This window comes from Stenotrophomonas sp. PFBMAA-4, assembly GCF_030053215.1.
GTDB lineage: Bacteria > Pseudomonadota > Gammaproteobacteria > Xanthomonadales > Xanthomonadaceae > Stenotrophomonas.
Genome location: NZ_JASGBW010000013.1, coordinates 1 through 54493, shown reverse-complemented (window position 1 = coordinate 54493; position 54493 = coordinate 1). Strand labels below are relative to the sequence as shown.

Genomic DNA, 54493 nt, shown 5'->3' with positions numbered 1-54493 from the left:
GGTAGCGCCGGGCCACGCCCGGCGAGCGCAGCGGCGCGGTCAGGGCGCCGCGTGGTCGGCACGCGGCAGGGCGAACACGAACAGCGCCCCCGCCTCGCTCGGCCGCAGTTCGATGCGGCGCCCGTGCAGCTGCACGATGCGCTGCACGATCAGCAGCCCCAGCCCGCCATTCTCGCCACGTCGCGCCCCCAGTGCCGCCGGCGCCTGGAACAGCTGCGCGCGCAGCGCCGGGGCCACACCTGGGCCGTCGTCGGCCACGCTCACTTCCACGCTGCCTTCAATGGCGCGCAGCTGCACGCGCACCTCACCGCCCTCGGGCGCATGCCGCAGCGCGTTGTCGATCAGGTTGGTCAGCACCCGCTCGACCAGGCCGAGATCGGCGCGCACCAGCGGCAGGCCCGGCGGGAAATCCGCGTGCAGGTGCTGGCCGCGCGCCTGCGCCGCCAACTCGAACTTCTGCAGCACGTCCTGCAGCAGCTCCGGCAGCGCGAACACCTCCCATTCCAGGCGTACCTCGCCGTGCTCCAGCCGCGCCAGTTCGAACAGCGCGCGGGCCAGGCGGCCCACTTTCGCGCTCTGCGCCAGGGCGATGCCGAGGTAGCGGCGGCGCTCGTCCGGTGACAACGTGGCTTCCTTCAGCGCCAGCGTTTCCAGGTAGCCATGCAGCGACGACAGCGGCGTGCGCAGGTCGTGGGAGATGTTGGCCACCAGCTCGCGGCGCTGCAGGTCCTGCTGGCGCAGCTGCTGCCATTGTTCACCCAGCCGCTGCGCCATCTGCGCGTGGGCATGCTCGAGGATCTTCAGTTCATCGCGCTCGCCGCTGCGCAGTGGCACCGGCGCCGGCAACGGCGTGGGTGCATCGATGTCGAAGGCCTGGATGCGCCGGGTCAGCCGGCGCAGCGGCCGGGTGACCCAGTAGAAGGCCACCAGCCCGGCCAGCAGGCCCAACCCGCCCACCAGCAGCACCGACCACAGGGTGGTGTTCCACTGGTTGCTGGCGGCCAGATCGTCGGCCAGCATCTGCCGGTGCTCGCCCACCAGCACCACGTACACGTAGCCGGCCTGGCGACCCTGCACCACCAGCGGGGCCACGCTGAACACCTTGCGGCCGCCGGTGCTGCGCGGGTCATCGCCGAGAATCGGCAGTGGCGCACCGGCCAGCAGGTGGCGCAGCGGCGCCAGGTCGACACGGTCGCGCAGCAGGTGGCCGCTGGGTGCATCGTGGCCGAGGATGCGGCCCTGGTCGTCCAGCAGGTAGACCTCCACGCTGGGATTGACCGCCATCAACTGGCCGAACAGCGCGCGCACCGCGGTATCGCGCATGCCGCTGGTGTCCATCAGCTCGCTGCGCTGGGCGATGTGTTCGGCCAGGCCCAGCGACAGCCGCTGCACCACTTCCTGTTCGTGGCGGGTGCTGGCGCGCATCTGCAGGGCCAGCAGGGCCATGCAGCACATCAGCATCAGCGCGGCGATCACCGCTGCCAGCTTCTGCCACAGGTTGGGCGTGATCATGCCGCCGCCCCGGCCGGATCGACCAGCTTGTAGCCGCGCCCCCACACCGTCAGCAGCCGGCGCGGGTTGGCCGGGTCACCCTCGATCTTGCTGCGCAGGCGGTTGATGTGGGTGTTCACCGTGTGCTCGTAGCCATCGTGCTGGTAGCCCCAGACCTGGTTGAGCAGTTCCATCCGCGCGAACACCTGGTCGCGGTGGCGGGCGAAGAACAGCAGCAGGTCGAACTCACGCGGGGTCAGCTCCAGTACGCTGCCATCGACCGAGGCGGTGCGTGCCACCGGGTCCAGCTGCAGGCCACCCACTTCCACGGCACCGGCATCGATGCGCGCGTTCTGCGCCATGGCTTCGGCACGGCGCAGCAGCGCCCGCACGCGGGCCACCAATTCGGGCATCGAGAAGGGCTTGGCCAGGTAATCATCCGCGCCCAGTTCCAGGCCGACGATGCGCTGGGTTTCACTGCCACGTGCGCTGATGATGATGATTGGCACGTAGCGCGCCATCGCCCGGGCACGCTGGCAGATCTGCAGTCCGTCCACGCCGGGCAACATCACGTCCAGCACCAGCGCGTCCCACGGGCCGTCCTGTTCCAGCAGGCGCAGGCCGGCATCGCCGGTGGCGGCGTGGGCGACGTCGTAGCCCTCGTCGGCCAGGTGCATGCGCAGCAGGTCGGCGATGTGGGCATCGTCTTCGACGATCAGGACGCGTTTTGCGGACATCGGCAACTCGGGGCCAGTGGGGAGGCTGCCCGCATTGTGGCGCGGCTTGGCCATCGATACCTCACGAAAAATTGAATCCTGCGTGAGGATTCGTTGACCCGGGCAGGCGCAGCATGGCCCCGTCGCCCCTTCCCGGAGTCCGCCATGCCCCTCACCCGCCGCCACCTGCTGGGCCTGGGTGGTCTTGCCACCGCCGCTGGCGTGCTCGGCCTGGGCGCGTGCAGCCGCCCCGCCACGGCCGCCGCCGAGAACCGCCCGGCACGACAGTTCCCGCTGATGCGCAGCGACGCCGAATGGCGCCGGCTGCTGACCCCGGCGCAGTACGCGGTGCTGCGCCAACAGGCCACCGAACGCGCCGGCAGCAGCCCGCTGGATCGGGAACACCGGCGGGGCACGTTCACCTGCGCCGGCTGCCAGCAGCCGCTGTTCTCCTCGTCCACCAAGTTTGAAAGCGGCACCGGCTGGCCCAGTTTCTGGGCGCCGCTGCATGGCGCCGTCGGCGAGGACCGCGACACCACCTTCGGCATGTTGCGGGTGGAAGCGCACTGCAGCCGCTGCGGCGGCCACCTCGGCCATGTCTTCAACGATGGCCCGCGCCCGACCGGCCTGCGCTACTGCATGAACGGGGCCGCCCTGCTGTTCCAGCCCGGTGCGGCCCGGCAGGACAGCGACGGTGGCTGGCGCGTGCCGCTCGGTTCTTCCCCTGTTTCTGGAGCCTGATGATGCTGCTGTTGCTGCTGGCCTACCTGGGCGGCGTACTGACCCTGCTCAGCCCCTGCATCCTGCCGGTGCTGCCCTTCGTGTTCGCACGCGCCAACCGGCCGTTCCTGCGCAGCACGCTGCCGCTGCTGCTGGGCATGGCGCTGACCTTCGCCGTGGTCGCCAGCCTGGCCGCCGTGGGCAGCCAATGGGTGGCCCAGGCCAACCAGATCGGCCGCTGGGTGGCCCTGGTGCTGATGGCGGTGTTCGCTCTGGCACTGCTCTGGCCGCGCCTGGCCGACCACCTGCTGGCGCCGTTCCAGCGCGTGGGTGCACGGCTGAGCGCGCGCGCCGATGCCGCCGATGATGCCGGCCGTGGCGGGGCGTGGACCTCGCTGCTGATCGGCATCGCCACCGGCCTGTTGTGGGCACCGTGCGCCGGGCCGATCCTGGGCCTGGTGCTGACCGGTGCGGCACTGCACGGCGCCAGCGTGGGCACCAGTGGGCTGCTGCTGGCCTACGCGCTGGGCGCGGCGACGGCGCTCGCGCTGGCGGTGTGGATCGGTGGCCGCGTGTTCAATGCCCTGCAGGCGCGGCTCGGCCTGGGCGACGTGCTGCGCAAGGTGTTGGGCGTGGCCGCGCTGCTGGCGGTGGTGGCCATCGGCCTGGGCTGGGATACCGGCCTGCTGACCCGCCTGTCCTCGGTCAGCACCGCGCGCATCGAGCAGGGCCTGCTCGATGCCGTACCCGGTGCCCAGCCGGCCGCGCCGCCGATGATGATGATGGCCGGTGCCAATGCCGCCAATGCGCCGCTGCCGGTGGAAGGCACCCTGCCCGCCCTGGACGGTGCCACCGGCTGGCTCAACAGCCCGCCGCTGCAGGCCGGACAGCTGCGCGGCAAGGTCGTGCTGATCGATTTCTGGACCTATTCCTGCATCAACTGCCTGCGCGCGATGCCCTTCGTGCACGAATGGGAGCGCCGCTACCGCGACCACGGCCTGGTGGTGGTGGGCGTGCACACGCCGGAATTCGCCTTCGAGCGCGACCCGCGCAACGTGATGAAGGCGGTGCAGCAGCTGAAGGTCGAGTACCCGGTGGCGCTGGACAACCAGTATTCGATCTGGCGCGCGTTCAACAACCAGTACTGGCCGGCGCAGTACTTCGTTGATGCACAGGGCAACATCCGCGCCCACCAGTTCGGTGAAGGCAACTACGCGCATTCGGAACAGGTGATCCGCCGCCTGCTGGCCGAAGCCGGCCAGACCGACCTGCCGCCACCGGCCGACCCGGCCGCCGCCGACCTGCAGGGCGTGGCCACGCAGGCTGACATGGGCAACCTGCGCTCGCCGGAAACCTACCTGGGCCATGCCCGCGCCGAGCACTTCGCCTCGCCCGGCGGGCAGCGCACCGATGCGGCCTTCGAGTACACGCTGCCGGCCAGCCTCGCGCTGAACCAGTGGGGCCTGTCCGGGCACTGGACCATCACCAACGAAGCCGCGCAGCTGCAGCAGAGCGGCGGCCGCATCGCCTTCCAGTTCCACGCCCGCGACCTGCACCTGGTGCTTGCGCCGAAGCAGGACGGCACGCCCGTGCGCTTCCGCGTCTGGCTGGATGGCAAGCCCCTGCCCGCCGCCGATGCCGGCAGTGATGTCGGCGCCGATGGCAGTGGCGTGGTCAACGAGAACCGTCTGTACCAGCTGGTACGCCAGCGCGGCACGGTCGGCCCGCACCGCTTCGAGATCGAGTTCCTCGACGCGGGCGTGCAGGCCTATGCCTTCACCTTTGGTTGAGAGCAGGAGGGCACGATGAAATTCTCCTTTGAACAGGGCATTGCGGCGGGTGTTGCCGGGCTGGTCGCCACGGCGCTGGTGGCCGGCGTGCTGCTGGTGGATCACGGTGCGATGGCCGCGCCGGCTACGGCCAGCGCGCCGGTGCGGGCGCTGCCGGCACCGGCCGGCGACGCCGCCTTCAGCGATGACGCCACCCACGCCAGCGTGGTGTTTGCCGGTGGCTGCTTCTGGGGCGTGCAGGGTGTGTTCCAGCACGTCAAAGGCGTGAGCAATGCCGTGGCGGGCTATGCGGGCGGCAGTGCCGCCGATGCACGCTATGAGCGGGTCAGCAGCGGCCGCACCGGCCACGCCGAAGCGGTGAAGGTCGACTACGATCCGCGCCAGGTCAGCTATGGCCAGCTGCTGCAGGTGTTCTTCTCGGTGGCGCACGACCCCACCCAGCTGAACTACCAGGGCCCCGACCACGGCAGCCAGTACCGCTCGGCGATCTTCAGCGACGATGCGCGGCAACTGGCCGCCAGCCGCGCCTACATCAGCCAGCTGGGCCAGGCTGGCAGCTACCGCGGCCCGATCGTCACCCAGGTGGCCAGCGGCCAGCGCTTCTACCCGGCCGAGAGCTACCACCAGAACTACATGGCCAACTACCCGCAGGCGGCCTACATCCGCTATTACGACGCACCGAAGCTGGCCGCGCTGGGCAGGCAGTTCCCGGCGCTGTACCGGCGCCAGGCCTCGCTGGTGCCGATGCGCTGACGTACTGTTGTAGAGCCGAGCCCATGCTCGGCTGCTGGCGCGTAGAGTCGAGCTTGCTCGACTGTCCCCGTAAAGCAGTCGAGCAAGCTCGACTCTACGAAGCCGCAGCGATTGTTGACGCAGCCCATGAAAAAGACGCACGGCCCTGCGGCCGTGCGTTTGAAATGGATCGGCCAGGCCCCGATCAGGCCCCACCGACAGCACCATGCTAGGCTCGGCGGCATCATGGGTACAGCTCCAGATGCAGGCCAGTCCAATGGATACAGATCCACGCACCACCCCGGCCCCACCCCGCTACCAGCGCCTGTCCGATGAACTGGCCGAAGCGATCCACGGCGGCCGCCTGCCGGTGGGCAGCCGCCTGCCCTCGCTGCGGCAGATGGCGGCGCAGCGCCAGCTGAGCCTGAACACCGTCATCGCCGCCTATCGGCAGCTGGAAGATGCTGGACTGGTGGTGCCACGGCCGAAGGCCGGCTTCGAGGTGGCGCCACGCCTGTCGGTGCCGCAGCGATCACTGCGCGATGCCCCCTCGGCGCCCACCGCGCCGCTGCAGCAGGCGCTGATGGCGCGCGTGCTCGAGGCGCAGCGCCGCCCGGGCGTCATCGACCTGGCATTCGCCGGGCCGCGCGGGCGGCAGTTCTACCCTGGCGCGCAGCTGGCCCGGCACACCGCGCAGGTGCTGCGCCACGGCCAGCAGACGGTGGAAACCTATGCGCGCCCGAACGGCTCGCCGCGCCTGCTGGCGCAGATCGCGCGGCGTGGCCCGCGGCTGGGCCTGCACACCCACGCCGACCGCCTGCTGCTGACCCACGGCGCGATGGAAGCGCTGCAGCTGGCCCTGCGTGCCGTGACCGAGCCGGGTGCGGCGGTGGGTATCGAAGCCCCCTCCTACTTCAACCTGTACCCGTTGCTGGCCAACCTCGGCCTGCAGGCCATCGAGCTGCCCACCCACCCGCAGCACGGGTTGGATGTGGATGCGCTGGAAGCGCTGCTGGAGCACACGCCGCTGGCTGCGCTGGTGGTGATGCCCACGGTGCACAACCCGCTGGGCTGCACCATGCCGACGGCGGCCAAGCAGCGCCTGGCCGAACTGGTCAACGCGCACCAGCTGCCGCTGATCGAGGATGCGGTGTATGCCGAACTGCAGTTCTGCGAACCGCCGGCACCGCTGCTGAAGGCCTTCGATCGCGATGGCTGGGTGATGGTGGTGGGGGGCTTCTCCAAGACGCTGGCACCGGATTACCGCATCGGCTGGCTCGATGGTGGTCGCTTCGCCGAGCGCATCGCCCTGCTGAAGTTCCAGTCCACCGGCGGTGAACCGCAGCTGCTGGGGGATGCAGTGGCCGCCTATCTGGAAGCGGGCAGCTACGAGCACCACCTGCACCGCATACGCCGGCTGTACCGCGAACAGGTGGGTCGCCTGCGGCAGCTGGTGGCCGAGCACTTCCCCGCTGGCACCCGCGCCACCGAACCGCAGGGGGGCTTCCTGCTGTGGCTGGAGCTGCCTGGCGTGGACACGCGTGAACTGTTCGAGCGTGCGCTGGCCGAGGACATCGTGTTCATGCCTGGCCAGGTGTATTCGCGTGGCGCGCGCTACCGGCATTGCCTGCGGCTGTCATGCTGCCAGGCGCTGGATGCACGCTTCATCAGCGCGGTGGAACGGCTGGGCGCGATCGCGCGGGAGTTGGCAGCGCGGTAGTGCCGGCCTCTGGCCGGCAATCGCGGTGCCGTTCGTATCGGGTTGCAGGGTAGAGTCGACCGTTGGTCGACTGCTCCTGATCAGACCCCGCGCTGCGCGCGATAGTCGACTGACAGTCGACTCTACCGCTGCTCCGCTCCCAGGTGTGCGCCCAGGGTTTCGCCATCCGCGCCCGGCAGGTACGGCAGGCGGCCCCAGCACGGCATCGGCAGGCGCTGCTGGAGGGTGGCGATGTTTTCATCCTGGCGCTGCATGGTGGGATCAATGTGGTTGCCGATCCAGCCCAGGCACTCCACGCCGCTGGCCTGCAGCGACTGCGCGGTCAGCCGTGCATGGTTCACGCAGCCCAGGCGCATGCCCACCACCAGCAGCACCGGCAGGCGCAGCGCGCGCACCAGGTCGAGCTGGTCCAGCGTGGCCGACACCGGCGCCAGCCAGCCGCCCACGCCTTCCACCACCACCACGTCGGCCTGCGCACGCAGGCGCTCGAAGGCGGCCACGATCGGCGCCAGCTGCACCTCCACGCCGTCCTCGGCCGCGGCCAGTTCAGGTGCCAGCGGCTGCCGCAGCGCATAGGGGTTCAGATCGGCGTAGTCCGGCACCGGCCAGCTGGCCGCCTGCAGCGCCAGCGCGTCCTCGTTGCGCAGGCCGTGGCCCAGGTCCTGGCTGCCGCTGGCGACCGGCTTCATGCCCACCGCGCGCAGTCCGCGCCGGCGCAGTGCATGCAGCAGCGCGGTGCTGCTGGCAGTCTTGCCGATCTCGGTATCGGTGCCGGTGACGAACACCGCCGGCGGCATCAGGGTGGGCAGCAGCATCGATGGCTCCAGGCATGCAACAGAGCGTGCATTATCGCTGGTCCCGTACGCTTGCTAGACTGCAGGCATGTTCGCCAACGCCTCGCTCACCGGCAGCAAGCCGGAACAATACGCCCAGCTGCTGGAACAGGCCCGAGGCCTGGTCTACGGCGAGTCCGACCGCATCGCCAACGCGGCCAACCTCTCCGCACTGGTCTACCACTCCCTTCCCGACCTGAACTGGGTGGGTTTCTACCTGTACGACGGCAAGGAGCTGGTGGTCGGCCCGTTCCAGGGCCTGCCGGCCTGCGTGCGCATCCCGCTGGACAAGGGCGTGTGCGGTGCCGCTGCCAGCCAACGCGCCACCCAGCGCGTGGAAGACGTCGATGCCTTCCCGGGCCACATCGCCTGTGATTCGGCCTCGCGCTCGGAACTGGTGGTGCCGCTGCTGCGCGGTGATGAGCTGATCGGCGTGTTCGACATCGACAGCCCGAAGGTGGGCCGCTTCGATGCCGAGGACCAGGCCGGGCTGGAAGCCATCGCCCGCGTGTTCGTCGAGGCCCTGGGATGAGCGCATCCAAGCTGCGCAACATCGGCCCGAAGAGTGCGGCGTGGCTGCGCCAGGTCGGCCTGCGCAGCCGCGAGGACCTGGCTGCGCTCGGCGCGGTCGGGGCCTTCGTCAAGGTCAAGCGCGCCGGCTTCAAGCCCAGCTTGAACCTGCTTTATTCGCTGGAAGGCGCGCTGCTGGACTGCCACTGGCAGGAACTGGGCGAAGCACAGCGCGAAGCGCTGGTGCAGGATTACGAGGCACGCATCGCCGCGCATCCGTTGAAGGCGGCCGGCCCGGCATCGGGCCCGGTGCATGAGCAGCGCTTCGACAACGAGGATGACGGCGAAGAGCGCTTTGCCGAGAGCGCGGACGAGGATTAGAGCGTCCGCATTGCTGGGAATGCCGGCCAGCGGCCGGCACTACCACGGTGGTGCGGCTTACGGCTGCTGCAGTTCCAGCAGCTCGCCCACCAGGCCCACTTCACCGCGTTCCAGCCACACCCGCAGGCGCGTGCCGTGGTCGATGCGCAGCGCCCAGCACAGTGACAGCGGCAACCCGCAGACCTGTGACAGCACCATGCGCAGCGGGCCGCCATGGCTGACCACCACGGTGGGCAGCGGATCCTCATCGTCCAGCAGGCGATCCAGCGCGCGCGCAATGCGCCGTTCGAAGTGGCCCCAGCTTTCGCCATTGGGCGGCGGGTAGGCATGCGGATCGGCGTGGAAGGCCGCCAGCGCGTCCTCCGGCAGGTCAAACAATGACTGCCCGTCCCAATCGCCGAAATCCAGTTCTTCCCATTCCTCGTCCGCGTCCACGTCCAGCCCGCGCGGGGTGGCCAGGGCCATCGCCGTATGCAGCGAGCGCAGGCGCGGCGAGCTGATCACCCGCTGCCAGTCGTGCCCGGCATAGGCGTCGACCAGTTCCTGCGGCAGGCGGGCCAGCTGCGGCGGATCGCTGCGGCCATCGAGGAACTCGCCGCGGCCGTTGCCGGCATGGCGGACCAGGTCGAGGATCATGCGTGCGTCCTGTGCAGGCAACGCGGGAACAGCGGAAAACAGCGGGACATCGGCAACGGCACCACGGGTATCGAAGGGACATTCTACGGGCACAGCCGAGGCAGTCGAGCGGGAGCTGCAAGGGCAGTCGAGCAAGCTCGACTCTACGGGGCCGCGGGGATGCCGTAGACTGCGCCCACTTCCAGGTGACCTGCGGCCGCGGCCGGCAGGTTGAAACGGGAAGCCGGTGACGCGTGGCAACACGCCAGGCCGGCGCTGCCCCCGCAACGGTAAGCACGTCTGTTCCAGGCAATACCGCCACTGTGCCACCGGCATGGGAAGGCGCCTGGACGGTGGCCTCGCGCCACCTGGCGGCAAGCCCGGAGACCGGCCCGGAAGCCTCAGGTCGCGATGCGGTGGGCATGGCGCTGGATGATCGCGGCCTCTGCCGCGGCTTCGGCGCGTGCCTGCCTTCGTGGCTCCTCCCCTTCGCCACGCGGGCGTGCGTGGCACCCGGAGTCCTCCCGATGAAGCTGCAGTTCCGAATGCTGTCCCTGGCCGTGCTGGCCGCCCTGCCCGCCCTGGCCCATGCCCAGGCGAGCGATGACACCGCTGCGCTGGATCAGGTGCTGGTGACCGCCACGCGCACCCCCATCGCCCTGCAGGACAGCATCGCACCGGCGCAGGTGATCGACCGTGCACAGATCGAATCCAGCCAGGCCACCTCGCTGCAGGAACTGCTGGCCGGCCGCGCCGGCATCAACCTGACCAACAGCGGTGGCCTCGGCAAGCAGAGCTCGCTGTTCCTGCGCGGCACCAATTCCTCGCACACCGTGGTACTGGTCGATGGCGTGCGCATCAACAGTGCCGACCTTGGCCTGGCGATGTACCAGGACCTGCCGCTGGCGCAGATCGAGCGCGTGGAAATCGTGCGCGGGCCGCAGTCCAGCCTGTACGGCGCCGATGCCATCGGCGGCGTCATCCAGATCTTCACCCGCCGCAACCAGGGCGGGTTTGCGCCGCACTTCCAGCTGGGCGGCGGCAGCAATGGCCTGCGCGAAGCCAGCGGTGGCATCGGTGGCAGCGGCGAGCGCGGCTGGTTCGGCGCCGATATTGCCTACCAGCACACCGACGGCATCAACGCCTGCCGCGGCTCGGCCACGCTGTTCACCGGCTGCTTCGACGATGAGCCCGACCGCGATGGCTACCGCAACCTGTCCAAGAGCCTGCGCGGTGGCTACACCTTCAACGAGCAGTGGAGCGTGGAAGGCAGCGCCCTGCGTGCCGAAGGTGAGAACCACTACGACGGCTACTACAACTACTCCGAAACGCTGCAGCAGGTGATGTCCGGCAAGGTGCGCTACACCCCGTCCGAACGCCTGGCCTTCACCGCCAGCGTCGGCCGCAGCGACAACGAGTCGGACAACGTCGGCGACTCCGGTGTGTCCGGCAGCGCGCAGACGCACCGCGACAACGCCTCGCTGCAGGCCGATATCGGCCTGGCCGAGGGCCAGCTGCTGAGTACCGGCGTGGACTGGAGCGAGGACAACCTGGATGGCAGCAGCGCGGGCTATCTCGTGGACAGCCGCCGCAACACCGGCGTGTTCGTGCAGTACCAGGGCCGTTTCGGCCGCCACCAGCTGCAGGTGAGCGCGCGCAACGACGACAACGCGCAGTTCGGCAACCACGCCACCGGCAGCCTCGGCTGGGCGATGGACCTGGGCCACGGCCTGCGCGTGAACGCCAGTTATGGCACGGCGTTCAAGGCACCGACCTTCAGCGACCTGTACGACCCGTGGAGCGGCGTACCGACGCTGGACCCGGAGACGTCGAAGAGCGCCAACATCGGCCTGTCGCAGCACGGCCAGGGCTGGCACTGGGGCGTGGACGTGTACGAGACCCGCATCGATGACCTGATCACCTACGACGCGGCGACCTTCATGATGCAGCAGATCGAGAAGGCGCGTATCCGCGGTGCCGAACTGACCGCAGGCGTGGTGCTGGCCGGTTTCGACATCAACGGCCAGCTGAGCTTCACCGACCCGCGCAACCGCACCGCTGGCAGCGCGCAGTTCGACAACTGGCTGCCGCGTCGCGCGCAGCAGACCGCGCGCCTGGACGTGGACCGCCGCTTTGGCGATTTCCGCGCCGGACTGACCGTGCAGGGCGCGGGCAAGCGCTTCGACGACGCCAGCAACGCGGTGAAGGTGGGTGGTTACGGCACGCTGGACCTGCGCGCAGAGTACGCGCTGACGCCGTCGTGGTCGCTGCTGGCCCGCGCAGCCAATGTGTTCGACCGCCGCTACGAGACCGTGGCGTGGTTCAACCAGCCGGGCCGCGAGTACCAGCTGAGCGTGCGGTACCAGCCGAAATAACGGGCCTCGGCATCGACGCATGGCGTCGATCTACTGTAGAGCCGAGCAGCCGAGCGTAGGCTCGGCTCTACATGGGCGCGTCGGTAGCGCCGGGCCATGCCCGGCGAGCGGATCACGGCGTCGGCACGCCGCCATCGACGCATGGCGTCGATCTACTGTAGAGCCGAGCAGCCGAGCATGGGCTCGGCTCTACATGGCCGCGTCGGTAGCGCCGGGCCATGCCCGGCGAACGGATCACGGCGTCGGCACGCCGCCATCGACGCATGGCGTCGATCTACTGTAGAGCCGAGCAGCCGAGCATGGGCTCGGCTCTACATGGCCGCGTCGGTAGCGCCGGGCCATGCCCGGCGAACGGATCACGGCGTCGGCACGCCGCCATCGACGCATGGCGTCGATCTACTGTAGAGCCGAGCAGCCGAGCATGGGCTCGGCTCTACATGGGCGCGTCGGTAGCGCCGGGCCATGCCCGGCGAACGGATCACGGCGTCGGAATGCCGGCGGCCAGCCCCGGCAGTTCACGCAGGTCGTCGATGACCGCCACGGCGTGCGCGTTGTCCAGGTCCAGGCCACGCGGATAGCCGTAGCGCACCAGTGCGATCGGCATGCCGGCGTCTTCGGCGGCACGGTAATCGGTGAGCGAATCACCCACCATCAGGCAGGCGTCCACCGCCTGGCCGAAGTGCGCGGCGATGTGCCGCAGCGGCTCGCCACTGGGCTTGCGCTGCGGCAGCGAATCACCGCCCAGCACCAGCGAAAACGCATCCGCAATGCCCAGGTGCTGCAGCAACGGCGGCACCAGCGCGGCCGGCTTGTTGGTGCAGATGGCCAGCGGCACGCCGCGTGCGCGCAGCAGCGCCAGGGCTTCCGGCACGCCATCGAACAGGCGCGGGCTGCGCAGCAGGCATTCGCGGTAATGCACCATGAAGGTCGGCATCACCTCGGCCAGGTCCACGTCGCGACCGGCGGCATGCACGGCCTGCTCGACCAGCCGCCGCACGCCATCACCGATCCAGCCCAGCACGGTGGTTTCGGGCACGCGTGCCACGCCGATGTCTTCCAGCGTGCGGTTCAGCGCTTCGGCAATGTCAGCCGCGCTGTCCACCAGCGTGCCGTCCAGATCAAACACAACCAACGGATAGGGATACGACAAGGGACGGTACCTGTACGACGTGGGCCGTCCATTGTACGCCCCGGCATTTCCGCGCCCGCCTCAGCCGATCCGGCGGGCACGGGTGGCCAGGAAGGTGGGCAGGTAGCGGTCGATCAGGAAACGCGGGCGCGGCTGCCAGTCTTCCATGAAGCGCTCGACCACGAAGCCGGCATCGAGCTGGCCACCGATCAGGTCGCCCAGGCTGTGGCCGAAGGTCAGTGCTTCACCACGGGCCAGCTTGGCCTCGCGCTCTTCGGCCGGCAGGTCTTCCAGGTCCGAATACGGAATGGCGTACCGCGGGCGGATCACGCCCTTTTCCTGCAGCTGCGGATCGCGCTCGCCCACGAACACCACCGGGTTGTAGAAGCTGGCCAGCAGCAGGCCATCCTGGGCCAGCACGCGCTGGCACTCGGCCCAGACCGGGCGCACGTCGGGCACGTACAGGTTCGAAATGGGGTGGAACACCACATCGAAGCTGCCATCGGCGAAGGCATGCAGGTCACGCATGTCGCCCTGCACGGTGCGCAATGACAGCCCATCGCGCTCGGCCACGCGGCGGTCCTGCGCCAGCTGCCCGTCGGACAGATCGAACACGGTGACCACCGCGCCAGCGGCGGCCAGCACCGGCGCCTGCTGGCCACCGGCCGATGCCAGGCAGAGAATGCGGCGGCCGCGTACATCGCCCAGCCAGTCCAGCGGCAGCGGACGGGGCGTCAGGTGGACCTGCCAGCGTCCCTGGCGTGCGGCAGCGATGGTTTCGGCATCGACCGGGCGCGACCAGTCGCTGGCCTCGCGTGCCTGGCGGTCCCACGCCGCGCGGTTGTGCTCAAGCAATCCCTGTCCATGGTTCATGTGTCCTCCTTGATCGGTGGGCGCCAATCCAGATCCTGGAATGCCGGGCTGGTGAAACACTCGGCCAGGAAATCCAGGAACCGCCGCATGATAGCGGGCTGCTGTCGACGCGATGCGTACACGGCATGAATGGCCAGCTCGTCCAGCGCATAGGCCGGCAGCAGCTGCACCAGTTCCCCCGAACGCAGCAGCGGTGCCACCTGGTAGGTCGGCAGCATGGCGATGCCGGCACCGGCGCGCACCGCTTCCAGCAGCAGGGAGGCTTCGTTGGCGCTGATGTTGCCGCCCACCGCCACCGACAGCGAGCGACCGTCGCGATGCAGCTGCCACAGGCTCTTGCCGACGTAGTGATGGGTGAGGCAGTTGTGCGCGGGCAGCTGCTCCGGCGCGCTGGGCGTGCCGTGTGCCTGCAGGTAGGCAGGCGTGGCGCACAGCACCGAACGGCAGGTGGCCAGCCGTCGCGCGATCAGGCTGGGATCGATCTGGCGGGCGATGCGCACGGCCAGGTCCACGCGCTCCTCCACGAGGTTGACCATGCGGTCGACCAGCAGCAGTTCGATGCGCGCGGCCGGGTGGCGCTGCACGAAGGCCGCCACGGCGCGCGCCAGGTGGCTCTGCCCGAACGATACGCTGGCGGTGATGCGCAGGGTGCCGTGCGGCTCAGGATCGTCGCTGGCCAGTTCGCCCTGCAGTTCCTCGCCGATGGCCAGCATCTGCCGGAAGCGCGCCAGCGCGGCTTCACCGGCGCCGGTCAGGCTGATCCGCCGCGTGGTCCGGTGCAGCAGGCGTGCGCCCAGCCAGCCCTCCACCTCGGCCAGGTAGCGGCTGACCATCGCGCGGGACATGTCCAGCACCTCGGCGGCGGCGGTCAGGCTGCCACGCTCGGCCACTTCGACGAACACGGTCATGGCGGTCAATCGGTCCATCTGCTCGATCCATGCAACAAACAAGCGCGTTATACGCTGTTTTTCGAGCAACTTCAGCGGCCTACAGTGGCCTCGTTCCCACCCCATTCCGCCCCAAGGAGCCCTGACATGAAGATCGCCCTCGTCGGTGCCACCGGCAACATCGGCCGCCAGATCGCCCGCCACGCCCTCGCCCACGGCCACCAGGTCACGGCCGTGGTCCGCAGTGAAAAAGACCTGCCGGCCGAGCTGGCCGGTGCCCAGCTGGCCATCGCCGCGCTGGACGACACCGCCGCCCTGGCCGCCGTGATCGCCGGCCACGACGTGCTGGCCAGCGCCTACGGCCCGCGCCCGGGTGATGACATCGGCCAGATCGCCAACGTGGCCGACCAGCTGGTCGCCGCCGCACGCCAGGCCAAGGTGCCGCGCGTGGTGGTCGTCGGTGGCGCCGGCAGCCTGGAGATCGCGCCGGGCGTGCAGCTGGTCGACACCCCGGATTTCCCCGCCGCCTACAAGCCGTACGCACTTGCCGCGCGCGAAGCGCTGACGCGCCTGCAGGCGGTGGATGACCTGGACTGGACCTTTTTCTCGCCGGCCGCGGAAATCGGCCCGGGCGAAGAGCGCGGCCAGTACCGCGTGCAGGCCAAGACCTTCCTGGCCGATGCCAGCGGCCACAGCCGCATCAGCTACGCCGATTACGGTGCGGCGTTCGTGGCCGAGCTGGAAGCGGGCAAGTACCCGAAGCAGATCATCACTGCGGCGTATTGATCGATACGTTTCCCCTGTAGCCGAGCCTGCGCTCGGCTCGAGGCAACCACGGCAGCCGAGCATGGGCTCGGCTCTACACGAGGAATCGTTGATGCGTACTGCTACCCTGCTGCTTCCCCTCGCGCTGGCCGCGGGTTTCGCCGGTGCACCGCTGCCGGCCGCCGCGGCCGCGCCTGCGGCCGCCACTGCGGCGAAACACTCACAATTGCACCTGCAGACTTTCCATCCCGGGCCGCAGGCGATGTTCTCCGTGTCCTCGGTGCTGATCGAAGGCCGCAATGACGCGATCCTCGTCGATGCGCAGTTTGCCGCCCGCGATGCGCGTGCACTGGTCGAAAAGATTCGCGCCAGCGGCAAGCGGCTGACCACGATCTACATCAGCCATGGCGATCCGGACTACTACTTCGGCCTGGCCACGCTGCAGGATGCGTTCCCGCAGGCACGCATCGTCGCCACGGCGCAGACCGTCGCCCACATCGAACAGACCCAGGCCGGCAAGCTGGCCTACTGGGGCCCGAAGATGGGTGCCGATGTGCCCGCGCGCATCGTCGTGCCGCAGGTGCTGGAGGGCGATGCGCTGCAGCTGGAAGGCCAGCGCCTGCCGCTGATCGGGCTGGATGGGCCGACGCCGGACCGCACGGTGCTGTGGGTGCCGGCGTTGCGCGCGATCGTGGGCGGCATTCCGGTAGTGGCCGGCGAGCACGTGTGGATGGCCGATACGCAGACGCCGCAGTCGCATGCCGATTGGCTGCAGACGCTGCAGCAGCTGCAGGCGCTGAAGCCGAAGGTGGTGGTGCCGGGCCATTACGCGCCGGGTGCGGCGCTGGATGCGAGCGCGCTGCGTTTCACTGCCGATTACATCCGCGCGTTTGATGTGGAGGCGGGCAAGGCGAAGGACAGTGCGGCGCTGGTGAAGGCGATGCAGGCGCGTTATCCCAGGTTGGAGGGCGTGGCGTCGCTGGAGTTGAGTGCGAAGGTGGCCAAGGGCGAGATGCAGTGGCCTTGAGGTAGGTGGTTTCTTTTTTGCAGGGCTGCGCCCTGCACCTGCCGAAGCAAGGTCAAGATCAACAGCTGAGCATCTTTGGGTTGGCGGGGTGGGTCCGGTTGCGGGGGACGCTGCAAGTACGTTCCTGTAAGCTCGGTCGCCGCATCCATGCGGCTCACGCCCCCGCAACCGGACCCACCCCGCCTTCGACAGTTTCCCGCTGCTGATGGAACTTGCTGTTGGAACCTGCTGCTGTTGGTGGGTGCCGACCGTTGGTCGGCACAGCAATGATCAGTGCCCGAACAGTTCGCCCTGCACCACCGGTTCTTTATCGCGGAATCCACCCAGGCCGACGCCAACGAGGCGGTAGCGGGTGTCGGCAGGCAGGTCGACGCGGGCGCGCAGGGACAGGGCGATGTCGCGCAGTTCCTGCATCGATTCCGGTGGACGGTCCGGGGTGAAACTGCGGGTGAGGATGCGGAACTGGGCGGTCTTCAGTTTCAGCACGACGGTGTGGCCGATGCGTTCGGTCTTGCGCGTGGCATTCCAGGTCTTCTCGGCCAGCTGCACGATGGCCTCGCCCAGGTCTTCCAGCAGCAGGTCTTCGGCAAAGGTGTCCTCGGAGGAGATCGACTGCACCTGCTGGTCCGGCTCCACCGGCCGTTCGTCGATGCCGCGGGCGCGGTTGTACAGGCTGCGGCCGAAGCTGCCGAAATTCTCTTCCAGGTCCGGCAGCGTCCAGTTGCGCAGGTCACCGCAGGTGACGATGCCGCGCTCGGCCAGCTTGCCTTCCATCACCTTGCCCACGCCCGGCACGCTTTTCACCGGCAGCGTCAGCAGGAACGCGTCCACGCGCTGCGGCGGGATGACGAACTGGCCGTCAGGCTTGCGCCAGTCCGAGGCGATCTTGGCCAGGAACTTGTTCGGCGCGATGCCGGCTGAAGCAGTCAGGTTCGTCTCTTCACGGATCTGCGCGCGGATGGTGCGGGCGATCTCAGTGGCCAGTTCGATGCCGCTCTTCGGCGCGGTCACGTCCAGGTAGGCCTCGTCCAGCGACAGCGGCTCGACCAGGTCGGTATGGCGCAGGAAGATCTCGCGCACCTGGCGTGACACGGCTTTGTAACGCGCGAAATCCGGCGGCACGAAGATCGCATCCGGGCACAGGCGCTCGGCGCGCAGGGCGGGCATTGCCGAGCGCACGCCGAACACCCGGGCCTCGTAGGAGGCCGCGCACACCACCGAGCGTGCGCCGCGCCAGGCCACGACCACCGGCTTGCCGCGCAGTGACGGATCGTCGCGCTGCTCCACCGACGCGTAGAAGGCGTCCATGTCGACGTGGATGATCTTGCGCAGTGCGTTCATGGTTGGCGGACATCATACCCGCACCGTACCGCTCCAGACGGCCAAGTATGGTCGTTGTGCATCAACGGGATGCGTGATTCCCGGGGAAAACACTACGCACGCGTACGGTGCGGCGGTTTGATTCCCGTTGCAACCGTCGTGCATCCTCGGGGACTTGTTGCCTTGTTTTCGCTTCCAGGAATGCGCTTTCCATGACTCGTCTCCACGCGTTCAACCGTGACCAGCTGCTGGCCAGCGCCCGCGGTGAACTGTTCGGCGCCGCCGCCGGCCGTCTGCCCAACGACCCGATGCTGATGTTCGACCGCATCACCGAAATCCGCGAGGACGGCGGACCGCATGGCAAGGGCATGGTACGTGCCGAACTGGATATCCGCCCGGACCTGTGGTTCTTCGGCTGCCACTTCATCGGCGACCCGGTGATGCCTGGCTGCCTGGGCCTGGATGCCATGTGGCAGCTGACCGGTTTCTACCTGACCTGGCTGGGTGCGCCCGGCAAGGGCCGCGCCCTGGGCTGCGGCGAGGTGAAGTTCACCGGCCAGGTGCTGCCGGAAGCCAAGCTGGTGCGCTACGAGATCGACATCACCCGCGTCATCAACCGCAAGCTGGTGATGGCCCAGGCCGATGCCCGCATGTACGTGGACGACCGCGAGATCTACAACGCCCGCGACCTGCGCGTGGGCCTGTTCACTGAAACCGGGAGCTTCTGATGCGTCGCGTCGTCATCACCGGCATGGGCATCACCTCGTGCCTGGGCAATGATCTGGATACCGTTTCCTCGGCGCTGCGGGAAGGCCGCGCCGGCATCACCGCGTTGCCCGACCACGCCGAAGCCGGCCTGCGCAGCCAGATCGGTGGCCGCGTCGACCTGGACCTGGATGCGCAGATCGACCGCAAGCAGAAGCGCTTCATGAGCGATGCGGCGGCCTTCGCCTACATCGCCATGCGCGATGCCATCGCCGATGCCGGCCTGTCGCCGGAACAGGTAAGCGCGCTGCGTACCGGCCTGATCGCCGGTTCCGGCGGTGGTTCCAGCGAATGGCAGGTGGGTGCCGTGGACCTGCTGCGCGCCCGTGGCGTGCGCAAGGTCGGCCCGTACATGGTGCCGCGCACGATGTGCTCCACCGTGTCGGCCTGCCTGGCCACCGCCTTCCAGATCAAGGGCGTCAGCTACTCGCTGTCGGCTGCCTGCGCGACCTCGGCGCACTGCATCGGCGCGGCCGCGGACATGATCCGCCACGGCGCGCAGGACATCATGTTCGCCGGTGGTGGCGAAGACCTGCACTGGTCGATGAGCGTGATGTTCGATGCGATGGGCGCACTGTCGACCAGCTTCAACGACACCCCGTCCAGCGCATCGCGCCCGTATGACAAGGACCGCGACGGCTTCGTCATCGCCGGTGGCGGCGGCATGCTGGTGCTGGAAGACTACGACCACGCCGTTGCCCGCGGCGCGCGGATCCATGCCGAGCTGATCGGCTATGGCGTGACCTCCGACGGTGCCGACATGGTCGCCCCGTCCGGCGAGGGCGCGGTGCGCTGCATGAAGATGGCGCTGCAGAACGTCGACCGTCCGCTCGATTACCTCAACACCCACGGCACCTCGACGCCGCTGGGCGACGTGACCGAGCTGGGGGCGATCCGCGAAGTGTTCGGCGATGCGGTGCCGCCGCTGTCGTCGACCAAGGCGCTGTCGGGCCACTCGCTGGGCGCGGCCAGCGTGCACGAGGCGATCTACTGCCTGCTGATGATGCGCGATGGTTTCGTGGCCGGTTCGGCCAACATCACCGAGCTGGACCCGGCGGTGGAAGGTTTCCCGATCCTGCGCGAAAGCCGCGAGCAGAAGCTGGATACGGTGATGTCCAACAGCTTCGGCTTTGGTGGCACCAACGCAGCGCTGGTGTTCGGCCGGGTGTGATTGAAAGGCGTGCCGACCAACGGTCGGCACCCACCAGAGCGGCGGTGGTGGAGGTGTAGAGCCGAGCCCATGCTCGGCTCAGTGCCAACCAAGGTTGGCATCTACCAGAGCGGTGAAGCGTGCCGACCAACGGTCGGCATCCACCAGAGCGGTGGTGGTGGAATTGTAGAGCCGAGCCCATGCTCGGCTCAGTGCCAACCAAGGTTGGCATCTACCAGAGCGGTGAAGCGTGCCGACCAACGGTCGGCACCCACCAGAGCGGCGGTGGTGGAATTGTAGAGCCGAGCCCATGCTCGGCTCAGTGCCGACCAAGGTTGGCATCTACCAGAGCGGTGAAGCGTGCCGACCAACGGTCGGCACCCACCAGAGCGGTGGTGGTGGAATTGTAGAGCCGAGCCCATGCTCGGCTCAGTGCCGACCAACGGTCGGCACCCACCGTTACCTTGGCAGCAGCGGCACCAGCAGGGCGTGGGCATCCACCAGCGAGCCGACGATGCGGTGGCCCAGCGCGCGCAGTTCTTCATCCGGATGCACCAGGTCGGGCACCTGGATCACGGTCATGCCCGCCGCTACGGCGGCGCGCGTGCCGGCCGGTGAATCCTCCAGCGCCAGGCAGCGTTCCGGCGCCTTGCCCAGCCGCTGCGCGGCCAGCAGGTAGATGTCCGGCGCCGGCTTCGGGTGGGCGACGTCGCCACTGGTGATGACCGCATCGAAATACGGCAGCAGTCCGGCGGCGGCCAGCTTGCGGTTGGCACGCGGCTGCCGCGTGGTGGTCGCCACCGCGCGCGGAATGCCGTGCGTCTTCAGCAGATCCAGCAGTTCCACGATGCCCGGCCGCAGCGGCAGGCCGGTCTGCGTGCGCGCTTCGTACAGGTCGTGGCAGCGCGCGGCCATCGCCGCGATCACCGCGTCCGACACCCCCTGCCCGCGCAGCAGCGCCTGGCTGTCACGGTCACCCAGGCCAACCATGCGCACGAAGAACGTTTCATCCAGGGGCAGCCCGGATTCGGCGGCCGCCTGGCTCCAGCACGCGATCGACACCCGCTCGCTGTCGATCATCAGGCCGTCCATGTCGAAGATGACGGCATCCGGAAGGAACGGCAGCGCTGCGAGGGAAGTCATGGAGCGAACAGGGTGTCCAGGTCGGTGGGGGTCAACATGCGCCATTGGCCTTCGTCCAGCCCCTGCAGGTCCAGGCCGCCGACGCGGCTGCGGTGCAGGGCCTGCACGTGGTTGCCGACGGCGGCGAACATGCGGCGTACCTGATGGTAGCGGCCTTCGTGCAGCACCAGGCGCGCCTTGCGCGGGCCCAGCACCTCGAGTTCAGCCGGCAGCAGGGGCGTCTTCTCCGCTTCCAGCATCAGCGTACCGCTGGCGAACTGCGCCACTTCGTCGCCACGCAGGTCTTCGGCGAGTTCCACTTCGTAGACCTTGGGCAGCTTCGACTTCGGCGAGATGATCCGGTGCAGCAGGCCACCATCGTCGGTCAGCAGCAGCAGGCCGCTGGTCTCGCGGTCCAGGCGGCCGACGGTGGACAGCACCGGGTCGCGGTCGCGGAAGCGCGGCGGCAGCAGGTCGTAGATCAGGCGGCCGGTGTCCTTGGTCGAACAGGTGTAGCCGGCCGGCTTGTACAACGCCAGCGACAGGCCCACCGGTGGGTCCAGCGGCTCGCCATCGACGCGGATCGCCTCGTGCGGCACCTGGTCATCGGCGTACAGCACTTCGCCGTCGGCATCGGTGACGCGGCCCTCGCGGAACATCCACTGCACCTGCTTGCGGCTGCCGTAACCCAGGTTGGCGATCAGCTTGACCAGCTTCACTTGCCCTTCCCCTTCACCGCCTCGACCAGCTTGAAGCCATCGCGCTCGGCGATCACGCGCACGGCGCCGAAGCTCTCGTTGAGCGTGTACTCGTAGGGCAGATGGCGGTTGGCCACCACGTACAGGCGGCCACCCGGGCGCAGCGCCTGCGCGGCCACGGCGATGAAGCGCTGGCCGATGTCAGGGCGGTCGGCACGCGAGGGCGTGTGGAACGGCGGGTTGCTGATGATGACGTCGTAGCCCGGCTCGATGCCGGCGGTGACGTCGCGCCACAGGAAGCGCAGCGGCAGCGCGCGCGGCGGCGGTGCCAGGTTCAGTTCGGCCAGGGCCAGCGCACGCTGCTCGGCTTCATACAGGTCCAGCGCGGTGATCTTCGCGCAACGTTCCAGCAGCTCGCGCGACAGGTAGCCATAGCCCGCACCGAGATCGGCGGCGCGGCCGGCCAGATCCGCCGGCAGGTGTTCGGCCAGCAGTGCCGAGGCCGGGTCGATGCGGTCCCAGGCAAACACGCCCGGGCGGCTGAGGAAGCGACCGTCGACGATCGGACGCACCGCGTCCAGCGCGCTCCAGCGCTTGGCCAGGTCGGCATCGTGCTGGCCCTGCAGCGGGGCGGTCCAGTACACGCGGCAGTGGTTCTTGGTCAGGCAGCCACCCAGGCCGGTCAACTGCTTGAGGTCGCCTTCGCCGGAGCGGGCGCCCTCGTTGTTGGACTGGCAGGCGACGATGCGGCCGCCCTCGGCCACCAGGGCCAGGGCGCGGGCGAACAGCGCGCGGGCCTCTTCGCGCTGGCGCGGCGGCAGCACCAGCACCAGCGGGTAGCGGCCCTTGCCGGCGGCATCGTCGATCTGGCCGCTGACGGTCCAGCCGGCGGCCTGCTGCAGCGGCTCGGCAAACGGGGCGAAGCTCTGCTCGCAATGCACTTCGCGGTTGCCGGCGATCTCGCGCAGCGGCCAGCCATCACGGGCACGGAGGAAGGCCACCGGGCCCTCGGGCCAGTGCAGGGTGCCGTTGCTGAACGGCAGGAGCAGGGTCTGCAGGGGGGCGTCGTTGCTGGAGGCCATCGGCGCGGGTACTTCAAGCGTAGGGCCGTCCATTGTACCGGCTTGGCCGTGCCGGCCCCGGCGGGCCGCTTTGCGAAACTTCAACGTGCTGTTGATGTGCCGACAACATCGAAGCGTTCAGGGTAGGGGCTCACCCCCAGCAACCCCAGGAGAACCTGCATGCGCGCCTTGTTCGTCGGTGGAGTGGTCGACAACAGTGAAATGGACCTGGAAGGCAGCCATCCGCCCGTGCACTACCCCGAGGACACCGGCGGTGGGCATTCGCGCTACCGCCTGCACCAGGTCGGCCATGGCGCCGATGGCAGCGTGGCCTACGCGGTATACGGCGCACCGGCCCTGGCCGACGAGGAGGTGGCGCGGGTGGCCGACGAGCGTGCGTATGCGCGCCGGTTCGAAGCGACGCCGACCGTGTTCGAACATTGATCGCCCGGTGATCAACCGAGCATGGGCTCGGCTCTACGGTAGCGCCCGAGCCCATGCTCGGGCGGCGGCGTAGCCGCGGCGCCACATCGGATCAGGGCGCCTTGGGCGGCAGGCGGCTGACGCTGGCGATCTCGTCCAGCCAGAGGTGGTGCTGCTGCACCGGGTTGTCGTAGTCGTCCAGGCGCAGCTGGCCGTTGCTGCCTTCATCGCCCGCCTCGTTGCGGTACTGCTGCAGCGTCGGGCGCACGGCGACGGTGCCCAGCAGGCGGCGGCCATCGTGCAGGGTCACCTGCACCTGCCATTCGCCATCAAGCTGCGGCAACAGGGCTTCCAGGCGCGCGATCTGCGCCGGGTCGGTATGGATGCGGGGAGCAATACGGGACATCGGTGAACCTCCTTGCAGGCAGGTTCGCCGATCCGCCGTGAATGCTCAGTGCAATGCGCTGCCCGCGCGCAGGGGCTGCACGCTGCGCACCGCCGAGACCAGCTGGGCTACCGAGTACGGCTTGGCCACGTGCTCCTGGAAACCGGACGCCAGCGCGCGGCGGCGGTCATCGGCGCGGGCCAGCGCGGTCACCGCGACGGCCGGCAGCTCCGCCGCCTCCACGCCCATGTCCTCGCGCAGCGTCCGCACCAGGCCATAGCCGTCCATGCCCGGCATGCCGATGTCGGTGAGCATCACGTGGTACTGCAGGTGGCCGCTGTCGGCCAGCAGCGCCAGCGCTTCACCAGCGGAACTGACCGCCGAGACACTGGCGCCCTGCTCCTCCAGCATGCGCCGCAGGTACTCCAGCACTTCGGGCTGGTCTTCAACCGCCAGCACATGCAGGCCACGCAGCGGATACGGCTCGACCACCATCGGTTCCAGGATCGGCCCGCTGAACACTTCGCGCAGGGGCCGGCGGTCGGCATCGGGGATGTACTGCGGCAGGCGCACGGTGAACGTGGAGCCATGGCCATGGCCTTCGCTGGCCGCGCTGACCGTGCCGCCATGCAGTTCCACCAGCTGCTGCACGATGGCCAGGCCCAGGCCCAGGCCGCCATGGCGGCGGGTGGTGGTGCCATCGGCCTGGCGGAAGCGGCTGAACAGGTGATGCAGGAATTCAGGCGCGATGCCGTCACCGGTATCGCGCAGGGTGATCGTCCAGTAGCCGCCATCGGCGCGCAGCTGCGCCTCGATGCGGCCTTCGGCGGGGGTGAACTTGATGGCGTTGGACAGCAGGTTCCAGAGCACCTGCTGCAGGCGCGTGGCATCGCCCAGCACCAGGCAGGGCTGTTCGGGCAGCTGCAGGGTGACGTCCAGCGCCTTGCCCTCGGCCACCGGTTCCTGTGCGCCGAGCGCTTCGCCCAGCTGCAGGCGCAGGTCCAGCACCTCCACTTCCAGCTGCACCTTGCCGAGCAGCATGCTGCTCAGGTCCAGCATGTCCGAGATCAGGCGCTTCTGTGCCGTCGCGCTGCTGGCGATCACGTTCAGGCCCTTGAACAGCGGGCTGGTGTTGTCCACGCGCTGCAGCAGCAGTTCGCTCCAGCCAAGGATGGTGGTCAGCGGCGTGCGCAGCTCGTGCGACAGCGTGGCCAGGAATTCGTCCTTCAGCCGCGCCATGTTCTCCGCGGCACTGCGCGCAGCACGCTCGGACTGCAGCAGCTCCTCGCGTGCCAGCTCGATCTCGCGGCGCTCGGTCACGTCGGGGCTGCTGCCGGCCAGGCCGATGAAGCGGCCCATGCGCGAGAAGCGCGGCCGTGCGTTCATCTCCAGCCAGCGCCACTGGCCATCGGCACGCCGCGCGCGCACCAGCGCATGCATCGAGCGCTGCGCCTTCAGCGCTTCCTGCAGCTCGTACTCGAACACCGAGGCGTCGTCCGGATGCACCAGGCCGCGCCAGACATCTTCCGGCACGCGGGTTTCGTCGCCACCGAAGAATTCACTGAAGGCACTGTTGACGAAACGGGCATGGCCGCGCTCGTCCAGCACCCAGACCGGCATCGGCAGGCCGTCGGCCAGCGCACTGAAGCGCGCCTCGCTCTCGCCCAGCTCCACTTCGATCTGCCTGCGCGCGGTCACGTCGAAGAACAGGATGCCGACCTTGTCCTCGCCCGGCTCGCCCACGCGCACCGCGTCCACGGCGAACGAGCGGCCCAGCGCGCGCGCGTCCATCTCGAACTGCGCCGGCTGCCCGGTGCGCGCGACTTCGCCATAGATGCGGAACCAGTCGCTCTCGTGCTGCGGTTCCAGCGCGCTCATGCGCTTGCCCTGCGCGCCCTTCAGGCCGGTATGGCGCTCGAAGGCCTCGTTGACCTCCAGGAAGCGGTAGTCCACCGCCAGGTCGCCTTCGAACAGCACCTGGATCACGCAGAAGCCGGCATTGATGTGCTCGAGCACGCGATGATGCAGGTCGGGTTCGGGCGCCGGCGCCATCAAGGGCGGGCGCTCGGCGAGGGGCGGCAGTGTGGACAAGGGCGTGGGAGGCGGACCGGGTGGAGGTACAGCATCTTCCAGAGAGCGTATTCACAGCGTCAAGCGCCGTCAGTCACGCTTGACGACCATGAATTGGCGACAACTGGTGACGCATTTGACGCAATCGGCCATTGCTGGCGGCCATGCGCAGGATCACACTCGGCCTGTAGCCCCAGACCGTCCCGATCACGGGACGCAGGAGACCGTCATGAACCGTTCGCTCTGCGCCGCCCTGCTGATGGCCGGCGCCCTGGCCGTGGGCAGCGCCACCGCTGCGCCGCGTACTGTCACCGATCCGCAGGCACCGCGGGCCCTGCAGGCCAATGGCCCGGTCAGCGTGAAGTGGGACGATCCGGCCACCTTCACCGAGATCCGCCAGAGCACCAACCGCTTCGAGGCGCAGCGGGGTGACTGGGTGCAGCAGCTGGCCCGCTACCTGCAGACCGCAGCGGCCAAGCCGCTGCAGCCCGGGCAGACCCTCGATGTGACCTTGGTGGACATCAAGCGCGCCGGCGATTACGAGCCGTGGCACGGCCCGCGTGGCGACAATATCCGGATCATGCGCGACATCTACCCGCCGCGCATCACCCTGCAGTACACGCTGAAGGACGCCAGCGGCGGCATCATCAATGAAGGCGAAGCCAAGCTGATCGACAGCGGCTACCTGCACAACATCGGCGTGCGCAGCGACAACGATCCGCTGCGTTTCGAGAAGCGCCTGATCGATGACTGGGTCAAGCGCCAGCTGGCCGCGCAGGCGACCGCCGCGCGTTGATCAAGAGCCGCCGGGCATGGCCCGGCGCTACCGGGATACGTGGTGCCCGGCGAACGGCAGGCGTGCATTCCGGTAGTGCCGGCCGCTGGCCGGCACTCCCTCACCCCTGGTAGACCCGCGCCACGCGCTTGACCGCGCACGGCAGCTGGTAAGCGCTGACGCCGCAGCGCGGTGCGAGTTCGGCCAGGGTCGGCGCCGTGCCCCACAGCTCCACCACGCTGCCGATACCGGCCTGCGCATGGGCGGTCAGGTCCACGGTCAGCATGTCCATCGAGACGCGGCCGATCAGCCCGCCGGGCTTGCCGTCGATCAGCACCGGGGTGCCGTTCGGCGCGAACTGCGGGTAGCCGTCGGCATAGCCCAGCGCGACCACGCCCACGCGGGTACGCGCCTTGGCCACGAAGCGTGCGCCGTACCCCACCGGTTCGCCGGCGTCGATCCAGCGCTCGGCGATCACCTTCGACTGCATGGTCATCACCGGGCGCAGGCGCTCGGTCAGCGCGGTGTCGTCCGGCAACGGGTTGGCCCCGTACAGCATCAGGCCCGGCCGCACCCAGTCGCTGCGCACGTCCGGCCAGCCCAGCAGCGCCGGCGAGTTGCACACGCTGGTCTCGCCCTGCAGGCCTTCGATGGCCGCCTTGAAGGTCGCGGCCTGTTCGTGGGTGCGCTCGCTGTCCAGCTCATCGGCGCGCGCCAGGTGGGTCATCATCACGATGCGCTCGACCTGCGGCAGCGCCGACAGCCGTGCGTGCGCGGCGCGGAAGCCGGCCACGTCCAGCCCCAGCCGGTGCATGCCGCTGTCCAGCTTCAGCCACACTGTCAGCGGGCGCGGGCTGTCGAAAGCGGCCAGCGCCTCCAGCTGCCACGCCGAGCCCACCGAGAACCACAGGTCGTGCTCGGCCACCAGCGGCAGTTCGCTGGCCTCGAAGATGCCTTCCAGCAGCAGGATCGGCGCACGGATGCCGGCCTGGCGCAGTTCCAGCGCTTCCTCGATCGTGGCCACGGCAAAGCCATCGGCCTCGCCTTCCAGCGCCTGTGCACAGCGCACGGCGCCATGGCCGTAGGCATCGGCCTTGACCACTGCCAGCGCCTTGCCGCCGCCCAGTTCGCGGGCCAGCCGGTAGTTGCTGCGCAGCGCGCCCAGGTCGATCAGCGCGCGGGCAGGACGCATGCGCGGCTCTCCTGCTGCGGGGCGTGGCCGTACTGGCCGTAGCGGAAGATATCCAGGCCCTCGGTGCTGATCTGCGGCTGGCGCGCGCTCATCAGGTCGGCCAGGTAGCGGCCCGAGCCGCAGGCCATGGTCCAGCCCAGGGTGCCGTGGCCGGTGTTGAGGTACAGGTTGCGGAACGGGGTGGCGCCGATGACCGGCGTGCCGTCCGGGGTGGCCGGGCGCAGGCCGGTCCAGAAGTCGGCCTTGGCCAGGTCGCCGCCCTTCGGGTACAGGTCACGCACCACCAGTTCCAGGGTTTCGCGGCGGCGCTGCGACAGCGACAGGTCGAAACCGGCCACTTCGGCCATGCCGCCGACGCGGATGCGGTTGTCGAAGCGGGTGACGGCCACCTTGTAGCTCTCGTCCAGGATGGTCGAGGTCGGTGCCATCGCCGGGTCGGTGATCGGCAGGGTCAGCGAATAGCCCTTCAGCGGGTACACCGGCAGGCGCATGCCCAGCGGCGCCAACATCTGCGGCGAATAGCTGCCCAGTGCGACGACGAAGCGGTCGGCGGTTTCCAGCCGGCCGCCGATGCGCACGCCGGTGATGCGGTCGCCATCGAACTCCAGGCCGCTGATGTCCTGGTCGTAGCGGAATTCAACGCCGGCGTCGGCCGCCATCTGCGCCAGGCGGCGGGTGAACAGCTGGCAGTCGCCGGTCTGGTCACGCGGCAGGCGCAACGCGCCCACCAGGCCATCGACGTGGGCCAGGGCCGGTTCGGCCTGGATGATGCCGGCGCGGTCCAGCACTTCGTAGGGCACGCCGTACTGGGCCAGGATCTCGATGTCCTGCGCCGAGGCGTCCAGCTGCTGCTGGGTGCGGAACAGCTGGGTGGTGCCCAGGTCGCGGCCTTCGAACTCGATGCCGATCTGCGCGCGCAGCTCGTTCAGGCAGTCGCGGCTGTATTCGGACATGCGCACCATGCGCGCCTTGTTGATGGCGTAGCGCTCGTGGGTGCAGTTGCGCAGCATCTGCCACAGCCAGCGGTACTGGGCCAGGTCCATGCCCGGCTTGATGGCCAGCGGCGCATGCTTCTCGAACAGCCAGCCGATCGCCTTCTTCGGCACGCCCGGGGCCGCCCACGGCGAGGTGTAGCCGAACGACAGCTGGCCGGCATTGGCAAAGCTGGTCTCCAGCGCGGGGCCGGGCTGGCGGTCGATGACCGTGACTTCAAAGCCGGCCTGCCGCAGGTACCAGGCACTGGTGGTGCCGATCACGCCGCTGCCGAGAACGAGGACTCGCATGGAAACTCTCCAACCCGATGATTCCCTGCGTTTGAGCACGCCGGGAGCATAATCGGGGAAGTATATTCTCCCGTTCCCAGACGATTTGCCTGATTTCAGGATCACAGGCAGGATGTTTTCCTGTGATTCACCCCCAGAGGTTGACGGCCATGGCCACACGCCCCCGCGAGCTGGACAAGATCGACCGCAGGATCCTGCGCATCCTGCAGGCCGAAGGCCGCATTTCCTTCACCGAACTGGGTGAACGGGTCGGCCTGTCGACCACCCCCTGCACCGAACGCGTGCGCCGGCTGGAGCGCGAAGGAATCATCACCGGCTACCACGCGCACCTGGACCCGGCCGCGCTGAAGGCCAGCCTGCTGGTGTTCGTGGAGATCAGCCTGGCCTACAAGTCCGGCGACATCTTCGAGGAATTCCGCCGCGCGGCGCTGAAGCTGCCCAACGTGCTGGAGTGCCACCTGGTTTCGGGCGATTTCGATTACCTGCTGAAAGCGCGCATCAGCGAGATGGCCAGCTACCGCAAGCTGCTGGGCAGCACCCTGCTGACCCTGCCGCATGTGCGCGAATCGAAGAGCTACATCGTGATGGAAGAAGTGAAGGAAACCTGGGCCCTGCCGATCGCGGACTGAGCGGCTGCGCCGGGATGGGGTCAGAGCCCGCTGCGCGGGATCCGACCCCTTGGGCGTCGGGGTCAGATCCCGCATCGCGGGCCCTGACCCCAGCGTCGGTCAACGCTGCTGCGGGTGCTTCTGCGACCCCTGCTGGCGCTGCTCCTGCTGCTTGCCGCCCTTCTGCGGCTGCTGCGCATCCATCTGCTGCTGTTGCTGCTGCGGGCTGCGGCTCTGGCTCTGCTGCTCCTTGCCGGGATGACGGTTCTGCTGGTTTTTCATGATCGCGATCCAATGGACGAAGGACATGCAACGGCGGTTGCCGGTGCAGGGCCACGGTGGTCCCGGAGCGGTTAATCGCAGGCGAAAAAACAGTGATCGGCAAGGCGTCGTTTTCGTGGGTTCAGGCCCGGGCGCGCGCGCCTTACGGTTTGATCTGCTGCCCGTCGCCGGCCGGTACGCTGTCGTAGTAGCGGCCGGTGCGCGAATCGAACACGCGGTTGGGGCCGGCCGGCTTCACCCCGGGCACGATGCGGCCGTTGCGGTCATACACCTTGTCCGGCGCCCGCGTGGCCGGTGCCGGTGTCACCTGTGCCGGGCCGGTTGAACGGATCGGCTGTGCCTGCTGGCGCGGCACCTGCACCGGCAACGCCGGGTTGGCCGGTGGCGGCGGCGACTGCGGCGCGACCGGGGGCGGGTTCACGCTGTTCGCGCTGCGCGTAGCGGTCGGGCTGGAGGACGTCGGCACCTGCGCCTGCGCGGCCAGGGGCAGCAGGACGGACAACAGAAGGACGAGACGCGGTTTCATGGCACGCTCCATCGTGTGAGAGGTCCACCATGCGCCGGGGGCCGTGTGCCGGCCATGAATGGCCATCACACTTGCAACGGCGGGCCCGCACCCCCACGTTTGCCGGCATCCCCAGGCCACTGACCCCACGGAGAGCCGGCATGAGCGCTTTCGACCTGACGCCCCCCACCGCCCCCCAGGCCGACGCCCTGGTGGCCGGCCTGAGTACCGAAGAGCGCCGCGTGCTGCTGCAGCACGGCACCGAAGCTCCGTTCTGCGGCGTGTTCCTGGACAACAAGCGCGAGGGCGTCTACTGCTGCCGCATGTGCGGGCTGCCGTTGTTCCGCTCCAGCACCAAGTTCGATTCGGGCACCGGCTGGCCCAGCTTCTTCGCGCCCTACGACCCAGCGCACGTCACCGAGATCCGCGATACCAGCCACGGCATGGTCCGCACCGAGATCACCTGCGCCCGCTGCGGCAGCCACCTGGGCCACGTGTTCCCGGACGGCCCGCCGCCCACCTTCGAGCGCCACTGCCTGAACTCCGTCTCACTTTCCTTTGCCGGCAACGGCGAGCCGTGGCCCAATCCCCTGCAGCGTGAAGGCGCCGAAGCCGGTACGGCGGGCTGATCACCCCCGCTGACCGACTTCACAGAATTCCCTCTTCAGAAACACCGGTGTCAGGCCGACAAGGAGATATCCCCTCTCCTTGCGTCACGCCATGCTCATCATCGTTGGATTCCTGGTCGTCATCATCAGCGTCCTCGGCGGCTACCTGGGCGCCCACGGCCGCCTGGGTGCCCTCTGGCAGCCTTACGAACTGGTCATCATCGGCGGGGCCGCACTCGGCGCCTTCCTGGTCGGCACCCCGGCCAAGACGGTCAAGCAGACCCTGCAGGCCATGGTGGGCGTGTTCAAGGGCCCGCGCTACAAGCAGCAGGACTACATCGACGTCCTCAGCCTGCTGTACGAACTGCTCAACAAGGCCCGCCGCGAAGGCTTCATGGCGCTGGAAGACCACGTCGAGCGCCCGGCCGAAAGCGCGCTGTTCGCCAACTACCCCAAGGTGCAGGCCGACCACCACCTGATCGACTTCATCACCGATTGCCTGCGCCTGATGATCGGCAGCAACATCGAGCCGCACGAGCTGGAACCGCTGCTGGAGCTGGAGCTGGAAAAGCACCACGCCGAGGCGATGGCACCCTCGCAGGTGATGAACAAGGTGGCCGACGGCCTGCCCGGTTTCGGCATCGTGGCGGCCGTGCTGGGCATCGTCATCACCATGGGCTCGATCGGCGGCGACATCGTCGAGGTCGGCGGCCACGTGGCCGGCGCGCTGGTGGGCACCTTCCTCGGCATCCTGATGGGCTACGGCTTCGTCGGCCCGATGGCCTCGGCGATGGAAGCCCGCGCCGAGCAGGACAGCCGCATCTACGAATCGGTGAAGACCGCCCTGCTGGCCTGCCTGCGCGGCTACAACCCGAAGATCGCGCTGGAATTCGCCCGCAAGACCCTGCCGTCGAACGTGCGCCCGGCGTTCTCCGATTTCGAGCAGCACCTGAAGACGGTCAAGTAAGCCATGGCCGAGAACAAGCCCACCGTCATCGTCCGCCGGGTCAGGAAGGGCGGCCATGCCGCCCATCATGGCGGTTCGTGGAAAGTGGCCTACGCCGACTTCGTGACCGCGATGATGGCCTTCTTCCTGGTGCTGTGGCTGATGGCCAGCACCAGCAAGCCCGAGCGCGCGGCGATCTCCGAGTACTTCCGCAACCCCAGCCCGCTGGCCGGGCAGAGCCCCACGCCCGCACCGGGCATGGCCGGGCCCGGTGGCGCCAGCACCTCGATGATCAAGCTGGGCGGCGCCACCGATGTGTCCCGCGGCAACAGCAACGACCCCTTCCAGAACCAGAAGGAAGCCGTGCCGCAGCCGGTGGACCAGCAGCAGCGCGACAAGCAGCAGCTGGAAGCGCTGATGAAGGAACTGCAGGAAGCGATCAGCCGCAGCCAGGCGCTGGAACCGTTCAAGGACCAGCTGCTGCTGGACCTGACCCCGGAAGGCCTGCGCATCCAGATCGTGGACAAGCAGAACCGGCCGATGTTCGACCTCGGCAGCGCCACGCTGAAGCCGTATACCCAGCAGATCCTGCACGAGCTGTCCGAGTACCTGAACCACGTGCCGAACCGGATCAGCCTCACCGGCCATACCGATATCACCGCGTATTCGGCCGCACGCGGCTATGGCAACTGGGAACTGAGCGCCGACCGCGCCAATGCCGCACGCCGTGCGCTGGTGGACGGCGGCATGGAGGACAGCAAGATCACCCGCGTGGTCGGCCTGTCCTCCTCGGTGCTGTTCGACAAAACGGACCCGCAGAACCCGATCAACCGCCGCATCAGCATCGTGGTGATGACCAAGGCCGCCGAAGAGGCCGCCCTGGCCGGCGCCGGCCCGCAGGTGGGGCTGTCGGCAGCCGTGGCCGACCCCGATGTGCAGGCCGCGCAGGGTGAAGCCGCCACGCCGGCCGTGGCACCCTGACGCTCCGCCGGGCACGGCCCGGCGAGCGCGCAGCGCGGCACCCCGGTAGCGCCGGGCCACGCCCGGCGAGCGCGCAGCGCGGCACCCAGTACAATGGCGGTCTTTCCCTTTCCAGGTGACCCCACCCCATGTCCCAGAACTCCAAGGCCAAGCGCGACAAGCGCAAGAAGCAGCAGGCCAAGCGTCCGTTCCTGCGCCTGAATGCCCAGCAGCAGGTGCAGAACCACGCCGTGCTGACCAACGAAGACGGCCAGGCCGTGGCCGCCATCGGCCTGCAGGGCCGCGAGTGGCTGCTGGCCATCGGCGGCCAGACCATGGGCAACGCCGACAACCCGGTGCCGATGCTGGCCATGCTCAAGCACCTGTCCAACGTGCAGGAAAAGGAAGGCCGCAAGGTCAACCTCGAGTATTCCGAGCTGATGCAGAAGCTGCTGGACACCCTGGCGGCCGAAGCCGGCCAGACCGCTGACGAGTACCTGGACAAGCTGGTGTCCGAGTTCGAGACCGTGGAGGCCGAGGAAGGCGAAGACGCCGCTGAAGCCGCTGAAGGCGACGTGGTTGAAGCCGCTGCCGACGCCGAGGCCGCTCCGGCCGACGCTGCCGACACCGACGGCAAGCCGCAGGCCTGAACCGGCCGCGGCGGTGGCGGTCTACGTCGATGACGCGGTGCATCCCTGGCGCGGACAGCGCTGGGCGCACCTGATGGCCGACACCCTGGCCGAGCTGCACGCCATGGCGGCGCAGCTCGGCATTCCGCCACGGGCCTTCCAGAACAAGGCCAGCGGCGCTCACTACGATGTCAACGCGGACCTGCGCGCGCAGGCGATCGCACTCGGCGCCCGCGCCATTTCCCGGCATACCGACCGCGACCTGGTGAAGGCCGTGATCGCCAACGCACGGGCGCAGTACCGGCCGTAGTGCGCTCGGCCCCGTGGCACTGACTGGGTAGAGTCGACTGTTAGTCGACTGCTCTCCCGCGCGACCGCAAAAATCCCCGCGCTACGCGCGAAAGTCGACTAACAGTCGACTCTACCCCGACGGGTCACGCCCAACGGATCGGATCGTTGATCAGCCGGGCCATGCCCGGCGGGTCGGATCATCGCTCAGAACGGGTCGCTGCCCAGCCGTACTTCCACGTTCAGCAGCGAACACAGCGCCAGCAGCGCGTCGTCGTCGCGGGTCAGGGCCATCCAGCCGGTGAAGCCATCGCTGCCCGCGTCCACGCTCCACAACGTGTAGTTGTGCTCGCGCAGGCGGTCGAAGGCGGTGGACATCAGCTGCACGCCGTCCAGGTCGGCAGCGAAATCCTCGTCGTCCAGGTCACCGCCCCAGTCCAGCTGCAGGTTGAAGCGCGCCGACAGCTCGTTCACCGCCGACTGCAGCGATTCCAGGTCGTCACGCTCCACCTCGAAGCCGGACTGCCAGGCGATGGCCGTGAACAGCGCCGGCACCCAGTCACTGTCCGCTTCCAGCGGCTGCCCATCCTCGGCCAGGTGCTCGCGCCAGCGGTTGAACTGCTGCAGCGCCAGCTCCTCGTCGCCCGGGTTGATGAGAACCAGCAGGTTCCAGACCCGCGCCTCGAAGTCGTCTTCGTCGAAATCGTGGGCGTCTTCTTCGAAGTCGAAATAATCGCTGTTGTCAGGCATGGCGGGCACTCCTTGGGGCAGGCCGGCATTCTACGGTTTATCCTGTGCCGCTGAAGCCGGCCTTGTTGGCCGTCACTGTGAATGAAGCGATGAGCGATACCCCTCCCGACCACCTGGCGATCAACCCGGCCAGCCCCTTCCATGATGCCCAGGCCCTGGAGCGCGGCGTGGGCGTGCGTTTCAACGACATCGAGCGCGACAACGTCGAGGAATACTCGATCAGCGAAGGCTGGATCCGCGTGCAGGCCGGCAAGGCCCGCGACCGCCGCGGCAACCCGATGACCATGAAGGTCAACGGCAAGGTCGAGGCGTATTTCCTGGACCAGAAGCCGGAATAACCGGCTGTTGTAGAGCCGAGCCCGTGCTCGGCTGCTCTTCTGGCGCAAAGAGCAGCCGAGCAGGGGCTCGGCTCTACATTCCAGGGTCAATCGCGCTTGCGCGATTCCAGCAGGTCCAGGTTGCGGATCAGGCGCCGCGAGATCTCATCGGAGATCACCCCGCGCCGGGTCAGGCGGAACAGCTCCTCGCGCTCGGCGTTCAGGCCGGCACTGCGCAGCTGGCGGTAGCCCTGCTCCATCCGGTTGACCTTCTCCGGGTCCACGTCGGGGCCGTCGCTGTCCTTTTCCAAGTGTCGCTGGTACAGCAGGCTGACCCGCGAGGCAGCATCGTTGTACAGCTGCACGTTCTCGGTGTTCTGGTTCATCACCAGCTGCTGGCGCATGCGCTCCACCCCGGCCAGCGCGGCCTTGGAGGACAGCTTGCGGGCCAGGTCCTCTTCCTTGCGTTCGCCCGAATCGGCCGGCAGCTGCAGGCCCTTCAGCAGCTGCGGCAGCGCCACGCTGGCGCCGACCAGCGAGAACAGGATGACCGCCGCCGCCAGGAAGATGACCAGGTCACGCGCCGGGAAGGCGCTGCCATCGGGCAGGAACAGCGGCAGCGTCAGCACGCCGGCCAGGGTGATGGCACCGCGCACGCCGGCCACCGACGTGGCCACCACGATGCGCCAGTTCGGCGCCTCGCCCCGCTCCAGGCCACGGCGGCGCGCGCGCAGCAGGTTCCAGCGCAGCGACAGCCACACCCACAGCAGGCGCAGCGCGATCAGCGTGGCGTTGATGACCAGCACGTACACCAGCAGCCACCAGGCACTCTGGTGGCCGGTCTCGTTCATGGTGGTGGTGGCGCGCTCGACGATGCCCGGCAACTGCTCGCCCAGCAGCACGAACATGATGCCGTTGAAGCTGAACTGCAGCATGTTCCAGACCCCGGCGCGCTGCACGCGCATGCTGCCCGACACGCGGCCGGTCAGCTCGACGTAGCTCATCGCGATGCCGGCGGCGACCGCAGCAAGAATGCCCGAGGCATGGATCTCTTCGGCCAGCAGGTAGGCCGCGAACGGGATCAGCAGGTTGACCAGCATCGCCGCGCCGGGCTCTTCGCCGAAGCGGCGCCACAGCCAGCGCTGGAACGTGGACACGCCCAGGGTGACCGCCACGCCCACCGCCAGGCCGGCCACGGCCACCCACAGGAAGGTGAGCGAGGCGGTGGCCAGCGAGAAGCTGCCGGTCATCACCGCGGCCACGGCGAAGCGGAAGCAGACCAGGCCGGACGCATCGTTGAGCAGCGATTCGCCTTCCAGGATGTGCATCAGGCGCTTGGGAATGGGCGCCTTGGCGGCGATCGCACCGACGGCCACCGGGTCGGTGGGCGAGACGATGGCGGCCAGCGCGAAGCACACGGCCAGCGGCATCACCGGAATCATCCAGTGGATCAGCAGGCCGGCGCCGATGACGGTGAACACCACCAGGCCGAAGGCCAGTTCGAGGATCGCGCCTTTATCGCGGAACAGGCCCTGCTTGGGAATGCGCCAGCCATCGAGGAACAGCAGCGGCGGCAGGAACAGCAGGAAGAACACTTCCGGTTCCAGCGCATGGCCGCGGTTGAACACGCCGGCAATGACCGCGCCCAGCGCGATCTGCACCAGCGGCAGGGGCAACGAGAATGGCAGGACGCGAACCAGGTAACCGCTGGCGACAACGGCTACCAGCATCGCCAGGACGACTTCGATGGTGTGCATGCTTCTTCCAGGAAGCGGCGCGTGGGGCCGGAAAAAACCGGTGTGCGCCGGAGACTGGAAAAAAAGTTAACACAGCAGGCCGTCGCTGCGGCCCGCTGTGTGAATGCGCGTCAGGGCAGCGACAGCAAACGCTGCTGGATCCAGCCGTTGATGTCCCGCTGCATGTCCGCCGACAGCGTGTGGCCAACCGGGTAGCCACGCAGCTGGTGGGCCACGCCCAGCGCCTGCAGGCGCTGCGCGGCCGACTCGGCCAGTGCATACGGCAGCTTGTCATCGGAATGGCCGTGCACCAGCAGGCCGTCCAGCCCGGCATCGGCAATGTCGGCCGGCACGTGCGGGGCGATCTCCGGCAGGATGCGCCCGCACAGCACGCCGAACGACTGCACCCGCTGCGGCTGGGTCAGGGCCACGCTGGCACTCATGATGCCGCCCTGGCTGAAGCCGGCCAGCACGGTCTGCCGCGCGCCGACACCCAGCCGCTGCTGCTGCGCCGCCAGCCACTCGCCCAGCAGCAGGCGCGACTGCTCGGCCTGGGCCGGGTCGATCACCGGCCCCTGCGCGCCGAAGCGCACGGTGAACCAGCCGAACGCCTGCGGTCCGAACACCAGCGGCGCGCGCGGCAGCAGCACGTGCAGGCGCGGGTCCAGCGCCTGCGTCAGGCCGGCCAGCGACTGCTCGTTGCTGCCCACGCCATGCAGCAGCACGACCAGGCCCTGCGCGGTGCCCTGCGCGGGCCGCTCCAGCATCGGCAGCACCGCGCTCATGCGGCCACCGCGGCGGCGCTGCCATCGAAGCGATAGATGTCCATCGCCAGCATGCCGGCGTCGATGCCGGCATCGATGCGCTGCGCGCCGAAGCCGCCCTCGCCCGCCGCGCCCATCGCGAAGTACAGCGGCAGCAGGTGTTCATCGGTGGGATGCGCGCGCTCGGCGAACGGCGCCTGGCGGCGGTAGTCGAACAGCGCGTCGCGGTCATCGGCGGCCAGGCGCTGCTCCACCCATTCGATGAAGGGGCGCACGTACGGCGCTTCCTTGCCGTCCTGGTAATCGCGCCAGTCATGCAGGTTGTGGGTGATGCTGCCCGAACCGATCAGCAGCACGCCCTGCTCGCGCAGCGGCGCCAGCGCGCGGCCCAGCGCGTACTGGTGCTGCGGGCCGAGCATCGGCTGGATCGACACCGGCACCACCGGGATGTCGGCCTGCGGGCGCAGCAGGCGCAGCGGTACCCAGGCACCGTGGTCGAGGCCGCGCTGCGGATCGATGGCTACCGGCAGGCCGGCGGCGGCGATGCGGCCGGCCACTTCTTCGGCCAGCGCCGGGTCACCCGGGGCCGGGTACTGCAGTTCGAACAGCTCGCGCGGGAAGCCGCCGAAATCGTGGATGGTGGGCGGCTGCGGATGCGTGCCCACCAGCGGCTGGCGGGCCAGCCAGTGCGCCGAGGCGATGACGATCGCGCGCGGCGTCGGCAGGTCGCGGGCCAGTTCGGCCAGGCGCACGCCGACCTGCCCCGGATGCAGGGCGGTCATCGGCGAACCATGGGAGATGTACAGCGAAGGCAGGCGGGACATGGAAACCTCCAGGAATTCTTTCAGGGGGCGATCAGCGCGAACGCAGGGTCCAGCGGCCATCGCCCAGCAGGAACAGCACGACCAGGGCCAATGCCCAGAACGCCGGGTATTCCCAGCCTCCGCCACTGTTGGCGAAGCTGAAACCATTGGCGCCGTGCACGCTGGCGATGGTGCCCAGCAGCAGCGGCACGCCCAGCAGGCCGATCCAGCGCGCGTAGATGCCCAGCAGCAGGGCAGTGGCCAGGCCAAGTTCGGCAACAATCGTGAAATAGCCCAGCGCACCGGGCAGGCCCAGCGACTGGAAATAGGCCGCCGTGCCAGCCGGGGTGAACACCAGCAGCTTGGTCAGGCCGTGGGCCAGGAACAGGCCGCCCAGCGCCAGCCGCAGCAGGGTGGCGGCATAGGGAGCGAGCGGTGACAACGAGCGGGAAGGGGCAGACATGGCGGGCACCTCGGAAGGAGTGAGCACAGCTTATTGCGCTCACCATCGTCGATAAATACGATGATCCGACCGTATTTGTTTCAAAAGGCGAAACAATGGACACCCTGGATGCGATGCGTGTGTTCGTGGCGGTGGTCGAGCGCAATGGCTTCAGCGCCGCCGCCCAGGCGCTGGACATGTCCACGGCCGGGGTGACCCGGCAGGTGGCCGCGCTGGAAAAGCGCCTGTCCACCCGCCTGCTCCACCGCACCACGCGGCGGGTGAGTCCCACCAGCGCGGGCGCGGCCTACTACGCGCAGTGCGTGCGCCTGCTGGCCGAGTTCGATGCGCTGGAAGCGAGCATCGGCGCCCAGGCACTGGAGCCCTCGGGCACGCTGCGCATCAACGCGCCGGTCAGCTGGGGCATCGCCCGCCTCGGCCCGCTGCTGGCCGGCTACCGCCAGCGCTTCCCGCAGGTGGAGCTGGACCTGGCGCTGTCCGACCGCCTGGTGGACATGGTGGAAGAAGGCTATGACGTGGCCATCCGCATCACCCGCGAACCCAGCCCGGCGCTGATCGCGCGGCGGCTGGGCCAGGCCCGCATCACCCTGTGTGCTGCGCCGTCCTACCTGGCCGCGCGTGGCACGCCGCGCACCCCGCAGGACCTGGAACAGCACGACTGCCTCGGTTACAGCTACTGGGCCTCGGGCAACCAGTGGCCGCTGCAGGGGCCCGGCGGCGAAACGCGGGTGACGGTGAACAGCATCCTGCAGGCCAACAACGGCGATGTGCTGCGCGAAGCGGCCATCGCCGGGATGGGCGTGATCCTGCAGCCGGATTTCCTGCTGGAGGACGCGCTGGCCGACGGCCGCCTGGTGCGCGTGCTGCCCGAGTGGGACGTGCCCGCCATCGGCATCTTCGCCGTGTACACCAGCCGCAGCCACCTGGCGCCGAAGGTGCGCAGCTTCATCGATTACCTGGTGGATGCGGGGGTGTAGCGAGGCGTGGCGTCTGCCGGCCAGCCGCCGGCACTACCGTCATGTTCCGGCCTGGTAGTGCCGGCCGCTGGCCGGCAGATACGAATCCCGATCAGGCGACAACTTCATCCAGCGAATCGATGATCTTTTCCAGCGGCGCCGGCCGCCCCAGCAGGTAGCCCTGCACCTGGTCGCAGCCGTGCGCGGCCAGCCAGTTCAGCTGGCCCGGGGTTTCCACGCCCTCGGCGATGATGGTCAGCCCCATGCTGTGGCCCAGCGACAGCAGCGCGCGGCAGATCGAGGCGTTGCGCGGGTTGGTTTCCACATCCGCGACGAAGCTGCGGTCGATCTTCAGGATGTCCAGCGGCAGGTGCTGCAGGTAGGACATGCTGGAATAGCCGGTGCCGAAATCATCCAGCGACACGCAGATGCCCTGCTCGTGCAGGCGCTGCATGGTCTGCATCGCCTGCGCCGGCTTGCGCATCAGGCTGCTCTCGGTCAGCTCCACGTGCAGTGCGCCGCGGGCCAGGCCGAATTCCTTCTGCGCGCGGGTGAACTCGGCCACCAGGTCGCTGTTGAAGAACTGCACCGCCGAGACATTCACCGCGATCGACAGCTCGCCCCAGCCCGCGTCCACCAGGCGCCGCTGCGCCTGTGCGGCCGCGCGGATCACCCAGCGCCCCAGCGCCAGGATCAGCCCGGTGTCCTCGCACAGCTGGATGAACTCGCTGGGCGGAATGAAGCTGCCGTCGGCCTGCGGCCAGCGCAGCAGGGCCTCCAGTGCCGCCGGGCTGCCATCGCTGGCATGGCGGATCGGCTGGAAATACAGCTGGAACTCGTTGTCGATGGCGGCATGGATGCGCGCGGCCAGGCGCAGGCGGTCGGCCAGGCGGGTGGTCACCGCGGTGTCGAACCACGCCACCACGTTGCCTTCGGCGCGCGCGGCATGCGCGGCCTGCGCGGCCATGCCGATCACCTGTTCGGCACTGTGGCCATCGCCCACCGCATGCACGGCCACGCCGATGCGCGGCTCGAACTGGTGCAGGGAATCCTTGCCGCGCATCGGCGCCGAGACGATCTGCAGCAGGTCGTCCAGCGCACGCTGTGCGGTGTGCTCGCCGCCGATGGCCAGCACGAAATCCTCGGCCGGCTGGAAGGCCAGCGTGCCGAAGCGCGCGCCCAGCCCGCCCAGGCGCAGGGCCATCGACTGCAGCACCGCATCGCCGATCTCGCGGCCCAGCGTATCGGCCACCAGCTGCAGGCCGCGCAGCTGCACGTAGGCGATGGTGTAGGCGCCTTCCTGCGCGTCCAGCTGCTCGGTCAGCGCGCGCACAGTCAGCAGGCCGGTATCCGGGTTGTGCCGCGCGCGGTAGGCCAGGTCGCGCTCGTAGGCCAGCCGTTCGCTGACATCCTCGGCCAGCACCAGGCAGGCCGGCTGGCCGTCGAAATCCAGCTTGGACAGGTGCGTGCGCACTTCAAACACGCTGCCGTCGCGGCGCCGGTGCATGCGCACGGTGGCATCCTGCATTTCGCCCACGCGGGCCCGCGCGATCGCACCCTTCACCTCGTCCCAGCCTTCGCGCGGGCGGATGTCGAGGATGCTCATCGCCAGGAATTCCTCGCGGCTGTAGCCGTACTGCAGTACCGCCGCGTGGTTGACCTCGAGGAAGCGCAGGGTGTCCGGGTCGAACACCCAGAACGGTGCCGGGTTGCGGTCGAACAACAGGCGGAAGCGGCGCTCGGCCTGGCTCATCTGTTCGCGCGCGCGGTAGCGCTCGGTCTGGTCGGTCAGCGCGCCGATCATGCGCCGCTGGCGGTCGGCCACTTCCACCCGCTGGCCGCGCGCCGCCACCCAGCGCACCTGGCCACCGGGCAGCACCAGGCGGAATTCCTCGTCCAGCACTTCATCGCCGGCAAACGCCTGGTTGAATGCGCGCTGCAGGCGCTCGCTGTCCTCGTGGTGCACGCGGTTGAAGAACTCGGCCACCGGCATGGCGTCGGTGTGCAGGCCGAAAATCTCGCGGGCCAGCGGCGACCAGTGCAGCAGCGCCGCATCCTCATCCACGTGCCAGGTGCAGACCCGTCCGGCGTGGTGGGCCAGGCCCAGCTCGGCGTGGCCGGTACGCAGCTCCTCGGCCATCGACTGATGGCTGCGGGTACTGCGGCGTATCGCATACAGCAGCACCAGCAGCACGCCGGTGTAGGCCAGCATGATGGCCACCGCCGCCTGCAGGTACGGCCACCACGGCGCCAGCACGTCCTGGTCGGCCAGCCCCACCTGCACCGCCAGCGGACTGCGTTCCAGCGTGCTGATGGTGGAAATCCGCGCAATGCCATCCACCACGCCAGGGATGCTGCCCAGTTCGACCACCGCCTGGTGGCCGACAAGATCGCGGCTGGGCAGCACGTAGCGATGGCCCACGGTGGAGGCCGGCTCCGGCACCCGCGCGAGCATGAAGCCCTGGCCGTCGCTGATCGACACCAGGCCGCGCGGGCCGACGTCCAGGCCGCCGACGATGCGCTGCAGCTCCTCGCAGCGCAGGCGCGCCAGCAACCAGCGGTCGCCCGCCATCGGCAGGGCCAGCGGCACCACCCAGCTGCCATCGATGGCCTGCTGCGGCGGGCCGAGATACAGCGCGCTGCCCTGCCCGCGCCGCTGCGGGTCGATCCACAGCGGCAGCTGCAGGTCGCCCTTGCCGGCAGTCAGCGCGCGGCCGTAGGTATCGAGCACGACGATGCTGTGCAGTTCGGCGTGGCGGCCCAGTACACCGTCGATGGACGCATCCAGCAGCGCGGGCGCCTGCGCCGGCACGCGGCGGAACAGTTCGGCGGCATCGGCGGCGATACCGCTCATGGCCCGTTCCAGGTTGCGCAGTTCCATCGCCAGCAGCCGCTCGGTGCCCACGGCCATGGCCCGGCTCTGCCGCTGCGCGGCTTCCAGCCGGCGCTGGTAATCGTTGGCCAGCATCACCCCCAGCACCACCGCCAGCAGCACGCCCACGGCAATGCCGCCCCAGGTGATGGCACGCAGTGGCCGGGCCAGGGCGCGCTTCAACGCTGGCATCGGTCGATGTTCCCTGTGCAGACGGCTGGCTTCATGCGCGAACGATTCCTCCACATCCCCGACCAGAGCGGCCGCAGATCGGCATTCTTGACGCCTGGGTCTGTCCGGCACGCCATCTTCCCCATGGCTGCGCCGGTATCCAGCCTGCAGCATGCACCACGCCGATGACGGCGTGAAGATCGGCGGCGCGTGTTCAGCCAGATCGGGCACAGCACGGCCCCCGCAGCAGAGCGTCCAGCACGCGCGCAGGGGATTAGACTTGGGGTTTTCCCGCCGCAAGAGAAGTCCATGTCCAAGCTGCGCCGTCCCACCCTGGCGCTGGCCATCGTCGCCAGCCTGTCCCTGGCCGCCTGCGACCGCCCGGCCGAACCGGCCGCCGGCACCCCCGCACCGGCCGATGCCACCCCTGCCCCGGCCAAGCCGATGCTGGGCAGCTTCGGCTTCGATGCCAGCGGCATGGACCGCAGCATCGCCGCCGGCGACGACTTCTTCGGTTTCGCCAACGGCACCTGGGTGAAGAACACCGAGATTCCGGCCGACCGCTCGCGCTTTGGCAGCTTCAACGTCATCGCCGAGAAGACCCAGGCCGATACCCGCGCGATCCTCGAGGGCGCGGCCGGCAATGCGCAGGCCAGCGGCGATGACAAGCTGATCGGCGATTACTACGCCGCGTTCATGGATGAGGCCGGCATCGAGAAGCGCGGCCTGGCCCCGGTGCAGCCGCAGCTGGCAGCGATCAGCGGCATCACCGACAAGGCGGGCCTGGCACGCGCGCTGGGCGGCGACATGCGCGCCGACGTCGACCTGCTCAACGCCACCAACTTCTACACCGACCGCCTGTTCGGCCTGTGGGTGTCGGTGGACATGCTGCAGCCGGACCGCAACGCGCCGTACCTGGTGCAGGGCGGCCTGGGCATGCCCGACCGTGACTTCTACCTGGGCGATGGCCGCATGGCCGAACTGCGCAAGCAGTACCAGGCCTACATCGCGCAGGTGCTGCAGCTGGCCGGCGTGGCCGATCCGGCCGGCAAGGCGCAGCGCATCCTCGCGCTGGAAACGAAGATTGCCCAGGCCCACGCCAGCCAGGAAGAAACCAACAACGTGACCCTGGGCGCCAACCCGTGGACCCAAGCGGACTTCAACGCCAAGGCACCGGGCATGGACTGGGCGGCGTTCCTGGACGCGGCCAAGCTGGGCCAACAGCAGGACTTCATCGTGTGGCAGCCCAAGGCCGTGGCCGGCCTGTCGCGGCTGGTGGCCACCGAGCCGCTGGACGCATGGAAGGACTACATGGCCTTCCACGCGCTCGACCGCGCCGCCGCCTACCTGCCGAAGACGTTCGCCGATGCCCGCTTCGCCTTCCATGGCACTGCACTGAGCGGCACCCCGCAGCAGAGCGACCGCTGGAAGCGTGCGGTGGACGATGCCAACCACGCCGTCGGCGAAGCCATCGGCAAGCGTTACGTGGAAAAGCACTTCGACGCCAAGACCAAGGAACGCGCGGACGAAATGGCGAAGAACATCATCGCCGCCTTCGCCAAGCGCATCGACGCCCTGGCCTGGATGTCGCCGCAGACCAAGGCACACGCCAAGGCCAAGGTGGCCGGCCTGACCGTGGGCATGGGCTACCCGGACACGTGGCGCGACTACACCGGCCTGGAGATCCGTCGTGACGACCCGCTGGGCAATGCGCAGCGCGCCGAGCAGTTCGAGTACGCACGCAACGTCGCCAAGCTGGGCAAGCCGGTCGACCACAACGAGTGGGCGATGCTGCCGCAGACCATCAACGCGATGAACGTGCCGCTGGAAAACCGCCTGGTGTTCCCGGCCGCGATCCTGCAGCCGCCGTTCTTCGATGGCGCCGCAGACGACGCGGTGAATTACGGCGCCATCGGCGCCGTGATCGGCCACGAGATCAGCCATGGCTTCGACAACGCCGGCGCGCTGTTCGATGAAACCGGCAAGCTGCACAACTGGTGGACGGCCGAAGACCTCAAGCAGTTCAACGCTGCCGGTGATGCACTGGCCGCGCAGTTCAGCAGCTACGAGCCGTTCCCCGGGGTGCACGTCAACGGCAAGCTGACCCTGGGCGAGAACATCGCCGACGTGGCCGGCCTGGGCACCGCCTACGACGCCTACCAGATGTCGCTGCAGGGCAAGCCGGGCCAGACCCTGGAAGGCTTCACCCCCGACCAGCGTTTCTTCCTCGGCTTCGCCCAGGCATGGCGCAGCAAGAGCCGCGAACAGGCCCTGCGCAACGGCCTGCTGACCGACGTGCACGCCCCCGGCCAGTACCGTGCGCTGACCGTGCGCAACATCGATGCGTGGTACCCGGCCTTTGAAGTGAAGGAAGGCCAGAAGCTGTACCTGGCCCCGGACAAGCGGGTCAAGGTGTGGTGATGTAACGCGAACGGGCGCCGCAAGGCGCCCGTTTTTCATGGGATGTGGCGTGCCATCCACGCATGGCGTGGATCTACGGCAGAGGCCAACCTTGGTTGGCGCTTTCCGCCATCCACGCATGGCGTGGATCTACTGCTGCGCGGCATGGATCCGTAGATCCACGCCATGCGTGGATACGCAGCATCGATCGTGCCAGTAGATCCACGCCATGCGTGGATGCGCGCGATGGATCACCCCCCGGCCGGCCACTCGCGCAACACGTCCACCGGCACGCCCACGCGTGCACAGGCGCGCGTGGCCAGGCCATCGGGCAACGCGCGGCGGAACAGCGGTGCCATGCCCTGCATCAGCCTGGCCGAGGCCGCCGCCTGCGTGCGCTGCCCCGCGCTGCGTTCCAGCATCGCCTCGGCCCAATCGGGCAGCAGCGCGGCCCCGGCCCCCAGGAACACCGCGCGTGACAGGCCCGGAATCGGAACCGGCAGATTGACCGTCGACAGCACCGCCAGCACTTCGCGCGAACGCGCATCGGCCAGCAGCTCCGGTTGCCGCGCGCAGAAGTAAGCCGCCACTTCCGCCTCGCTGCGCGGCACGTCCACCGCACCCAGGGCCTCCGCAACGCAGCGGTATTCGTCGTAGTAGCGGTCGGCGATCGACTCCGGCACGTCGCGCCCGTAGCGGCGATAGCCCTGCAGGAAGCCGAACGCCTCGGTCACGTGCACCCATGTCAGCAGCTGCGGATCGTCGGCGGCATAGGGCTCGCCCTGCGCCGTGCGGCCGCGGATCTGCGCATGGATGCGACGCACCTTGGCCACCAGTTTTTCCACTTCCCCTGCAGGTGCGTAGCTGGTGCCGGCGACGAAGGCCGTGGTCCGGCGCAGGCGGCCGACCAGGTCCTGGCGGAAGTTGGAATGGTCGTACACGCCGGCCAGCGCGCGCGGGTGCAGGGTCTGCAGCATCAACGCGCACAGGCCGCCGGCCAGCATCGAGGGCAGCTCGGCGTGCATGCGCCAGGTCACGCTGTCCGGGCCGAACCAGCCCGGGTCGCCCAGCGGGTGGTCGTAGTCGATGCCGCTCTGGCCGCGCGGGAAGGCATCAAGCACCCAGCGCCGGATCGGCGCGGTGACGGGGCGGGAAAGGCGGTGCAGCAGCGGCGGCATCTTCGGTCCAGGCGGTGGTGGAATGGCCGCGGTCTGCGCGGTCAGCCTCGATTCTGGGCGATCACGGCGGATGCGGCGAGCCTGGCGGGTCAGCCGGAGTTTCATGTGCGGCCGCAGCACATTTCACCCTGCGACATCTTGACGCAGGCGCCGAGCGCGATGATGCGCCGCAGCAACATTCACCCATTCAGACAAAACCCTTACGCCCCTAGGCATTTCACCCATTGCACGGCCCGCTGGAAGTGCTAGAACTGAATCCGCCACACCGTCCAATGCTGATCGACGCACGTTCCACAAGGGAGCCAGCCATGATTGCTTTGTTCAAGGGTTTGGGACTACTGCTTCGCGACAACGAGCTCTACCACAGCCCGTTCGACAAACAGGTCGCGCACTGGCGCAACCTCAGCGAGCAGCAGATCCGCGATGAAGTGGCGGTGCTGGCCCAGGCCAAGTGCCAATGGCTGATTGCCTCGATCATCGGCTGGCAGGCAGCGTCCCTGCTCATCCTCGGCCTGATCGCCAACTACCTCTGGCGTGACGATTACCACATCACCTTCACCCGCGTGGTCGTGGTGTTCGGTTCGTGGGTGTCGATCCTGTTCGTGATCTGGTTCATGGCCAACATGTTCGACCAGCAGGCCGGTTTCGAGCGCTGGATGAAGGCATTCAACAGTCGTGCGCGCATCACGTCCAAGGCCGACAGCGTCGAGTGCGTGGCCGAGGCGCTGGACCTGGCCGAGCACTACCCGGAAGTGCTGGACTACAAGCAGGCCGTCACCTCCAGGCGCGAGCTGCGCCACGAGGACATCCGCATCATGACCGAGATCGGGCGCATGCGGCAGCACTCCGAACTGGTCGGCCGGCTCAACCATGTCGGTGAGACCGAACACCACCACGATCTGACCCTGCAGCCAGCGTACTGATACCGGCGCACCGATCCAGGGAAGTGGGGGGAGCCACAATGCCACCGTGCACAGTCACGGTGGCATTGTTCTTTCTACATGCCGCGGAACAGGCTCATGAACGGCTGGCTGACCACCAGCGTCTCCGGCCGCTGCCGCAGGCGCAGCACGCCACGGCCGGTGTCATCGCGGCTGACCGCCGCCACCGCCTTCATGTTGACGATGGTCGAACGGTGCACCTGGCGGAAGTGCTGCGGGTCGAGCACTTCCAGCAGTTCGCGCAGCGGCGTGCGCAGCAGGCTTTCGCCAGCGCTGGTGACCACCGTGGTGTACTTGTTGTCGGCGCGGAAATAGACCACGTCCTCGAGCATGATCAACTGCGTGTCACGGCCGTTGCTGGCGGTGATCCAGGCCAGCGGCGGGCGGTCGGCCGCCTGTGAGGGGCCCAGGCGCTGCAGCAGGCGTTCCAGCACCGCGTCGTCCTGGCGCGTGTTGGGCAGGCGCGAAAGGATGCGCTCGCGGGTGGCCAGCAGGCGCTCGTCGCTGACCGGCTTCAGCAGGTAATCCATCGCGCCCTGCTCGAACGCATCGATGGCGTACTGGTCATAGGCGGTGACGAACACCACCTGCGTGCGCGGGCTCAGTTCGGACAGCGCGCGGGCCACTTCGATGCCGCTGATGCCGGGCATGCGGATATCCAGGAAGGCAATGTCCGGCTGCTTCTCGGCCAGCTGTTCCAGCGCACTGGCGCCGTCCTCGCATTCGGCCACCAGCTTCAGCTCCGGCCACAACCGGCCCAGTTGTTCCACCAGCGACTGCCGCAGCAGTTCCTCGTCTTCGGCGATCAGGGCTTCAAGCGGCATGGCTGCGTTCCTTGGCCGGCTGCGGCAGGGTCATGGTCGCGGCCACGCCGCTGGGGAAATTGGCGACGATCGCCACGCCCGCCTGCTCGCCGCAGGTCAGGCGCAGGCGCTCGCGCAGGTTCTTCAGGCCGATGCCGGTGCCACTGGTGCCCTGGCCGAAGCCCAGGCCATCGTCGGCCACGGTCACCGTCACGTGGTCGTCGAAACCACGCGCCAGGATCCAGATCGTGCCGCCGCCGGGCTTGGGTTCCAGGCCATGCTTGATCGCGTTTTCCACCAGCGTCTGCAGGGCCATCGCGGGCATGTGCACGCCGTGCAACTCGTTGGGCACCTGCACTTCCACCGCCAGCCGCGCGCCCATGCGGATACGCAGGATTTCCAGGTAGGCGCGGGTGCGCTCCAGCTCCACGCCCAGCGTGGACACCGATTCATCCACCTGCGGCAGGGAGCTGCGCAGGTACTGGATGAGGTGGCCGAGCATCTGTTCGGCGCGGCCCGGATCGGTACGCGTGAGCACCTGCGCGTTGGCCAGGGTGTTGTAGAGGAAGTGCGGTTCCACCTGCGCGTGCAGCAGGTTCAGGCGGGCCACCGACAGTTCCTTTTCCACCTGGGTCTGTTCGGCGGCGGCCTGCTCGTCGCGGCGCTGGTCGGCCACCCGGCGGGTGATCGCACGGGTGACCGCTTCGGCGTTCTCGAAGTTGCTGCCCTCATCCAGCGCCAGCAGATCGGCCCACCAGCCGGCATCGGGTTCGAACAGCAGGGTGACCGTGCTGGTGCCCTGCCCCGGGGTGACCGTGGCCTGCACGCTGTTGCGCTTGATGGCCAGCCGCGCCGGCAGGTTCCAGCGCGACGGCTGGCGGCCATTCCACGGATCGACGCGGCGCACGTAGGCGCGCACCTGCAGGCTGCCGGCGGCACTTTCCACGTCTTCCACCCGCGGCAGTTCAGCCACGGCGGCCTCGACCAGGGCAAAGGCCGGGCCGGCATCCAGCGGTACCTCGATCTGGCGGCGCTGGTGCCCGGACAGGGTGCTGCCGTCCAGCCGCCCCGCGATCAGCCACACCCGGCGCACGTGGGTGATGGCACTGCCCAGTGCGCTGATCATCAGGAACATCGCCAGCAGGCCGAAGATCCAGCCCGGGCCGTCGTTCATGCCGCTGAAGATGCCGCTCCAGACCATGCCGGCCACCAGCAGTGCCACGGCCCAGGCCAACAGGTGACGGAGGATGAGAGTGAAGCTGGCGATCACGGCGGCGCCTTGGAGGAAGGGGGTGAGCCGAGCATAGGCCGGCCCACCGGGCAAACAAGCGGCCTGCGACGAAGCCCCGGAAAGCGGGGATGGAAGCTGTTACGGGAACGCCGGGCATGGCCCGGCGCTACCGGTGGGTGGCGGGGCAGCGCCCCGCAATCCCTTATCTGCGCTGGTCGGCGCTGCTGTCACGCACGGCGCGGAACGACTCGCCGGTGCTCCAGTTCGGCCAGCTGCGCGCGTTGGCCAGCTGGTTGCCCAGCGTATAGAGCACTTCCAGGTCGCGCGCGGCACCAGCAAACACCCAGTCCGGCTGCCACTCGTCGCCCTGCTGGTGGTAGCGCTTGGCGGTGTAATCCTCCGAGGCCTTCCTACCGGCGGCCACGCCACCGTCCACCCAGTCCTGGCCGGCCGACCAGGACAGCGCCGGCACGCCACGCTTGGCGAACGAGAAGTGGTCGGAACGGAAGAACAGGCCCGCTTCCGGCTTCGGGTCGGGGGTGTAGCGGATGTCCCAGCCCTTGGCGACGTCCTTCAGCTGGTCCAGCAGTTCGAAGCGCGCGGTGCCATAGATGCCGAAATCGCGCGACGGGCCGAACGGTGCCATGCCATCCATGTTGATCGCCGCCACCGTGGTTTCCAGCGGGTACAGCGGGTGGGTGGCGTAGTACTCCGAGCCCAGCAGGCCCTTCTCCTCGGCGGTCACCGCCAGGAACAGCAGCGAGCGCTGCGGGCGCGGGCCCTTGGCGAAGCCCCGGGCCAGCTCGATCAGCGAGGCGGTGCCGCTGGCGTTGTCCAGCGCGCCGTTGAAGATGCGGTCGCCGCGTGCATCCGGTTCGCCCACGCCGATGTGGTCCCAGTGCGCGCTGTAGATGATGGTCTCGTCCGGGTGGCTGCTGCCCTCCAGGCGTGCGGCCACGTTGTGCGAAGTGATCACCTCGGTCTTCACTGCGTACTTCGCATCCAGGCTGGCGCCGGTCAGCGCCACCGGGGTGAAGTCGCGCTGCTGCGCCTTCTTCTTCAGCGCCTCGAAATCCTGCCCGGCCGCGCGGAACAGCTCGACGGCCAGGTCACGCTGGATCCAGCCTTCCAGCAGCGGGTGGGTCTCGGCCGGGTTGTCGCGCACCACGTCGAACATGGTGTTGGTGTTGGAGCCGGCCACGGTGGCCCAGCCGTACGAGGCCGGCGCGGTCTCGTGCACGATCAGCACGCCGAGTGCGCCCTGGCGTGCGCCCTCTTCGTACTTGTACGGCCAGCGCCCGTACCAGGTCATGCCCTTGCCGTCGAAGTCGCCCTTGCCGGTCTCGAAGTCCGGATCGTTGATCAGCACGACGGCGATCTTGCCCTTCAGGTCCACGCCCTTGAAGTCATCCCAGTTGCGCTCCGGTGCCTTCACGCCGTAGCCGAGGAAGACCAGCGGCGCCTTGCTGATGTCGACGTCGGTGGCGCCGTTCATGGCCGCGCGCACGGCGATCTGCTTGCCCTGGTCGAGGGTGAGGGTCTTGCCGCCCTGGTGCAGGGCCAGCTGCGGGGTGCCGACGATGTCGCCCTTGCGCAGCGGCACCGCCTGGGTCCACAGGCGCTGCCCGTCCTTCAGGTCACCGCCCGGCTGCAGGCCGGCGGCGGCAAACTGCTTGCTGAGGTAGGCAATGGTCTTCTCTTCGCCCGCGGTGGCCGGCGAACGGCCTTCGTAGGCGTCGGAGGCCAGCTCCTTGACGTCGGCGGAGATCCGCGCGCCGTCGAACTTCGGCGTGGCGGCCATCAGTGCGCTCGACACCGACAGGGCCAGGACGCCCAGTACTGCTCGTTTCATTGCTCTCTCCAGCAGGAAAATCCTTCCGGAGTGTAATGGGATTCGGCAGGGTTGCGCCCTGCACCTGCAGAGGCCAGAGCCGAAGCAACAGCAACAGCAACAGCAACAGCTAGCTTCCTGAGGATAGGCGGGGTGGGTCCGGTTGCGGGGGACGCTGCAAGTACGTCCATGTAAGCTCGGTCGCCGCATCCATGCGGCTCACGCCCCCGCAACCGGACCCACCCCGCCTTCGACAGACTCCCTGCGGCTGCCGGTGGGTGCCGACCGTTGGTCGGCACTCAACAAGAAGGGGTCAGATCTGACCCCGATGTCTGGGCGCGCGCCAGCAGCAGCGCGCGCTCGCGGGCGTTGCCGGTCATCGCGGCCGCCTGCTGGAAGGCGCTGGCGGCATCATCATGCCGGCCCAGCTGCTGCAGCAGGTCGCCACGCACCACCTGCAAGGGCGCATAGCCCTGCAACCGCGCATCGACCAGCAACGGCTGCAACAACCCCCAGGCCGCGAACGCACCGTCACTGCGCGACACCGCCACCACCCGGTTGAGGGCCACGACCGGCGACGGCATCACCTGCAGCAACTGTGCATACAGTGCGGCGATGCGCGCCCAGTCGGTATCGTCGGCGCGGCGCGCAATGGCATGGCAGGCCGCGATTCGGGCCTGCAGCACGTAGGCGTCGTCGCCACCGCCGGCCTCCAGCGCACGCTGCAGCACCTGCTGCCCGCGCTCGATCTGCAGCCAGTCCCAGCGCGCGCGGTTCTGCGCGTCCAGCAATACCGGCTGGCCTTGCGCATCGACGCGCGCCGCGGCACGCGACGCCTGCAGTTCCATCAGTGCCAGCAGCCCCAGCACCGGCGGCGCAGGCAGCCGATGGGCGAGGATGCGGGCCAGCCGCAGCGCCTCCTCGCACAGCGCCGGGCGCATCCAGTCATCGCCGGCACTGGCCGCGTAGCCTTCGTTGAAGACCAGGTAGATCGCCTCCAGCACCGACGCCAGCCGCTCGGGCAACGCTTCGGCGCGCGGCACTTCATAGGGCACCTGCTTCTGTACCAGGGTGCGCTTGGCGCGCACGATGCGCTGGGCGATGGTGGGCTCGGGCTGCAGGAAGGCACGGGCGATCTCGGTGGTGGTCAGCCCACCCAACAGGCGCAGGGTCAGCGCCACCCGCGCATCGGCCGGCAGCACCGGGTGGCAGGCCACGAACATCAACCGCAGCAGGTCATCACCGAGGTCGTCTTCCAGGGCCTGGGTATCATCGGGCGCAGGCAACGCCGCCGGGTGCAGTTCATCGCCCCATTGCGCATGCTGCTGCGCCACGCGCTGGTGCTGGCGCAGCACATCGATGGCACGGTTGCGCGCAGTGGTCATCAGCCAGGCTCCGGGATTGTCCGGGATGCCCTGCGCCGGCCAGCGCTCCAGCGCGGCCAGCCAGGTGTCCTGTGCCAGCTCCTCGGCGCGGCCGACATCACCGCCGAGCAGCCGCGCAAGGCGCGCGATCAATACCGGCGATTCCATCCGCCAGAGGGTTTCCAGGCGCTGGCTCAGGGCGGGCTCGGTCATGCGCCGATCACAGCACGCAGGCCGTGCCCGCACAAGCGCCAGCGCTCATGCCTGGACAATCGGCTTGAAGCCGCCCCAGAACATGCGCCTGGTATCGAACGGCATGTCCTTGGGGCCGATGCTGGCCAGGCGCGGGTCGGCCATCACCTTGGCGTTGATGCGGTCGCGCGCAGCCCGCGAGCGGAACACCACGAACGCGACGATGACCGTTTCCCCCGGCTTGGCCTTCACCGCGCGCGGGAACGAGGTGGACTTCCCGGGTTCGACATCATCGGCCACGCATTCCATGTACTGCAGCGCGCCGTGATCCTTCCAGACCGTGCCGGCCTTGCGGGCAAGGCGGCGGTAGTCGGCCACCTTGTCCTGCGGGCACGGCAGCACGTAAGCGTCCACGTAAGCCATGGTTTTCCTCCTCGAGGCGCGCCGTCAGCCCGGCTCGCCCTCCATGTGTGCGATTTCCCACAGGTGGCCATCCAGGTCCTGGAAGCCGCGCTGGTACATGAAACCGTAATCGCGCGCCGGTTGCGGTTCGCTGCCACCGGCGGCCACCGCCTTGTCCACCATCACGTCCACCGCCTTGCGGCTATCCGCCGACAGGCAGGTGATCACCTCGGTCTGCGCGTGCGCATCGGCGATGCCCTTGTTGGTGAACTGCTGGAAGAACGGCTTGACCAGCAGCATCACGAAGATGCTCTCGCTGATGACCATGCAGGCGGCATCTTCGTTGGTGTACGCCGGGTTGAAGCTGTAGCCCAGCGCGCTGAAGAAGTCCTTGGACTGTTGCAGGTCCTGCACGGGCAGGTTGACGAAGATCATCTGCGGTTGCGGTGCGCTCATCGTTGCGGTTCCTGTGCGGGTGATAGGTGATGGGATGGATCAGGGCTGCTTCATGCAGTTGACCATCCACGGCTTGCCGTAGCGGTCGATCAGCATGCCCCAGCGATGGGCCCAGAAGGTTTCGGCAATCGGCATCTGCACCTGCCCGCCCTCGGCCAGCGCGGCAAACACGCGCTCGGCTTCCTCGATGCTGCCGACGTCGACATTGATCGTGGTCGATCCGCCCTCGCCGCCACCCGGGCCATCGGCCGCCATCAGGATAGCGCCGTCGATCTCCAGCTGGCTGTGCGCCACATGGTCGAGGGTCTCGGCGGGCATTTCATTGCAGCCTGGCGAGCCGTCGGAAGGCGGCATGTCGCGGTACTTCATTTCCGAGGTGACCTGGCCACCGAGGGCCTTGGCATAGAAGGCCATCGCATCGTGGGCCTGGCCGCTGAAGCCAAGGAAGGGAATCAGTTTCATGGCGGTGCTCCGTTGGGTGGAAGCGCCGGGGCATTCCCGGCGAAGGGTCGGGTCAATCCGATCAATCTGCGAGCTGTTCCCGCAGACGCTGTTCCTGCTGCTGTAATTCGGGAGTGAAGGCTTCGCCGAAATCCTCGGCGGTGATCAGCGGGCGCAGCTCGAGGGTGCCGCCGGCGCCGAACGGGGCGCGGCTGGCCCATTCGACGGCCTCGTCCAGCGAGCGCACGTTCCACAGCCAGAAGCCGGCGATCTGCTCGCTGGGCGGCCCGAACGGCCCGGCCTGCACCTGCGGGGCGGCGGCGCCAAAATGAATGCGGCGGCCGCGTGCGGTGGCGTGCAGGCCTTCGCCGGCGAGCATGATGCCGGCGGCGACGAGTTGTTCGTTGTAGGCGCCCATTTCGGCCAGTTCCGCTTCGCTGGGCAGGCGGCCGGCTTCGGAATCGGTGTTGGCTTTGACGATGACCATGACTTTCATGCGGCTCTCCCGTGGGCGGCGTTCTGCGTGCCCTTCATCTGGTACGACGAACCGGGGGGACGGGAATCGACAGGCCTGCTGGAAATTTTTTTCCTGCGCGGAAGGCGCGCCTGCGGCGGGGGATCGGCGAACGGCGGAGCCCCTCCGTGGTGGGGGCTGAAAGCCTTGGTAATTGAGGGTTGGCCGGGAGGGTGGGTTGGCTGGGGGACGCCGTGAATACGTCCATGTAGCAACTGTGTTGCCGGAGGGGCGCCAGCCCTTCCGGCAGACGGACACGGTAGTGCCGGCCGCT

General features: G+C 68.7%; 55 protein-coding genes and 1 riboswitch. Of the genes, 23 read left to right on the top strand and 32 right to left on the bottom strand.

Translation table 11 applies throughout. The annotated features are described in order from the left end of the window. Positions 1-39: 39 nt before the first annotated feature. Together QMZ26_RS10250 and QMZ26_RS10245 are read right to left on the bottom strand one after the other, a co-directional pair. Entirely contained in the window at positions 40-1512 is a 1473-nt protein-coding gene (locus QMZ26_RS10250; protein ID WP_283221388.1) for a HAMP domain-containing sensor histidine kinase, read from the bottom strand. Further along, entirely contained in the window at positions 1509-2228 is a 720-nt protein-coding gene (locus tag QMZ26_RS10245) for a response regulator transcription factor (RefSeq protein WP_283221387.1), read from the bottom strand. The genes QMZ26_RS10250 and QMZ26_RS10245 overlap by 4 nt, the downstream gene beginning before the upstream one ends. A gap of 144 nt (positions 2229-2372) precedes the next feature. Between QMZ26_RS10245 and msrB (QMZ26_RS10240) the strand changes: the two genes are divergently transcribed. The 4 genes from msrB (QMZ26_RS10240) to QMZ26_RS10225 all read left to right on the top strand — a co-directional run bounded on the left by msrB (QMZ26_RS10240) (position 2373) and on the right by QMZ26_RS10225 (position 7169). Further along, complete coding sequence (gene msrB / locus QMZ26_RS10240; RefSeq protein WP_283221386.1) at positions 2373-2948, top strand: peptide-methionine (R)-S-oxide reductase MsrB; 576 nt, start codon at positions 2373-2375, stop codon at positions 2946-2948. 2 nt (positions 2949-2950) lie between these two features. After that, positions 2951-4717, top strand: a complete 1767-nt coding sequence (locus QMZ26_RS10235; RefSeq protein ID WP_200734060.1) for a cytochrome c biogenesis protein CcdA — start codon at positions 2951-2953, stop codon at positions 4715-4717. Between the two features lie 15 nt (positions 4718-4732). Then, positions 4733-5470, top strand: a complete 738-nt coding sequence (gene msrA, locus QMZ26_RS10230) for a peptide-methionine (S)-S-oxide reductase MsrA (protein ID WP_283221385.1) — start codon at positions 4733-4735, stop codon at positions 5468-5470. Positions 5471-5726: 256 nt separating this feature from the next. Beyond that, complete coding sequence (locus tag QMZ26_RS10225) at positions 5727-7169, top strand: PLP-dependent aminotransferase family protein (RefSeq protein ID WP_283221384.1); 1443 nt, start codon at positions 5727-5729, stop codon at positions 7167-7169. Positions 7170-7291: 122 nt separating this feature from the next. On the opposite strand, the gene bioD is transcribed toward QMZ26_RS10225, so the two are convergent. Next, a complete protein-coding gene (bioD, locus tag QMZ26_RS10220) occupies positions 7292-7969 on the bottom strand; it encodes a dethiobiotin synthase (RefSeq protein ID WP_283221412.1) in 678 nt (225 codons plus the stop codon). 82 nt (positions 7970-8051) lie between these two features. On the opposite strand from bioD, the gene QMZ26_RS10215 reads away from it, so the two are divergent. Both QMZ26_RS10215 and QMZ26_RS10210 read left to right on the top strand, forming a co-directional pair. Continuing rightward, on the top strand, positions 8052-8534 hold the full coding sequence (locus tag QMZ26_RS10215) for a GAF domain-containing protein (protein WP_283221383.1): 483 nt from the start codon (positions 8052-8054) through the stop codon (positions 8532-8534). Further along, positions 8531-8893 carry a TfoX/Sxy family protein gene (locus QMZ26_RS10210; protein WP_283221382.1) on the top strand — a complete coding sequence of 121 codons (363 nt, stop codon included), beginning with the start codon at positions 8531-8533 and terminating at the stop codon, positions 8891-8893. The genes QMZ26_RS10215 and QMZ26_RS10210 overlap by 4 nt, the downstream gene beginning before the upstream one ends. Before the next feature lie 57 nt (positions 8894-8950). Here the strand turns inward: QMZ26_RS10210 and QMZ26_RS10205 are convergent, their stop codons facing one another. After that, entirely contained in the window at positions 8951-9529 is a 579-nt protein-coding gene (locus QMZ26_RS10205; RefSeq protein WP_283221381.1) for a histidine phosphatase family protein, read from the bottom strand. A 166-nt stretch (positions 9530-9695) separates the two neighbouring features. Next, positions 9696-9919, top strand: a riboswitch (cobalamin riboswitch). 116 nt (positions 9920-10035) lie between these two features. On the opposite strand from QMZ26_RS10205, the gene btuB reads away from it, so the two are divergent. After that, positions 10036-11883, top strand: a complete 1848-nt coding sequence (gene btuB, locus QMZ26_RS10200; RefSeq protein ID WP_283221380.1) for a TonB-dependent vitamin B12 receptor — start codon at positions 10036-10038, stop codon at positions 11881-11883. A 478-nt stretch (positions 11884-12361) separates the two neighbouring features. Here btuB and gph read toward each other — a convergent pair whose 3' ends face one another. Genes gph through QMZ26_RS10185 form a run of 3 tightly spaced genes read right to left on the bottom strand, consistent with a single transcriptional unit; the run spans position 12362 to position 14811 of the window. Continuing rightward, positions 12362-13033 (bottom strand): phosphoglycolate phosphatase, encoded by a 672-nt coding sequence (gene gph / locus QMZ26_RS10195; protein WP_283221379.1) that lies wholly within the window; start codon positions 13031-13033, stop codon positions 12362-12364. Positions 13034-13093: 60 nt separating this feature from the next. After that, a complete protein-coding gene (locus QMZ26_RS10190) occupies positions 13094-13885 on the bottom strand; it encodes a class I SAM-dependent methyltransferase (RefSeq protein WP_283221378.1) in 792 nt (263 codons plus the stop codon). Continuing rightward, positions 13882-14811, bottom strand: a complete 930-nt coding sequence (locus tag QMZ26_RS10185; RefSeq protein ID WP_283221377.1) for a LysR family transcriptional regulator — start codon at positions 14809-14811, stop codon at positions 13882-13884. Before QMZ26_RS10185 ends, QMZ26_RS10190 begins: the two co-directional genes overlap by 4 nt. Positions 14812-14919: 108 nt before the next feature. Here QMZ26_RS10185 and QMZ26_RS10180 point away from each other — a divergent pair, with 108 nt between their 5' ends. Together QMZ26_RS10180 and QMZ26_RS10175 are read left to right on the top strand one after the other, a co-directional pair. Further along, entirely contained in the window at positions 14920-15558 is a 639-nt protein-coding gene (locus QMZ26_RS10180) for an NAD(P)H-binding protein (RefSeq protein WP_283221376.1), read from the top strand. Positions 15559-15649: 91 nt separating this feature from the next. Next, positions 15650-16564: an MBL fold metallo-hydrolase gene (locus tag QMZ26_RS10175; protein WP_283221375.1), complete on the top strand. Its 915-nt coding sequence runs from the start codon at positions 15650-15652 to the stop codon at positions 16562-16564. A gap of 270 nt (positions 16565-16834) precedes the next feature. On the opposite strand, the gene dinB is transcribed toward QMZ26_RS10175, so the two are convergent. Next, positions 16835-17905 (bottom strand): DNA polymerase IV, encoded by a 1071-nt coding sequence (dinB, locus tag QMZ26_RS10170; protein WP_079220499.1) that lies wholly within the window; start codon positions 17903-17905, stop codon positions 16835-16837. A gap of 191 nt (positions 17906-18096) precedes the next feature. On the opposite strand from dinB, the gene fabA reads away from it, so the two are divergent. After that, on the top strand, positions 18097-18612 hold the full coding sequence (gene fabA, locus QMZ26_RS10165) for a 3-hydroxyacyl-[acyl-carrier-protein] dehydratase FabA (protein WP_079220498.1): 516 nt from the start codon (positions 18097-18099) through the stop codon (positions 18610-18612). Then, positions 18612-19820, top strand: coding sequence for a beta-ketoacyl-ACP synthase I (fabB, locus tag QMZ26_RS10160; RefSeq protein ID WP_200733442.1), 1209 nt, complete (start codon positions 18612-18614; stop codon positions 19818-19820). Before fabA ends, fabB begins: the two co-directional genes overlap by 1 nt. A gap of 438 nt (positions 19821-20258) precedes the next feature. Here the strand turns inward: fabB and QMZ26_RS10155 are convergent, their stop codons facing one another. The 3 genes from QMZ26_RS10155 to QMZ26_RS10145 are packed head-to-tail and all read right to left on the bottom strand — an operon-like array spanning position 20259 to position 22701. Next, positions 20259-20942, bottom strand: a complete 684-nt coding sequence (locus QMZ26_RS10155; RefSeq protein WP_283221374.1) for an HAD family phosphatase — start codon at positions 20940-20942, stop codon at positions 20259-20261. Further along, positions 20939-21640 (bottom strand): pseudouridine synthase, encoded by a 702-nt coding sequence (locus QMZ26_RS10150; RefSeq protein WP_116863745.1) that lies wholly within the window; start codon positions 21638-21640, stop codon positions 20939-20941. Before QMZ26_RS10150 ends, QMZ26_RS10155 begins: the two co-directional genes overlap by 4 nt. Next, the gene (locus tag QMZ26_RS10145; RefSeq protein WP_283221373.1) at positions 21637-22701 is read right to left on the bottom strand and encodes a class I SAM-dependent methyltransferase; all 1065 of its coding nucleotides are present in this window, start codon (positions 22699-22701) and stop codon (positions 21637-21639) included. Before QMZ26_RS10145 ends, QMZ26_RS10150 begins: the two co-directional genes overlap by 4 nt. Before the next feature lie 159 nt (positions 22702-22860). Here QMZ26_RS10145 and QMZ26_RS10140 point away from each other — a divergent pair, with 159 nt between their 5' ends. Further along, positions 22861-23124 carry a hypothetical protein gene (locus QMZ26_RS10140; protein ID WP_283221372.1) on the top strand — a complete coding sequence of 88 codons (264 nt, stop codon included), beginning with the start codon at positions 22861-22863 and terminating at the stop codon, positions 23122-23124. Between the two features lie 91 nt (positions 23125-23215). On the opposite strand, the gene QMZ26_RS10135 is transcribed toward QMZ26_RS10140, so the two are convergent. Both QMZ26_RS10135 and QMZ26_RS10130 read right to left on the bottom strand, forming a co-directional pair. Further along, positions 23216-23509, bottom strand: a complete 294-nt coding sequence (locus QMZ26_RS10135; RefSeq protein WP_283221371.1) for a DUF3247 family protein — start codon at positions 23507-23509, stop codon at positions 23216-23218. Between the two features lie 45 nt (positions 23510-23554). Further along, a complete protein-coding gene (locus QMZ26_RS10130) occupies positions 23555-25540 on the bottom strand; it encodes a PAS domain-containing sensor histidine kinase (RefSeq protein ID WP_234458538.1) in 1986 nt (661 codons plus the stop codon). 247 nt (positions 25541-25787) lie between these two features. Between QMZ26_RS10130 and QMZ26_RS10125 the strand changes: the two genes are divergently transcribed. Next, positions 25788-26354: a DUF3016 domain-containing protein gene (locus QMZ26_RS10125; RefSeq protein WP_283221370.1), complete on the top strand. Its 567-nt coding sequence runs from the start codon at positions 25788-25790 to the stop codon at positions 26352-26354. Positions 26355-26454: 100 nt separating this feature from the next. Here the strand turns inward: QMZ26_RS10125 and alr are convergent, their stop codons facing one another. Together alr and QMZ26_RS10115 are read right to left on the bottom strand one after the other, a co-directional pair. Beyond that, a complete protein-coding gene (gene alr, locus QMZ26_RS10120; protein WP_283221369.1) occupies positions 26455-27525 on the bottom strand; it encodes an alanine racemase in 1071 nt (356 codons plus the stop codon). Then, entirely contained in the window at positions 27504-28808 is a 1305-nt protein-coding gene (locus QMZ26_RS10115) for a D-amino acid dehydrogenase (RefSeq protein ID WP_283221368.1), read from the bottom strand. The genes alr and QMZ26_RS10115 overlap by 22 nt, the downstream gene beginning before the upstream one ends. Positions 28809-28957: 149 nt before the next feature. Here QMZ26_RS10115 and QMZ26_RS10110 point away from each other — a divergent pair, with 149 nt between their 5' ends. Beyond that, a complete protein-coding gene (locus QMZ26_RS10110; RefSeq protein WP_200733436.1) occupies positions 28958-29437 on the top strand; it encodes a winged helix-turn-helix transcriptional regulator in 480 nt (159 codons plus the stop codon). 99 nt (positions 29438-29536) lie between these two features. On the opposite strand, the gene QMZ26_RS10105 is transcribed toward QMZ26_RS10110, so the two are convergent. Both QMZ26_RS10105 and QMZ26_RS10100 read right to left on the bottom strand, forming a co-directional pair. Continuing rightward, positions 29537-29725 carry a lana protein gene (locus tag QMZ26_RS10105; RefSeq protein WP_079220487.1) on the bottom strand — a complete coding sequence of 63 codons (189 nt, stop codon included), beginning with the start codon at positions 29723-29725 and terminating at the stop codon, positions 29537-29539. A 115-nt stretch (positions 29726-29840) separates the two neighbouring features. Beyond that, the gene (locus QMZ26_RS10100) at positions 29841-30224 is read right to left on the bottom strand and encodes a classical arabinogalactan protein 4 (RefSeq protein ID WP_200733435.1); all 384 of its coding nucleotides are present in this window, start codon (positions 30222-30224) and stop codon (positions 29841-29843) included. Positions 30225-30364: 140 nt separating this feature from the next. Here QMZ26_RS10100 and msrB (QMZ26_RS10095) point away from each other — a divergent pair, with 140 nt between their 5' ends. The 5 genes from msrB (QMZ26_RS10095) (at position 30365) to QMZ26_RS10075 (ending at position 33656) form a co-directional block, all read left to right on the top strand. Then, positions 30365-30832, top strand: coding sequence for a peptide-methionine (R)-S-oxide reductase MsrB (msrB, locus tag QMZ26_RS10095; RefSeq protein WP_108745894.1), 468 nt, complete (start codon positions 30365-30367; stop codon positions 30830-30832). A 91-nt stretch (positions 30833-30923) separates the two neighbouring features. Beyond that, positions 30924-31778 (top strand): flagellar motor stator protein MotA, encoded by an 855-nt coding sequence (gene motA, locus QMZ26_RS10090; protein ID WP_079220484.1) that lies wholly within the window; start codon positions 30924-30926, stop codon positions 31776-31778. 3 nt (positions 31779-31781) lie between these two features. Next, a complete protein-coding gene (gene motB, locus QMZ26_RS10085) occupies positions 31782-32738 on the top strand; it encodes a flagellar motor protein MotB (RefSeq protein ID WP_283221367.1) in 957 nt (318 codons plus the stop codon). A gap of 128 nt (positions 32739-32866) precedes the next feature. After that, a complete protein-coding gene (locus QMZ26_RS10080; RefSeq protein WP_108745893.1) occupies positions 32867-33367 on the top strand; it encodes a hypothetical protein in 501 nt (166 codons plus the stop codon). Positions 33368-33380: 13 nt separating this feature from the next. Then, positions 33381-33656 carry a DUF4031 domain-containing protein gene (locus QMZ26_RS10075; protein WP_108758689.1) on the top strand — a complete coding sequence of 92 codons (276 nt, stop codon included), beginning with the start codon at positions 33381-33383 and terminating at the stop codon, positions 33654-33656. A 185-nt stretch (positions 33657-33841) separates the two neighbouring features. Here QMZ26_RS10075 and QMZ26_RS10070 read toward each other — a convergent pair whose 3' ends face one another. Continuing rightward, entirely contained in the window at positions 33842-34384 is a 543-nt protein-coding gene (locus tag QMZ26_RS10070) for a hypothetical protein (RefSeq protein WP_108763921.1), read from the bottom strand. An 89-nt stretch (positions 34385-34473) separates the two neighbouring features. Between QMZ26_RS10070 and QMZ26_RS10065 the strand changes: the two genes are divergently transcribed. Then, positions 34474-34722 carry a DUF3297 family protein gene (locus QMZ26_RS10065; RefSeq protein ID WP_079220479.1) on the top strand — a complete coding sequence of 83 codons (249 nt, stop codon included), beginning with the start codon at positions 34474-34476 and terminating at the stop codon, positions 34720-34722. 86 nt (positions 34723-34808) lie between these two features. Here the strand turns inward: QMZ26_RS10065 and QMZ26_RS10060 are convergent, their stop codons facing one another. The 4 genes from QMZ26_RS10060 to QMZ26_RS10045 form a co-directional block, all read right to left on the bottom strand. Beyond that, on the bottom strand, positions 34809-36458 hold the full coding sequence (locus QMZ26_RS10060) for a Na+/H+ antiporter (protein ID WP_079220478.1): 1650 nt from the start codon (positions 36456-36458) through the stop codon (positions 34809-34811). 110 nt (positions 36459-36568) lie between these two features. Beyond that, a complete protein-coding gene (locus QMZ26_RS10055; protein WP_283221366.1) occupies positions 36569-37222 on the bottom strand; it encodes a phospholipase in 654 nt (217 codons plus the stop codon). After that, positions 37219-38025, bottom strand: a complete 807-nt coding sequence (locus QMZ26_RS10050) for a class III extradiol ring-cleavage dioxygenase (RefSeq protein WP_079220476.1) — start codon at positions 38023-38025, stop codon at positions 37219-37221. Before QMZ26_RS10050 ends, QMZ26_RS10055 begins: the two co-directional genes overlap by 4 nt. Positions 38026-38056: 31 nt before the next feature. Then, complete coding sequence (locus QMZ26_RS10045) at positions 38057-38467, bottom strand: DoxX family protein (RefSeq protein ID WP_079220475.1); 411 nt, start codon at positions 38465-38467, stop codon at positions 38057-38059. Between the two features lie 95 nt (positions 38468-38562). Between QMZ26_RS10045 and QMZ26_RS10040 the strand changes: the two genes are divergently transcribed. Continuing rightward, the gene (locus QMZ26_RS10040) at positions 38563-39444 is read left to right on the top strand and encodes a LysR family transcriptional regulator (protein ID WP_283221365.1); all 882 of its coding nucleotides are present in this window, start codon (positions 38563-38565) and stop codon (positions 39442-39444) included. A gap of 91 nt (positions 39445-39535) precedes the next feature. On the opposite strand, the gene QMZ26_RS10035 is transcribed toward QMZ26_RS10040, so the two are convergent. Then, positions 39536-42487 carry an EAL domain-containing protein gene (locus QMZ26_RS10035; RefSeq protein WP_234458520.1) on the bottom strand — a complete coding sequence of 984 codons (2952 nt, stop codon included), beginning with the start codon at positions 42485-42487 and terminating at the stop codon, positions 39536-39538. A gap of 288 nt (positions 42488-42775) precedes the next feature. On the opposite strand from QMZ26_RS10035, the gene QMZ26_RS10030 reads away from it, so the two are divergent. Continuing rightward, complete coding sequence (locus QMZ26_RS10030; protein ID WP_079220473.1) at positions 42776-44887, top strand: M13 family metallopeptidase; 2112 nt, start codon at positions 42776-42778, stop codon at positions 44885-44887. Between the two features lie 230 nt (positions 44888-45117). On the opposite strand, the gene QMZ26_RS10025 is transcribed toward QMZ26_RS10030, so the two are convergent. Then, entirely contained in the window at positions 45118-46044 is a 927-nt protein-coding gene (locus tag QMZ26_RS10025; RefSeq protein ID WP_283221411.1) for an oxygenase MpaB family protein, read from the bottom strand. A gap of 308 nt (positions 46045-46352) precedes the next feature. Between QMZ26_RS10025 and QMZ26_RS10020 the strand changes: the two genes are divergently transcribed. Beyond that, positions 46353-46967: a hypothetical protein gene (locus tag QMZ26_RS10020; RefSeq protein WP_079220468.1), complete on the top strand. Its 615-nt coding sequence runs from the start codon at positions 46353-46355 to the stop codon at positions 46965-46967. 74 nt (positions 46968-47041) lie between these two features. On the opposite strand, the gene QMZ26_RS10015 is transcribed toward QMZ26_RS10020, so the two are convergent. The 8 genes from QMZ26_RS10015 to QMZ26_RS09980 all read right to left on the bottom strand — a co-directional run bounded on the left by QMZ26_RS10015 (position 47042) and on the right by QMZ26_RS09980 (position 54201). Continuing rightward, positions 47042-47809 (bottom strand): LytTR family DNA-binding domain-containing protein, encoded by a 768-nt coding sequence (locus QMZ26_RS10015; RefSeq protein WP_283221364.1) that lies wholly within the window; start codon positions 47807-47809, stop codon positions 47042-47044. Beyond that, positions 47799-49058, bottom strand: a complete 1260-nt coding sequence (locus tag QMZ26_RS10010; protein ID WP_079220466.1) for a histidine kinase — start codon at positions 49056-49058, stop codon at positions 47799-47801. The genes QMZ26_RS10015 and QMZ26_RS10010 overlap by 11 nt, the downstream gene beginning before the upstream one ends. 163 nt (positions 49059-49221) lie before the next feature. Continuing rightward, entirely contained in the window at positions 49222-50871 is a 1650-nt protein-coding gene (locus QMZ26_RS10005) for a M28 family metallopeptidase (RefSeq protein ID WP_283221363.1), read from the bottom strand. A 278-nt stretch (positions 50872-51149) separates the two neighbouring features. After that, positions 51150-52427, bottom strand: a complete 1278-nt coding sequence (locus QMZ26_RS10000; RefSeq protein WP_283221362.1) for a sigma-70 family RNA polymerase sigma factor — start codon at positions 52425-52427, stop codon at positions 51150-51152. A gap of 45 nt (positions 52428-52472) precedes the next feature. After that, positions 52473-52829: a DUF1428 domain-containing protein gene (locus QMZ26_RS09995; RefSeq protein ID WP_108745879.1), complete on the bottom strand. Its 357-nt coding sequence runs from the start codon at positions 52827-52829 to the stop codon at positions 52473-52475. Positions 52830-52853: 24 nt separating this feature from the next. Beyond that, positions 52854-53264, bottom strand: coding sequence for a VOC family protein (locus tag QMZ26_RS09990; protein ID WP_079220462.1), 411 nt, complete (start codon positions 53262-53264; stop codon positions 52854-52856). 39 nt (positions 53265-53303) lie between these two features. After that, a complete protein-coding gene (locus QMZ26_RS09985; protein WP_079220461.1) occupies positions 53304-53726 on the bottom strand; it encodes a VOC family protein in 423 nt (140 codons plus the stop codon). A gap of 61 nt (positions 53727-53787) precedes the next feature. Next, complete coding sequence (locus QMZ26_RS09980) at positions 53788-54201, bottom strand: YciI family protein (protein WP_283221361.1); 414 nt, start codon at positions 54199-54201, stop codon at positions 53788-53790. Between the last annotated feature and the right edge of the window lie 292 nt (positions 54202-54493).

Coding starts and splice junctions, on each gene's coding strand:
- btuB (WP_283221380.1), top strand. CDS start 10,036: ATGAAGCTGCAGTTCCGAATGCTGTCCCTGGCCGTGCTGGCCGCCCTG.
- QMZ26_RS10155 (WP_283221374.1), bottom strand. CDS start 20,942: ATGACTTCCCTCGCAGCGCTGCCGTTCCTTCCGGATGCCGTCATCTTC.
- QMZ26_RS09985 (WP_079220461.1), bottom strand. CDS start 53,726: ATGAAACTGATTCCCTTCCTTGGCTTCAGCGGCCAGGCCCACGATGCG.
- QMZ26_RS10175 (WP_283221375.1), top strand. CDS start 15,650: ATGCGTACTGCTACCCTGCTGCTTCCCCTCGCGCTGGCCGCGGGTTTC.
- QMZ26_RS09980 (WP_283221361.1), bottom strand. CDS start 54,201: ATGAAAGTCATGGTCATCGTCAAAGCCAACACCGATTCCGAAGCCGGC.
- QMZ26_RS10140 (WP_283221372.1), top strand. CDS start 22,861: ATGCGCGCCTTGTTCGTCGGTGGAGTGGTCGACAACAGTGAAATGGAC.
- QMZ26_RS10015 (WP_283221364.1), bottom strand. CDS start 47,809: ATGCCGCTTGAAGCCCTGATCGCCGAAGACGAGGAACTGCTGCGGCAG.
- QMZ26_RS10100 (WP_200733435.1), bottom strand. CDS start 30,224: ATGAAACCGCGTCTCGTCCTTCTGTTGTCCGTCCTGCTGCCCCTGGCC.
- msrA (WP_283221385.1), top strand. CDS start 4,733: ATGAAATTCTCCTTTGAACAGGGCATTGCGGCGGGTGTTGCCGGGCTG.
- QMZ26_RS10040 (WP_283221365.1), top strand. CDS start 38,563: ATGGACACCCTGGATGCGATGCGTGTGTTCGTGGCGGTGGTCGAGCGC.
- QMZ26_RS10205 (WP_283221381.1), bottom strand. CDS start 9,529: ATGATCCTCGACCTGGTCCGCCATGCCGGCAACGGCCGCGGCGAGTTC.
- QMZ26_RS10070 (WP_108763921.1), bottom strand. CDS start 34,384: ATGCCTGACAACAGCGATTATTTCGACTTCGAAGAAGACGCCCACGAT.
- QMZ26_RS10065 (WP_079220479.1), top strand. CDS start 34,474: ATGAGCGATACCCCTCCCGACCACCTGGCGATCAACCCGGCCAGCCCC.
- QMZ26_RS10145 (WP_283221373.1), bottom strand. CDS start 22,701: ATGGCCTCCAGCAACGACGCCCCCCTGCAGACCCTGCTCCTGCCGTTC.
- QMZ26_RS10000 (WP_283221362.1), bottom strand. CDS start 52,427: ATGACCGAGCCCGCCCTGAGCCAGCGCCTGGAAACCCTCTGGCGGATG.
- QMZ26_RS10225 (WP_283221384.1), top strand. CDS start 5,727: ATGGATACAGATCCACGCACCACCCCGGCCCCACCCCGCTACCAGCGC.
- QMZ26_RS10130 (WP_234458538.1), bottom strand. CDS start 25,540: ATGGCGCCGGCGCCCGAACCCGACCTGCATCATCGCGTGCTCGAGCAC.
- msrB (WP_108745894.1), top strand. CDS start 30,365: ATGAGCGCTTTCGACCTGACGCCCCCCACCGCCCCCCAGGCCGACGCC.
- QMZ26_RS10105 (WP_079220487.1), bottom strand. CDS start 29,725: ATGTCCTTCGTCCATTGGATCGCGATCATGAAAAACCAGCAGAACCGT.
- msrB (WP_283221386.1), top strand. CDS start 2,373: ATGCCCCTCACCCGCCGCCACCTGCTGGGCCTGGGTGGTCTTGCCACC.
- motB (WP_283221367.1), top strand. CDS start 31,782: ATGGCCGAGAACAAGCCCACCGTCATCGTCCGCCGGGTCAGGAAGGGC.
- QMZ26_RS10025 (WP_283221411.1), bottom strand. CDS start 46,044: ATGCCGCCGCTGCTGCACCGCCTTTCCCGCCCCGTCACCGCGCCGATC.
- QMZ26_RS10250 (WP_283221388.1), bottom strand. CDS start 1,512: ATGATCACGCCCAACCTGTGGCAGAAGCTGGCAGCGGTGATCGCCGCG.
- QMZ26_RS10045 (WP_079220475.1), bottom strand. CDS start 38,467: ATGTCTGCCCCTTCCCGCTCGTTGTCACCGCTCGCTCCCTATGCCGCC.
- motA (WP_079220484.1), top strand. CDS start 30,924: ATGCTCATCATCGTTGGATTCCTGGTCGTCATCATCAGCGTCCTCGGC.
- QMZ26_RS10135 (WP_283221371.1), bottom strand. CDS start 23,509: ATGTCCCGTATTGCTCCCCGCATCCATACCGACCCGGCGCAGATCGCG.
- QMZ26_RS10055 (WP_283221366.1), bottom strand. CDS start 37,222: ATGAGCGCGGTGCTGCCGATGCTGGAGCGGCCCGCGCAGGGCACCGCG.
- QMZ26_RS10115 (WP_283221368.1), bottom strand. CDS start 28,808: ATGCGAGTCCTCGTTCTCGGCAGCGGCGTGATCGGCACCACCAGTGCC.
- QMZ26_RS10245 (WP_283221387.1), bottom strand. CDS start 2,228: ATGTCCGCAAAACGCGTCCTGATCGTCGAAGACGATGCCCACATCGCC.
- fabB (WP_200733442.1), top strand. CDS start 18,612: ATGCGTCGCGTCGTCATCACCGGCATGGGCATCACCTCGTGCCTGGGC.
- QMZ26_RS10080 (WP_108745893.1), top strand. CDS start 32,867: ATGTCCCAGAACTCCAAGGCCAAGCGCGACAAGCGCAAGAAGCAGCAG.
- QMZ26_RS10235 (WP_200734060.1), top strand. CDS start 2,951: ATGCTGCTGTTGCTGCTGGCCTACCTGGGCGGCGTACTGACCCTGCTC.
- QMZ26_RS10215 (WP_283221383.1), top strand. CDS start 8,052: ATGTTCGCCAACGCCTCGCTCACCGGCAGCAAGCCGGAACAATACGCC.
- QMZ26_RS10210 (WP_283221382.1), top strand. CDS start 8,531: ATGAGCGCATCCAAGCTGCGCAACATCGGCCCGAAGAGTGCGGCGTGG.
- alr (WP_283221369.1), bottom strand. CDS start 27,525: ATGCGTCCTGCCCGCGCGCTGATCGACCTGGGCGCGCTGCGCAGCAAC.
- QMZ26_RS10030 (WP_079220473.1), top strand. CDS start 42,776: ATGTCCAAGCTGCGCCGTCCCACCCTGGCGCTGGCCATCGTCGCCAGC.
- QMZ26_RS10110 (WP_200733436.1), top strand. CDS start 28,958: ATGGCCACACGCCCCCGCGAGCTGGACAAGATCGACCGCAGGATCCTG.
- QMZ26_RS10190 (WP_283221378.1), bottom strand. CDS start 13,885: ATGAACCATGGACAGGGATTGCTTGAGCACAACCGCGCGGCGTGGGAC.
- QMZ26_RS09995 (WP_108745879.1), bottom strand. CDS start 52,829: ATGGCTTACGTGGACGCTTACGTGCTGCCGTGCCCGCAGGACAAGGTG.
- QMZ26_RS10060 (WP_079220478.1), bottom strand. CDS start 36,458: ATGCACACCATCGAAGTCGTCCTGGCGATGCTGGTAGCCGTTGTCGCC.
- QMZ26_RS10185 (WP_283221377.1), bottom strand. CDS start 14,811: ATGGACCGATTGACCGCCATGACCGTGTTCGTCGAAGTGGCCGAGCGT.
- QMZ26_RS09990 (WP_079220462.1), bottom strand. CDS start 53,264: ATGAGCGCACCGCAACCGCAGATGATCTTCGTCAACCTGCCCGTGCAG.
- QMZ26_RS10050 (WP_079220476.1), bottom strand. CDS start 38,025: ATGTCCCGCCTGCCTTCGCTGTACATCTCCCATGGTTCGCCGATGACC.
- dinB (WP_079220499.1), bottom strand. CDS start 17,905: ATGAACGCACTGCGCAAGATCATCCACGTCGACATGGACGCCTTCTAC.
- QMZ26_RS10125 (WP_283221370.1), top strand. CDS start 25,788: ATGAACCGTTCGCTCTGCGCCGCCCTGCTGATGGCCGGCGCCCTGGCC.
- fabA (WP_079220498.1), top strand. CDS start 18,097: ATGACTCGTCTCCACGCGTTCAACCGTGACCAGCTGCTGGCCAGCGCC.
- QMZ26_RS10020 (WP_079220468.1), top strand. CDS start 46,353: ATGATTGCTTTGTTCAAGGGTTTGGGACTACTGCTTCGCGACAACGAG.
- QMZ26_RS10180 (WP_283221376.1), top strand. CDS start 14,920: ATGAAGATCGCCCTCGTCGGTGCCACCGGCAACATCGGCCGCCAGATC.
- QMZ26_RS10035 (WP_234458520.1), bottom strand. CDS start 42,487: ATGCCAGCGTTGAAGCGCGCCCTGGCCCGGCCACTGCGTGCCATCACC.
- QMZ26_RS10005 (WP_283221363.1), bottom strand. CDS start 50,871: ATGAAACGAGCAGTACTGGGCGTCCTGGCCCTGTCGGTGTCGAGCGCA.